Genomic DNA, 53,980 nt, shown 5'->3' with positions numbered 1-53,980 from the left:
TATCTTAAATGATTGTCGTTATCCCTCCATCCCGGAACTTATCAATTAGTACATTTCTAATGTAGATGTGCTATGGTGGGCACCAACGATACGATGCAGACAAATTTCACAGGCTTTCACGGCAAATATAGTGCGGTGAACGGGAGAAACCGTATGCATGATCATTCAGAAAGCTCTAAAGAAAACGACCCCATCTCTGATACGCCTGCAACCTGGCCTCATGTAGAACGCCGCAGGTATCCGCGCCCGGATGAAGGCGCACCCGATCCGGTTGCTACGCCTCCTGCGGTTCCGGCTTTAAGCCCTTTGCATTTCTCTACTCAGAACTTACCTTTGGATGAACAATTCGAGGCGTGGCGCGCCTATATGCAACCGGTGATTGATGTACATCTGCCGGATGGTATTTCCCCGAAAGACGGATTTTTCGCGACCCATACGGTCTGGCATCTGGGCAAAATGCTGTTCGTCCAGCAGAAAAGTGACGCCTATAGCTATGCTCGCACTCCCGCGCAATTGCGCTACAGCCCGATTGATCACTGGTATCTCGGTTTGCGGCGCAGCGGGCAGGCATGGACAGAGGTTGACGGCAGGGTGATTAAAACCAATGACGGCAAGGTTGCCTTCCGCACACTTGGCCATGCTTATCGCGGGCGCTGCACGAAATCTGAAATCGTTCTGCTCTATATGCCCTACAGCCTGTTTGCCGATGAGGCAGGCAGTTTTAAAACAGCGAACAACTCAATTCTGTCAGGCAATCTGGCAGCCCTTTTGGCCAGCTATTTAGGACAGGTTGAAGCGCATTTGCCTGCACTCACCGCCGATGATCTGCCAAGAATTGTGCAGACGATCCGCAACATGATCATCAATGGAATTGAGCCATATGTTAAAACCGAGCAAAACGCATCAGTGCAAGTCAATTCCGGCACGATGGAGCGCATCCATCACTATATACATCACAATCTTTATGAGCAGCACTTAAATCCGGACAGAATATGCCGTGCCGTCGGGATATCCCGCACGCGCCTTTATCAGCTCTTTGAGCCCAATGGCGGCGTGCTGAACTATATTCGTAAACAACGCTTGCAGGCTGCCTATGAAACACTGCAAAACCCGACCAATCACGACAGAATTCTGGATATAGCGCAAACGGCCGGTTTTGATGTGGCCGCCAACTTCACCCGCGCCTTCACCAATGAATTCGGAATTAGTCCGAGCGAAGTACGAAAGAGCCTAATCCCGTCACATCCCGAAATCACAGATGCAGCGCCCAAAAATGACACCGCAAGGAGCTTTGAAAGCTGGCTCAGAAATCTGGATTTGTGACAAGCTTCAATGAACTCAGGAGCGGCAAATTAAAACCTGACAGCAAGATTTGCCTTAAAACCATGCTGGCGTGCATCTGACGCAATCTGCCCCTGATATGAGACGCCAAGCACTGCACCAGGTGTCAGCTTCATGTCGAAACCGGCTTCTAAGACTGCCGCATTTTTTGCAAGTGGCGCACCCGAAATTGTGAATGCATCTCCCGCAGAAAACGCCTGAACGGACAGAGGTGTAAGATCGCCCAGACCATGCTTCCAACCAAACGTCCCGTGTGCTGCCGCACTGATACGCCCAAGTTCAAACTGTGTTGAAGCCCGAACACCCAATGTCGTGAATGTCGTATTTGTTGTCTGGCTGCCCGCATGCAAACCCGCAGAACCGCCCTGCTCGCTGAAACCGCGTGTCTGCAAATTGACATGCGCAAGATTGACGAATGGTTCGAACGCGGCAATGCCGGTATCAATGCGATAGCCTAACTCACCAAAAGCCTGAAACGTGCCGGCATTGTAATCAGCGCTTAGCTTATCGGAGAAGTTGCCGAATATCACATTACGGCTGGTTTCAAGACTATGCCAGCTATAGGCAAGACCTGTGCGCAAGCCCAGATTGTCAAATTGCGAACCGCCATAAATACCGAGGTGATAATTATCACTTGAGCCGGATGAATTGCGATCATGCATATCAAAGCGGCTCTGACTGTAGCCTGTCAGCATACCCAGCCGCCAATTATCAAAAACCTGAGTATCAGCACCTGCAAGAAAACCATCAACTGAGTGGGTAAGCTTTGCAGCGTTTCCGTCTGCTTTATTCTTGCCCCAACTGCCGAAGCCCTGCCCCCAGATCTCAAAGCGCCCGCTTGTATCCGCTACAGCATTGCCGGAACCTGCGCTGAAAGCGGTGCGGACACGGGTATTGGCAGCTTCACGAACAAAGAAACTATCATCAATCAAAGCTGTTTTAGCGGAAGCATGAACTTCGCCGGAGAGCTGATCCAGACTTGCTCCGATAATGGCTCTGTCATCCGGCAAAAGTGCTACGGCATCATATACCGGATTTGCAGCAGCCATGCCGATGCCGTCCAAAGCCGCAGCCACGGCAGTCCGGTTATGCGTGTCTGCTTTATCCGCAAATTTTGTGTCATTCCGGTTCAGTTTCAGATCAACTTTATGAGCAGCATAGTCATAGGACAGCTCAGGCGTCAGAAATGCAAAGTCAGAGGTGACAGCGTCGAACGTCCCATTGAGACCGACATCTGCTGCGAGAATTGTATAATCAGAGCGCAGATTGTAATGGCCACCTGCACCGATATGCGCCACCGCTCCGCCATTCAGATAGGCCGTGCCGGTAACATGCACCAGATCGGACTCTGTGCCTTGCGGATTGACCTCAACTTCAAAGCGCGATCCCGCTTCAAACACCAGATCACCATCAACACTCAGCGTGCCGATCGAGTTCCCCGGAGAAAACACGCCGCCGGACGCCACAGTAACAACCGAACCTGCCCCCGAGCCAACGGTGCCGCTGCCGCCGAGTTTACCGCCCGCGCCAACCAAAGCTGTCCCGCCGAGCTTGCCGTTTACAGTCAACAAGCCCTCAGCAATGGTCGTCGTACCGGTAAAAGCACTACTGTCACCGGTCAGCAGAAGCTGCCCCGCGTCTGCCTTAACAAAATGACCGGCACCGGAAACCGCACCGCCATAGCCCGCGCCTGCCAGCTGGCGGAACGTGAAGTCAGCGTCCTTACTGATCGCGACATCTCCGCCGAAGCGCTCGGCTGCCGTTGTCAGCCCGCCTGCCTCTACCAGCCAATTAAGCGATGACGTGCTGTCAAGTGACAGCATGCCAAGCCCCCGCTTAACCATTGACCCTTTTGTGCCGTTAAAACCTGCGATTGAACCGTTGAAACCGGCATCCGCAGACTGATCAAAAATGACAGTTCCGGCATTGCCTATATTGCCGGAAACCGAACCGGCATTACCGATTAGAGTTCCCGCTTCAACGACAGTACCACCATAGTCATTTGCTGCATTATCCAGCAGCAAAGTACCATTGCCCTGCTTGTACAGAACGGCGCTGCCCGTCACCTGACCGTTAAACCCAAGCTCTGCACCGTCTGCAACTACGACCTGCCCTGCCTGCGAAAGCACAACTGAACGCAGAGTATTGAAACTTGCTGTGGTCGAGAGCGCACCGCCGTCAAAATTTAACCCGCCGGTCGCAGCACCCAGATTAGCATCCTGCGAGACTTGTAAAATCCCCTGACGCATGGTGGTGCCACCACTATAGTTATTCACACCGGACAGAATGGTTGTGCCACTGCCGATATGTTGAACAAGGCCCCCGCCTGAAATATTGCCAGCAAAAGTAGCAACATCTGTTCGGTTGAAAGCAAGAATGCCGTCATTATTAATATTGCCGGCAATCGTTCCTGAAGTGCCGCCATTGCCAATCTGCAATGTACCGCCCGTTACTGAAGCCGCACCACCCAAGGTGTTTCCGACAATAAGTTTGCCGCCTGAAACGGTGGTGTTCCCTCTGAAAGCGGAATTATCAGCGGTTAAAATTGTGGTTCCGGCAATTTGGTTCAGACTGTGAATACCCTGGCCGGTACTTTTCAGAACCGATGAGAAATTATAATTTGCATCGGTGTGATTGAAATTCAGTGTGCCGCTGCCCTTACCGAACTCAACTGCCGACGCATTGAGTGCTCCCGCAGCAACGGCATCTGAGGCATTGCCCGTGGATGCACCAATATTAAGCGTGCCACTGGTTCCAAATCCGGGGAACATCCCTTCCTTGCCAAGGAAAACTGCACCGGAACCAGCGGCACCAACGATGACTTCGCCACGATCTGCAATCGTCAAAGTACCGGCACCATAGTTGAACAACATACCAAAGCCGACATTCAGCTCGCCGGTATTATGCCAGACTGAACCGGCGCCGCTAACGGTTACAGCACCTGTGCTTCCGCCCATGCTGCCAATAAAACTGTCCTTGTTATAAACAACAGCGCCCTGATCAATCGTCAGAGAACCACTGCCCCCCATATCTCCGACCCTAAGAAACCCGCTGTTTGACCAAGTTGACCCTGCGCCGGAAACGACAATCTCACCACTATTATTCTGGTATTGGCCGATATAACCGTCTTCGCTGGAAACGCTGCCCCCGTTCAGAATTGAGAGCTTGCCTGTCCCTGCTGTTCCGACCAAGAGGGCTTTCGCATTTGACCAGACCGAGCCGCTGTCACGAACAATAGCCGACGCTGTACCGCTCCCGCTGCTGATCGTAGCGAACTGACTGGAGACGGTACCGCCATTCTCAATGACAAGCGTTCCGGAACCGGTGCCGCCGATTGTCAGATTGTTCTCAATTATCCATTGCGCATTTTGTCCGGCCACATTCACCGCAGCACCGGATGCTGAACCGGCATTGATTGCTCCTTCAGAACTCCCCAATGCCCCTGTGATCTTCAGGTTGCCATGCGTCACAGTTGTCGATCCGGCGAAATCCGAGCTATTGCCGGACAATACAAGCTCACCGGAGCCGCCTTTGATAAACTGGCCGCTACCGGTTATGCTTCCGGCGAAACTTGTATTTACATTCTGATTAACGGTGAGACTGGCCGTCCCCGCCTGCAATGTACCACCTGTTCCGGCCAACGAAGACATAACAAGATCATAACCGCCGAGATCAAGCGTGCCGCCATTTAAAACATAGGCCGTATTGGCAACAAAGGCTCCGGCACTGCCTGCACGCAGCACACCCGACAGCACCTTTGTGCCGCCTGTATAGGTATTCGCCCCGCTCAGTGTCAGATCTCCGGCAGCCAGTGTCAGACCCAGCGTGCCGGTGCCGCTGCCGTTTTGGATTTTACCGGAAAAAACAGATCCGGCTGCATCTCCGTGCACAGTCAGACTTTTGTTGTCCGCGCCGTCATTCGTGATGACCCCGCTGCCCTGAGCAACACTACTGATGGTTCCGACCGTTGTATTATAACCGTTTAACCGGAAAATACCGCCGGTGCCGCCTGACATATTATTGAAGACAATAGTGCCGGAGGTTCCAAGCGCATTTTCCATGCCAACATTCAAAATGCTGTTCTGATAAAATTCTATCCTGCCACCATCAACGACATTGCCCCCCGTCAAGCTGAGCATACTATTATCAAAAAACCGCCATGTCGGTGATAAGGCAGTGAAATAGCGAGGTGCCGCCACAACGAAAGTGGCATTTCCGGAACAAGTGGGATCAGTGTTGCTGCAAGCCAAAGCACTCTGAGCAGAAAAACTCAGACCAAATACGATCAGCGAACATGAACTCAGCAAAGCCGCGCGGGCAGATACGTAAATTATTGGCAAACGCATACTGAGTTCTTTCTTCCCAATCATTATTCTGTTGACCGGAAACCCTCAAAACAGCCGCACGCTCACGCAGAACCGGCACGAAGACATATAAGGCAACGGATAAATTTCCTCCCCTGCCTATCCACAGGGCGTCTAATTTATATGATAGCCATATGCACACACGTCAACAAAAAAACATAATATTTTCAATGAGTTTAGCGTGCGTCTCAGAATGGTACAAAAAACTGTTCTCAGCGTCTCATCCCAATAATGCGCCGCATATTTCCAATCAACGATGCACTGCAGAAAAGACAAATTCAGAGCTGCCGGACGCACGATTCGATAGTGCTTCTCTTAACTGACCGGCCTGTCTTTCATTTAAATTCCGGACCATCCGTTCTGCTCTGATCATCTGTATTCAGGAGACGGTTTTATATAAATGTCCTCCCAAGACTTTTTAAAAACCAACCTGTCCAACTCTCATCATCAGGCCGAATGGCGGAGTGGTTACGCAACGGATTGCAAATCCGTTCAGTCTGGTTCAAATCCAGAGTCGGCCTCCATTTCTGACCAATATCAAAATCCATATTGGTCAGAAATGGTTCTATTCTTACGCCACAGAGAACACAGATATGATTTCGATTGATACAGTTCTGACCGGCTCCGTTGCCCCGCTTGGTCCCCGCGATGCGCCCAGCGCCATTCATAAATTGCCGTCTTCGGGTAAGAACCGACTTGGCATTGAGGGTTTTATCAAGGACGCACAGGGAGACCGGAAAAATCACGGCGGCCCTGAAAAAGCAGTCCATCATTACCCTTATGATCACTATGCAATCTGGCAGCAGGAAATTGGCGAGCGCGATATCTTAAAACAAGCCGGTGCCTTCGGAGAAAATCTTTCGACAACCGGCCTGACAGAAAACACGGTTGCAATCGGCGACACTTTTCAGGCCGGTGATGCCATTATTCAGGTTAGTCAGGGGCGGCAGCCTTGCTGGAAACTGAATATCCGGTTTGACACCACCGATATGTCGCTGCGGGTTCAGCGCAGCGGCCGCACAGGCTGGTATTATCGTGTCTTGCAGGAGGGCACGGTTGAAGCCGGGGATGAACTACGGTTGATTGACCGCCCCTCACCCGACTGGACGATCCATAAAGCATGGCATATTTTATATGTCGACACGCTGAATTTCGCTGAATTATCCGTCATGGCAGAGCTTGAGCATCTTGCGCAAAACTGGCGCGACTATGCCATCAAACGTCTGGCTTCGCGCAAAGTTGAGGACTGGTCCCGCCGTTTGCAAGGCTGAGACTTCAAGACGCCGGTGTTTTGTGATGTTAATTCACCATATAGCAACGGCGCATATCAATTCAGGTAAGCGATGAGAAAAAGTACCGCACTCGCAATCGAAATTTCAGCCAGAGAACGGGAGCCGATCTTTCTCGCGCTGGCACGCTCGATCATCAGTGAAATTGAGCGCGGTCGTCTCAAACCCGGGGCAGCTTTACCCGGAACACGCTCGCTGGCGCAGACGCTCAAACTCAACCGCAACACTGTAGATGCCGCCTATCATGAGTTGACGATGCAGGGCTGGCTGGCAACCGAGCCTTCGCGCGGCACATTTGTTGCGCGCGACTTGCCGGAAGTCGTCAAGTCTGACGCAGCGGCACATGGCCTTCATCTTCAGGCGCCGGTCAACAGCAATGTACCCCGTATATTGCTCAAGTTTTCCGATGGTGCACCGGATGCCCGTCTGCTACCGACAGCAGCTTTCGCGCAAGCCTTCCGGCGAGCACTCACCAGCACCAATTTTACACATGGCGGTTCCTATAGTGACCCCGCCGGTAACAAATCTCTGCGGGAAAACCTGTCCGCTTATTTAAATGTTGAGCGCGGGCTGATTGCCTCGGCGAAAGACATTCTCATCACCAGAGGCAGCCAGATGGCATTGTTTCTGGCTGCGAAAGCAGTGATCGAGCCGGACACGAAAATAGCGGTTGAACAACCCGGTTATCCGCTGGCATGGTCGGCTTTTCGTGCAGCCGGTGCACAAGTTGTCGGTGTTCCGGTTGATGAAGGCGGCATTGACGTTGATGCACTGGAGACGCTTGTCAAACGTGACAGGCAGCTCAAAGCCGTTTATCTGACGCCGCATCATCAATATCCGACGACTGTCACATTGGGGGCTGCTAGACGCTTGCGCCTGCTGGAACTGGCAAAACGCTACAATCTGGTGATCATCGAAGACGATTATGATAATGAATATCGCTACGATGGCAGACCCGTTTTGCCGCTCATGGCACGCTCCGGCACAGAACTGCCAATCATTTATCTCGGCTCGTTTTCCAAACTGCTAGCACCCGGCATCCGCATTGGTTATGCCGTGGCTCCGCCGGATATTCTGAGAAAAATGACCCTGCACCGCGAAGCAATTGACAGGCAGGGCGATCTGCCGCTGGAACTGGCTCTGAGTGACCTGCTCGCGGACGGCACCATTAAACGCCATGCCCGCAAAGCGCGCCGGATCTATCATGCGAGACGTGATTTTCTGGCTGAGTTGTTAGACAATTCTTTGAAGGAATATGGTCAGTTTTCCCTTCCGGCCGGTGGTCTGGCCATTTGGTTCAAACTCAATCAGGGCGATGCAAAAGGTTGGGCAGAGTGTGCTGCCCGCTCAGGGCTTTCTGTTTTGCCTGGCAGTCATTTTGAACTGGATAAAACGCGCCCCGCAGAAGCTTTCCGTCTCGGCTTCGCCACTCTGAATGAGGCTGAACTCACGCGCGCTGTCCAGTTACTGATAAAGTCACAACAGTAAAATACAGTTCGACGATACTCCCGCCCCCCCCCACAGACAAGGACTTTTTCACTGCTGAAAGCCGTGCGCTCCGACCGGAGCCGCGGCTAAGTTTTTCTATACCAATGAGAAAAGATATTTTGTCACATAATATGAAAAAGATTTTCATATTGAATCTTTTTTGATAGGATTTTTTTCGGGAGATAATTGAGGGGGGAATCAGTGAATCTACCAGCGCTCATAGAAGCACAGTGGTCACGCCTGACAGCAAATCAGCAAAAAATTGCTGATTATGTGCTGACGAACCCTTTTCCTGTTGCGACAATGGGCATTGAAGAGCTCGCCTCCGCGACCGAAACCTCAACTGCCACTATTACACGATTTGTCAAAGCGCTCGGCCTGAACGGTTATACCGAATTTCGTGCGCATGCGGTGCAGGGCTATCAGTCCTTGCTGAAACCGGTAGAGAATATTGACCGCGCCCGTCACATCCCGCCACGGCGTGTAATTAAAGACTCCTTCAAAAATGCTCTTTCGCAGGTACAGACTGTTGCGCAGCAGGCGGACAATCCGGTTTGGGAAAGCGCCGCCATGCGCATTCAGAGCGCCCAGCGCATTGCTTTTTTAGGCTTTGGTGTCAGTGGTAATCTTCTCCAGCTTTTTGCCGACAGGCTGCTGCCTTTCAGCCGCGCGCAGATCATGCTGACCGGCGAGAACGGGATGGAGCGGGTCGCCCTTAAAATTGCAGGGCTCGGACCTGAAGATCTGCTGATTGCGATGGCACTGCCGCGCTATTCACAACACACAGTCGACTTTATGAAGCTCGCCCGTGGTCGAGGCACCTATTGCATCGCTGTTACTGACGGCGCGCATTCTCCGCTTTGTGCGCTCAGCCAAGAACAGGTTTTTATTCCGGCCGATCATCCGGTTCTGCACAGTTCCGGCATCGCAGCGCTTGCTGCGTTTGAAACTATTCTCGCCGTTCTGGCGGCTCATCATCAAAGCGTTTCCGATGCCGTAACACGCACACGCTTTCTCATGCCTTATTTCTATGCGGACGATAAAGATCATCCGCAGTCCAAGACGAGGACCACGGATGTCAGTGAAGCCGAGTAACCCGCAAGCAGTGCCAGTCACCCACCCTGTCATCCGCGTTGATAATATCAGCGTTGATTTCAAAGGTGATGAAAGCACATTCCGTGCGGTTAAAAACCTCTCCTTCGAGATCAAGGCCGGAGAAACGTTGGCTGTTGTCGGTGAATCCGGCTCGGGTAAATCCGTGACCTCGCTGGCGATCATGCGTCTGGTGGAGAGCGGCGGCGGTAAGATCACCGAAGGCGGTATTCATTTCACCGGCAATGATGGTGTGACCACCGATCTCACCAAATATTCCCTGAAAGCGATGGAAAAGATCCGCGGCAATGACATTGCCATGATCTTTCAGGAGCCGATGACCTCGCTTAATCCGGTTTTCACCGTCGGAGATCAGATTGCCGAGGCCGTACGCCTGCACCAAAACTGTTCCGCTGCGGAGGCGCGTGCGGAAGCGCTGCGCATGCTGGAAAAAGTGCGTATTCCTGATGCTGCCCGTCTGCTTGACCGTCACCCGCATCAGCTTTCAGGCGGCATGCGCCAGCGCGTGATGATTGCGATGGCACTGTCTTGCAAGCCGAAACTGCTGATCGCAGACGAGCCGACCACAGCGCTTGATGTGACCATTCAGGCACAGATTTTGCGCCTCATCCGCCTGTTGCAGGAAGAGATGGGTATGGCTGTACTGTTCATCACCCATGATATGGGCGTTGTGGCAGAGGTTGCCGACCGTGTGCTCGTGATGCGCCACGGTGAAAAAGTGGAAGAAGGCACTGTGGAAGACGTGTTTAAATCCCCGCAGCATCCTTATACCCGTGCTTTGCAGGCAGCCGTCCCGCGTCTCGGCGCACTCAATGGTGAAGATCTGCCGCGTCGTTTTCCGATGCTCAAGGCTGAACTTACAGCAGATGGCAAGCCGGCCGAGTTTGAAATCTCACCACCGCAGGATACCATCAAATCCGATGAACCTGTGCTGAAGGTGCAGGATCTTGTCACGCGCTTTGATATCCGCCGAGGCTTTTTCTCCAAACTGTCCGGTCGTGTTCACGCGGTCGAGCAGGTGAATTTTGAACTGCGGCAGGGTGAGACACTGGCGCTTGTCGGTGAATCCGGTTGCGGTAAATCCACCACCGGCCGCACGCTGATGATGTTGCAGGAAGCAACTTCCGGCTCGGTACACTATCGTGGCAAGGATATTTTCAAGCTGAACGGTGCTGAGAAGCTCGCTGTACGCCGCAAGATCCAATATGTGTTTCAGGATCCGTTTGCATCGCTCGATCCGCGCCTGACTGTCGGCTTCTCCATTGCTGAACCGCTGATCACGCATGGCCTTGCCAAGGGCAATGAGATTGAAGAGCGCGTGATGCAATTGCTGCGCGACGTCGGCATGCAGCCGGAACATGCGCGTCGCTATCCGCACCAGTTCTCCGGCGGCCAGCGTCAACGTATCTGCATTGCCCGCGCGCTTGCCGGTGATCCTGATATTCTGATTACCGACGAAGCTGTGGCAGCGCTCGATGTTTCCATTCAGGCACAGGTGATTAACCTGCTGATGGAATTGCAGGAAAAGCGTGGCCTGTCCTATATTTTCATCAGCCATGACATGGCCGTGGTTGAACGCGTCTCACACCGCGTGGCCGTGATGTATCTCGGACAAATCGTTGAAATCGGCCCACGCCGTCAGATTTTTGAAAATCCGCAGCATGCCTATACCCGTCGTCTGCTCTCTGCGGTGCCGATTGCCGATCCGGCACGGCGCGACCGCAACAGACCGCTGATTGAAGGCGAAATTCCAAGTCCGGTGCGCAAGCCCGACGATATGCCCGTTGTCAAACCATTGGTTGAGGTGGAACCGGGGCACTTTGTAGCCCGCCACCCGATCGGCGATTTTAAATAATACGTGGAAGGAGAGACTAATGAAACTGAAATCAATTCTGCTGTCATCGGCACTGGCTGCCGCTGTCATGCTTCCGGGCACTGTCTGGGCAAAACCGCTCACAGTCGCCGTACAGGACAACCTGACCGGCCTTGACCCTGCTGTGGTCAATGACACCCTGTCCCAGACCTCGCTGCGCCTGATTTATCAGGGCCTGTTCGGCTTCGACAAGGATATGAAACTTATCCCGCTTCTCGCTGAAAGCTATGAAGCCAATGAAAATGCCACCGAGTTTACAATCAAACTGCGCAAGGGCATCAAGTTCCACGACGGCACAGATTTCAATGCCGCCGCTGCCAAATTCAACATCGACCGTCTTGCCAATCCGGATAACAAGCTGTCCCGCCGCAGCCTTGTTTCTATGGTCAAAGAAGTACAGGCCGTTGATGATTCAACAATCAAACTGATCCTTAAAGAGCCTTTCGGTGCGATGGTTGCCTCCCTCGCCCATCCGGGTGCGATGATGATTTCGCCTGCTGCATTGGAAAAGCACGGCAAGAATATTGACCGCAATCCGGTTGGTACCGGCCCGTTCACGTTCAAACATTGGGCTGCTGATACATTGGAAGTCGTGAAGAACGACAACTATTGGAAAGAAGGCCTGCCGAAAGTTGATGGTGTGACCATCCGTTCTGTGCCGGAATCCGGTGCGCGTTTCGCCATGCTGCAGACCGGTGAAGCACAATATGTACCGACATTCCCGACTGAGCTGATAAAGGCAGTCGAGAATAACCCGAATGTTCAGGTCGAAGCGACACCGTCGATCGTTGAAACCTACGTTGCCATGAACAATCTGAAAAAGCCGTTTGACGATCTGCGTGTGCGTCAGGCTCTGAACTATGCCGTTGATAAAGATGCTTTCTGTAAAGTTGTCTCCAATGGTTACTGCTCACCGGCAGATTCCATCATTCCTTCGGCTCTGGCATTCCATGTGAAAGCCGGTGACTACACTTTCAATCTCGACAAAGCCAAAGAGCTGATGAAAGAAGCAGGTCTCGAAGCCGGTTTTGAAACTGAAGTCTGGGCTGCCTCCAATACCGGATCCCTGCGTGCAGCGCAGTTCATCCAGCAGCAGCTGGCGCAGATCAATGTGAAGGTCAATGTCGTGCCGCTTGAAGCCGGTGTTGCAGCGCAGAAAGTCTGGGGCGTTGATAAGCCTGAAGATGCAACTGTGCAGCTGTATTACGGTGGCTGGTCAGCTTCCACAGGTGATGCTGACTGGGGTATCCGTCCTCTGCTTTACGGCCAGAGCTTCCCGCCTGCAATGTTCAACGTTGCATACTATAAAAACCCGAAGGTTGATGCTGCGATTGAAGCAGGTATTGCAACCGCAGATCCGGCGAAACGTGCTGAAGCCTATGCGGAAGTGCAGAAGCTTGCATGGCAGGATGCACCGTGGATTTTCCTTGGTGTAGGCCAGAATATTGCAGCTAAAAGCAAGACCCTCTCAGGCGTTTATATGCTGCCTGACCGCGGCTTCCTGCTCGAAGATGCCGCTTTTGCTGAATAATCGCATCTGAAAGCGAGTGCTGACCGCTATTTGACGCGTATCTTTTCCGAAACCCGCTTCGCACTTTTCGGGATACGCTTAATACGGTCAGCACAGTTTTTCAGAAAGGAAATCCATGTTTGCCTATCTGATCAAACGGCTGTTGGCCACTGTCCCTGTCATTGCGATGGTGATGGTCTGCGTTTTTGCCTTCGTGCATATGTTGCCCGGTGATCCTGCCCGTCTGGTTGCCGGCCCTGAAGCCAGCGCTGAAGATGTCGCCGTTGTGCGCTCCTCGCTCGGGCTTGATAAACCGCTGCCTGAACAGTTCGTCCGCTATTTTACCCGTGCTGTGCAGGGCGACTTTGGCGTTTCGCTGAAAACCCGCCGCACTGTTGCGGAAGAAATCGGCGCCCGCCTGATGCCGACCGTCTGGCTGACCCTGTTCGCCATGCTCTGGTCAACGGCTCTCGGCCTGCTGATCGGGGTTGTCTCCGCTGTCAAACGCGGCAAATGGCCTGATTATGCGGGTATGATTATTGCGGTTTCCGGGATTTCCTTTCCGCCTTTCTGGCTCGGTCTGCTGCTCATCAACCTGTTCTCCGTACATCTCGGCTGGTTCCCGACCGGTGGCTACGGCACATGGCAGCATTTTGTCATGCCGTCTTTTACGCTCGGCGTTGGTGTTGCTGCGGTAATGGCACGTTTCACTCGCTCCTCCTTTATTGAAATTGCCCGTGAAGATTATGTCCGCACTGCGCGCGCCAAAGGTGTGCCGGAGCGCCGTGTGATCTGGAAACATTCGCTGCGCAATGCGCTGATCCCGATTATCACGATGGTCGGTCTGCAATTCGGCTTCCTGCTCGGCGGATCTATTGTGGTTGAGAGCGTGTTCTCGTGGCCGGGTCTTGGCCGTCTGCTGGTCGATTCAGTTTCCTATCGTGACTATCCGGTCATTCAGGCGCTGATCCTGCTGTTCTCGCTGCAATTCATCTTCATCAATATGCTGGTTGATGTGCTTTATGCCTTCGCAAATCCGGAGATCCGCTACAAATGAGTGCGACGACTGCTGTGGTGGAACCCACCGAAAAAATGCGCAAGCCTTTGGCCGAATTCTGGCGCCGCTTTAAAAAACAAAAAGTGGCAATGATTGCGCTTGGCTTCATCATCACACTGGTGCTGATGGCCATCTTCGCGCCATTTGTTGCCCCTTATGATCCGACTATTCCGGATTATAATGCCGTGCTGCAAGGCCCGAGTATCGCCCATTGGGCTGGCACAGATACCTATGGCCGCGATATTTTCAGCCGTATCATCTGGGGTGCGCGGATTTCGCTGTCTGTCGGCTTCCTGTCCGTGACGCTTGGCGCTCTGGTTGGTGTCTCGCTCGGTATTGTCTCCGGCTATTACGGTCGCTGGATTGACTCCGCCGTGATGCGTTTGTGCGATCTGCTGCTGGCCTTTCCGGGCATTTTGCTGGCGATTGCGGTTATCGCGATTTTGGGACCTGGCATCACCAATGTGATCTATGCGGTTGCAATCTTCTCTATTCCGGTTTTTGCCCGCCTTGCCCGCGGTACGACTTTGCAGCTCAAGCGCACTGTCTATGTGGATGCATCCCGCGCCATCGGCGTGAAAGACCGCGTGATTATGCTGCGCCATATTCTGCCGGGTACACTGCCGAATGTGATCGTCTATTTCTCCATGCGTATCGGCACGTCCATTCTGACAGCCGCCTCCCTCTCCTTCATCGGTCTCGGCGCACAGCCGCCAAGCCCTGAGTGGGGTGCCATGCTGGCTGACGGCCGTTCCTATATGGGCGTTGCCGATCACCTGACACTGTTTCCGGGTATTGCGATTTTCCTGACCGTTCTGGGCTTTAACCTGTTCGGCGACGGTCTGCGCGATGCTCTTGATCCGAAACTACGCTCTGACTGATGAAGTTACGCCGTCTCCATTGAGACGGCGTTCTCATGACTGCGTTTTAAAAATCTGAGGAATACCATGTCTGAAACTACTCCTGTTATTGCACTCCACGGCGGTGCAGGCACAATCCTGAAATCCAACATGACCCCTGAACGGGAAGCGGCCTATCACGCGGGCCTGAAAGCCTGTCTCGAAGCAGGCCTGACTGTTCTGAATGAAGGCGGCACTGCGCTGGATGCCGCAACTGCAGCCGTGATGGCGCTGGAAGAAAATCCGTTATTCAATGCCGGTCGCGGCGCGGTTTATACCACTGATGCGACCCATGAAATGGACGCAGCCGTGATGGACGGTGCAACCCGCCGTTGCGGTGCGATTACCGGCATCTGCGGCCCGCGTCATCCGGTGCTGGCAGCGCGTGCGGTGATGGAACAGACGGAGCATGTTTTCCTTGCCGGTAACGGTGCCAAGCGTTTCTGTGAGAATGCCGGTCTGGAAATGATGGAACCGGAATGGTTCGGCACTCAGCAGCGTCTGGATGCGCTGAAAGCGGAAATGGAACGCCGCCGTCTCGGTCTGGCTGATGACGGTGATCCGGCACGCAAGCACGGCACTGTCGGCGCTGTGGCGCTCGACAAAAACGGTCATATTGCTGCGGCCACCTCAACCGGCGGCATGACGGCAAAAACGCCAGGTCGCGTGGGTGACAGCCCTGTGATCGGTGCCGGTACATGGGCAGATGATAAAACCGCCGCGATTTCTGCTACCGGTCACGGCGAGTATTTCATCCGCTGGGCAGTCGGCCATGAAATTGATGCCCGTATGCGCTGGGCAGGCCAGAGCCTTGCAAAGGCTGCCGGTGATGTGGTGCAGGAACTCGGTGAACTCGGCGGCTCAGGCGGTCTGATCGCTATTGATGCCAAAGGCAATATCGAGCTGCCATTCAACAGTCCGGGTATGTACCGCGCATGGTGTGGTGCAGATGGTGTAATCCACACCGGCATTTACGGCAAAGAAGACTGATCCTCTTCTGCAGAAGCACATGATCAAATCCCCCGATCAGCCACTGATCGGGGGATTTTTTTATGTATCTTGTCAGCATTATCAGGCTGTCATTTTCACCGGCTTGTTGCAACACAGCAAAGATTGCCACTGGATCAGTGCTGTAAATTCCACTAGTTTGAATCTGTAGTCAGAATGACAGGGTCAACAGTTGGAAGAAATCGTTTCGGTGCAAAATCAACAAGCCCCTCAGCATGACGGCCATTTACCGGACATTCCCTTTTTCACGCAGCTCGGCATTCTGCGCAGACTACTGAACTCCTCGGAAGAATTTTTGAAACTTGCGGCTTTGTCCGCCGTATTGCTGTTTATCCTGCTGGCAACCGCCTATGGACAGGTCACACTCAATCAATGGAATGTTCCTTTTTACAACGCCATTGAACAGCGGGATGTGCCTGAATTCATCAGGCAGCTGAAAATCTTTGTGTTTATTGCCGCCGGACTGCTGATCCTCAATGTTGCGCAAAACTGGTTTCAGCAAACCCTTTCAGTCATGATGCGCAAAGCAATTGTCAAAAACCTGATTAATTGCTGGCTGCATGGAAATAAGGCATCCAAGCTCGACAAATCCGGCTTCTATGCACAAAACCCCGACCAGCGCATCCATCAGGACACAAGACAGCTGGCAGATTCAACCACAGGACTGACAATCGGCTTCATCCAGTCCTCCATATTATTATTCAGTTTTATCGGTATCTTGTGGAATGTGTCGGAAGGCTTTGTCTTCCACTATAATGGCTATGCGTTCTCGCTGCCCGGTTACATGGTGTGGGCGGCTATTCTCTATGTCGGGATTGCCTCCGCGCTCAGTCGTCTGGTGGGGCGCGGGCTGGTCAGACTAAATGCCGCCCGTGAAGCGCAGGAAGCTGAGTTCAGAGCCGCTCTCGTGACGATCATCAGCGAGAACGACAATTATCCGATGGCCAATGAAAGCGAAAGAAAGATCGGTTTTCTGCGCAGTAAGTTTCAGGGCCTGTATTTCAGCATCAAAAAGCTCATATTCATGGAGACAAATCTCACATGGATTTCATCCGGTTTTGGCTGGATGGCGATTGTTGTGCCAATTCTGGCCGCTGCACCGATTTATTTTTCGGGCGGACTGAATTTCGGCGGTCTGATGATGACTGTCGGCGCATTCAATCAGGTCTATTCAGCACTACGCTGGTATGTGAATAATTATCAGGCCATTGCAGAGTGGCGCGCCCATCTGCTGCGCATCACCGGCTTTCACACATTGCTGCTCACAGAGTAAAAAACAGGCGCGGAATAGAACCGCGCCTGCTGTATTCATACCGTGCTCATGCACCTGATCAGCGTTTAGCCGCCGCAGCGCGCTTCAAAATCTCAATCACCATTTCCGATGCCTTATTCAATGAGGCAACCGGCAGGAACTCGTAGATCGAGTGGAAGTTATGCGCACCGCAGAACAGGTTCGGGCAAGGCAGACCTTTTTCTGACAAGACTGCACCGTCATAACCACCGCGCATAGGGATAGAATAAGGCTCAACGCCGATAGCTTTCATCGCTTCCAGAGCCAGTTCAACCGGATAAAAATTATCCCTTTTCAGCCCTTCAGCAGCATTGCGATACATCGGGCGATACTCAACCGAGACCGTACCCTCGCCATGCAGCTGATTAAATGTGGCTGCCAGCGTATCGATGAAATTGCGGCGCGTGTCATAGCCTGTTTCTGTGAAGTCACGGATATCGACCACGATTTTTGCAGCAGCAACACTGCCCTGAATGCCTTTAACCCAGTAATAGCCTTCGCGCTTTTCCGTATGTTCCGGCCGCTCACCGGCTGGCAACATACCGACAAATTGCTGCGCATAGAGAATGGCATTGCGCAACTTGCCCTTGGCGGACATCGGATGCGCCGGCTGACCACGGAATGAAATATGGAACTCGCCCGCATTCCAGTTCTCATAGACAATTTCACCCACAGCACAACAATCAAGCGTATAGGCAAAATCCGCATTGAGGCTTGGCACATCAAGCGCCTTGGCACCGAGCAGGCCAATTTCCTCATCCGGCACGAACACGACTTTAACCTCGCCATGTTCGATCTGCGGATTATCGCGCAGCACCTGCATGGCATGCATCACTTCAGCAATGGCTGATTTGTTATCCGCACCCAAAAGACTTGTGCCGTCTGTCACGATAATGCGGTCGCCTTCATAGCGCTTCAGTTCAGGAAACTCTTCAACACGCATTACAATATCAAGCGCTTTATTGAGCACGATATCGCCGCCCTGATACTCCACCACCTGCGCTTTGGTGTCAGTATCATATTCACCGCTGGTATCCATATGCGCCACCCAGGCGATTACCGGTGCCTGACGGTCTGCATCTTTGATATTGGACGGCAATGTACCAACCACAATGGAATGATCTCTCATTTCCACTGTCAGACCCAGTTCACGCAATTCTCCCGCCAGCAATTGTGCAAGTTCGGTCTGGCCACTGCTGGAAGGCAGTTTTCCCGCGTCGGAAACGGCTGTGGTATTGATACGTGTGTAGTTCAGGAAGCGTTCAACAATATCCATCGGACTTCTTTCAGATCAGCTCATAAAATTATAATCTTGGAGGCCGTGCAAAAATGGCGCCTGAAAGGCGCCATTCAGTTTGAAACAGGTCATCACCTGCAAGACAGGCAATTTCCGGAAGAATTATTCTTCAATGTCCACATCTTCAAAGAGATAGCCACCGAAAGGATCAACGCGGAAATCCTTAACCTTGCTGCTGACCGGCTGTTCCATCACCTGATGGGCGATTGTCAGCCAAGGAGCCTGCTCTTTAAAGACAACCTGCGCCTGCTCGTAGAGCTTGGTGCGCTCGGCCTGATCTGTCGTCAGCTTGGCTGCCTGAATCAGCTTTTCAAAGTCAGCATTACACCAGTTTGCACGGTTACTGCTGCCCACAGCTTCACAACCCAGAAGAGCTGCAAGGAAGTTATCCGGATCAGCAATACCACCGGTCCAGCCGAGCATAACCGCTCCGTCACGGTCTTTTTCCAGCGAGCGCTTCAGATATTCGCTCCAGTCATAGGAAACGACCTCAACTTTAACGCCGACTTTAGCCAGATCAGCCTGCATCATTTCAGCAGCGCGGCGGGCATTCGGCATATAAGGACGCTGAACAGGCATTGCCCAGATCTTCATGGAAAGATCTTTGACACCGGCCTCTTCCAGCAGTTTGCGCGATGCTTCAATATCATAAGCATCGTCCTTAACGTCTTTGTTATAACCCCAAACGCCCGGAGGCATTGCATTGATCGCAACCATACCGGTGGATTCATAAACCGCTTCAATGATCGCAGGCTTATTGATTGCCATGTTCAGAGCTTTACGCACGCGGACGTCATCAAATGGTGCAACGGTCGTATTATAGGCCATGAATGCAATATTCAGACCTTCTTTACGCAGCACTTCAAGCGACGTATCCGCCTTCATCTCAGCAACATCTGCCGGATTAGGATAAGCGATGATGTGGCATTCGCCCGCTTTCATCTTCTGATAGCGCACCGACGCGTCCGGTGTGATCGCGAAAATCAGATTGTCGATTTTCTGCTTGCCGCCCCAATAATCAGGATTGGCCTGATAACGGATCGCGCTGTTAGCCTGATACGCTACATATTGGTAAGGGCCTGTGCCGATTGGCATCTGGCTCATCTGATCAGTATTACCTTCAGCGATCAGCTTGTCGCCGTATTCTTTGGACTGGATAACCGCAAAAGTCAGTGAAAGCGAGGCAATCATCGTTGCTTCAGGACGGTTCAGAACAAACTTGACCGTATGATCATCAATCTTCTGAATTTCTTTCAGCAGGGTCGGGAAGGAATATGCGCCATATTGCGGCCATGTGCCCTTACCGTAGAAAGGATTTTCTTTATCGCCCTGACGCGCAAAAGTGAAAATCACATCGTCAGCATTAAATTCGCGGGTCGGTGTGAAATAGCTTGTCGTGTGGAATTTTACGCCTTTGCGCAAATGGAAGGTATATTCCTTACCGTCTTCCGAAATTTCCCAGCTCTCGGCAAGACCTGGCTCCAGCTCAGTCGAGCCGCGTTTGATTTTGATCAGGCCGTTCGACACGTTACGCGCAGAAGCATCATAAGTGGCACCTGATGTGGTTGTCGCCGCATCAAAATTATCCGGTGCTGCTTCCGAGCAATAGATCAGTGTTTTTGCCGAAGCCTGAGCAGAGGCCAATCCACCAACCACCAATGCAAGCGCGGTCGCTGAAAGAGCCTTTTTATAGATATTCATACTGGTATTCCCCATTCCATCCGGCACTCATCTCAGTCACTAAGCTCATGATCAGGATAAGTGATTCCGTGATGAGGATACTGGAACGATCTCGGCCTGAGTTCCATTGATAATTTTATAGAAAATCACGATGATCCCAACTAAGAACGGGTATCCCGATTAAGAACAGGCTTACCGTCTAAAAATCAAACAGGCCGAAGCGAAAAACCGGAGGCTCCGCCCGTCATGGATACATTCAACACTATGCGCACTTTCAGACGCATTGTCGAACTTGGCGGACTGGCTAAAGCTGCGGAAGATCTGGGGATTTCGCCTGCCGGTCTCAGCAAGCAGCTACGCGCACTGGAAGCGCATCTCGATACGGTGCTCATTCAGCGCACAACCCGCAGCATGAGCCTGACCGATACCGGCCGCACCTATTATGCCGATTGCTGCCGCTTGTTAGACGAGCTGGACGTGCTTGAGCGCTCTATCAAGCAGCAATCCCAGCGGGTCACCGGCAAATTGCGCGTCAATGCGCCATTGTCGTTTGCGATCAGCGTTCTCTCGCCGTTACTGGCAGAGTTTCTGCAACAATATCCGGACCTGCAACTGGATCTGGTGATGGAAGACCGGCTGGTTGATGCCGTTGCACATGGCTTTGATGTCTCCATCCGGCTGCGTAACACGCTGGAAGATTCTTCACTGATTGCCCGTCGTCTTGCGTCCCTTGAGCAGAAGCTCTGTGCCGCACCGTCTTATCTGGAAAAATACGGAATACCGGCCAGTGCCGCCGATCTGCAACGCCATAAAATGCTGAGTTACAGTCTGGCACATACGCAGGGCATCACGGCAGATGATGACCGTGACAAGCAGGAAACGGGAAACATTGCCCTGTTATCCGGTGCAGAGCACAGTCAGGTCAATAATAGTCTGATGCTGCGTGATCTGCTGATTGCAGGACTGGGAATCGGGGCTTTACCGTCTTTTCTTGCAGACCCCGCGCTTCACGACGGAAGATTACAGCGTATTCTGCCTGCACTCGTGAATGAACCCCGTCATATTTATGCGGTTTACCCGACCAGCAGACATTTGCAGCCCAAGGTCAAAGCCTTTGTGGATTTCCTCGCCAGCCGTCTGCCGCCGGCTTTGCAGGCGAGCTGACTGTTCCATTCTTAACCTGCAGTAAAAACTGTTTGCACCGCCAAGTGCTTATTCCGCTATCGCGGGATCAGTAATGTGATGTCCAACGAAAGGACATCACAATGACACTTCAGATAAACAAGAGCGCCTCCCCTCTGGTCATCGACTTCTATCACGATGTCGTATGCGGCTGGTGCTATGTCATGTCACCCCGCCTGCGTCAGGTTACCGGTGAACTCGGTATTCAGGTGCGCCACCACACATTTGTTCTGCAGGATTCCCGTGAGCAGATGGTGCAGGTTTTCGGCTCTATGGAACGCGCCAAGAGCGAAATACTTGGTCACTGGAAAGCCTGTGCCAAACAGGATGATGCACAGCGCATTAATATTGAAGGTATGCGGGCGCAGAGCTTTGAATACCCGAACGGGCTGGCAGCAGCACTTGCCTGTCAGGCGGCACATATGCTTGGCGGTGATATTGCTCATTGGAATTACTTCGACGCTGTCCAACGCGCCCATCTCACAGAAAGCCGCAATATCGGCGATGCCGAAACCCTCACAGAAATTGCTGTATCTCAAGGTTGTGACCGTGATGCTTTCACACAAGCCATGACCGGCGAAAGTGCCGCTCAACGCGTGCAGGCAGACCGCATACAGGCCATGCAGCTTGGTATCCGCTCCATTCCGACCCTGCTTGTCAGCTCTCCTGACACCAATATTCCTCCTCTGCGCTTACAGACCACACCTGCCGAACTGCTCAAAAGCCGTTTGCAGGACATGATGCAAGCCGCCTGACTTTCTCCTCCTCCCCCAAACAAAACACCTCAAAAGACCAAACAAAAACACTTCAAAAGGAATGACTATGTCACTCAAACGCACCAACCGTCTTCTCGGTCTGCTGATGCTCGGCACTGCCAGCCTCTCTGCATCCCTGTTACCCGCCCTTGCTGAAACACCAGCCAAACCTGCTATTGCCGTCAGCGGACAGGAAGTCGGCATCAGTCCGTGGGGGCCTGATGATGAAATCGGTCGTCTGAACCTCATCACGCCGGCTTCGCGCGCAGCCATTCTCTCCCGTGTTGACGGCAGCAAAGTCTATGATCTGGCAACCGATTATTATCTGGGCATGCCAGGCTGGCAGGATGCCGGTGACCCGCATTATCAGTTCTGGATGACCCATACACCGCGTGGCACCGAGATTGATGATCCGATGGGTGTGGGCAAAAATATGAACACCACGCGTAGCTATACCGGAACGGCATTTTCCATGTACAGCCATACCGGCACGCATATTGATGCGCTGAACCATTTCGGCATTCACGGCAAAATCTGGAACGGCTTCAAGGCCGATGACCATCTGGGTGATCGCGGCTGGAACCGTACCGGCATTGAAAAATTTCCGCCATTGATTGCTCGTGGCGTGTTGATCGACGTGGCCGCGGCCAAAGGTGTGGATATGCTGCCGGATCAATATCGTGTCACCCGTCAGGATCTCAAAGATGCATTGGCCAAACAGAAAACCACGCTGCAGGAAGGCGACATTGTGCTGATCCGCACCGGCCGGATGAAGCTGTTCAACGACCCGAAAGCCTATATGGCTGCACCTCCGGGAATGGGTCTGGATGCAGCGCGCTATCTGGTAGAAGAAGGCGGAGCAATGATTGTCGGCGCGGATAATCTGAGTTTTGAAACCTTCCCGTCCGAAGTGGCTGACGATTATGTGCCGCTGCATACTTATCTGCTGGCGCAACAGGGTGCTCCGATTATCGAGCTGATTGCTCTGGATGAGCTCTCCAAAGACAAAGTCTATGAATTTGCCTTTATCGGCGGCCCGCTGAAGATCCGTGGTGGTGATGCGGCGCCATTGCGTCCCGTTGCCATCCCTCTCCGGTAAAGTCTCCATTCTTTAAATGACTACGCATCCCGAAAAACACTTCACAGTTTTCGGGATGCGCTCTAGAGATAACTGGCCGGTTCCGGCAATCATACGCAATGTCGGTCAGACCGGAAGTTATCGATGACACTTAAAAACATTTTCTGCACACTGCTCGCGGGCAGCAGTCTCTGGGCAAGCAATGCGCAGGCCGAATGGCAGCCGGTTGAGAAAGTGGAGACCTATTCTGTCTCCGGCACGTCACCCGCTGAGCTATATGCCTCAATCGGGCAAAAAGGCCCGCAGATCGGCAAAAATATCCGCACCATCGCCCACACCAATTTCACCTTGCTCTGGTCGAGAAAATACAAGACAGATGACGGCAATTGCACACTGGTTTCCGCAAAGCCGAAACTGACGATTACATATACCCTGCCTAAACCTGCGCAAAAACTATCGCCGGAAACGGCTGCGCGCTGGGCGACATTCTACGCAGGCATTGAAAAACATGAGCATATTCATGGTGACTATATCAAAGAGATGGTTCAGAAAATTGAGACTGCAACTGTCGGCATGTCTGTTGCCAATGACCCGAAATGCAGCAAATTCAAAACTGAATTAAACAAGAAGCTCTCTGAATTGTTTCAGGAACAGCGGCAAAGAGGCCGCGATTTTGACCGGTCAGAAATGGCACAGGGCGGCAATATTCATCAGCTTATTCTGGCGCTGATCAACGGTCAGTAAAAACAACACGTTCATCACCATCCCTGTGCATAACCTCCACGGGCAGAATTACTTTGCCCTCAAGGGGATAAATTCACATATGCGAAATGGCTGACTTTTGCTCAATTTGGCATAAATTTTATCCAGTTTGGAAAAATACCATATCTTTTTGAACAATATTGCGCCTGTACTCTGCCATTTCGTCACTGTAGTTATCTGCCGGTCAGAAATAGGAGGTTTTCTGCGCGGAGGACGACCCTTAAGCGGCTCAATGGTATTTTACCGCGTCATTTGACATCAAACTATGTTGAATGAGCGCTAATGATGCAAAACAACTCTTGTATGCAGAGCCAAGGGATTTTATCAGCACATCATAAACTTGTAATACCTCTCAGGGTTCCCAGCCCGGCGGATGAACGAGCATAACACTATAATTATCCGCAGACGATGTAGCGCGCGTCAGGATCAAACGGAGCAGGCAATGAAAAACCATTCTGATATCTGGGATATCGTTGAAGAGAAAAGCCCCGCTTATTTTGACCTGAGCGATACGATCTGGGACAATCCCGAAACCAATTATGAAGAATACAAAGCCAGCGATGCCCATGCACAAATGCTGTGTGACGAAGGTTTTCGCGTAGAGCGCGGCATTGCCGGACTGCCAACCGCAGTCATGGGCGAAGCCGGTGAAGACGGCCCTGTCATCGCCATCCTCGGTGAGTTTGATGCTCTGCCGGGTCTGAGCCAAATTGCAGGTCTGGCAGAGCCGCAAGAAATTGAGCGTGGCGGCCACGGTCATGGCTGCGGCCACAACCTGCTTGGCTCCGGTTCTCTGCTTGCCGCCTCCGCCCTCAAAACCTATCTGGCTGAAAACGGCATCAAAGGCCGCGTGCGCTATTATGGCTGCCCGGCTGAAGAAGGTGGTTCGGCCAAAGGCTTTATGGTGCGTGAAGGCCTGTTTGATGATGTGGATGTCGCATTTTGCTGGCACCCTGCCCCGTTTGCCGGTGTGAATGATCCGGTTTCGCTGGCCTGTAACGAGATCAGCTTTCACTTTACCGGCCGCGCAGCCCATGCCGCATCCGCGCCGCATCTTGGCCGCAGTGCGCTGGATGCCGTGGAACTGATGAATGTCGGCGTCAATTATATGCGCGAGCATATGCCTTCCAGCGCGCGCATTCATTATGCTGTGACAGATACCGGTGGCATTGCGCCGAATGTTGTGCAGGCCAAAGCCACAGTGCGCTATCTGATCCGCGCTCTCAGCCTGCCGGAAATGCAGTCCCTGCTGGAACGTGTTCGCAAAATTGCTCAGGGTGCAGCCCTGATGACGGAAACGTCGGTGCGCGATGAAATCATCAGCGGCGATGCCAATCTGATCGGCAACGCGCCGCTGGAACAGCTGATGCATGTGCAGTTAGAGCGGCTGGGCGCCCCTGTTTTTGACGAGCAGGACAGAAAAACCGCCCGCGAGTTTCAGGATACTTTGAGCAAAGAAGATATCTCGGATGCCTTCCGCCGTTTTGGTGTAGAACCAAAAGACGGCCTCGCTCTATGCGAAGAGGTCTATAAGCCGTATAACGGTGACAATTCTCTCGTCGGCTCCACTGATGTGGGCAGCGTGAGCTGGGTTGTTCCGACAGTGCAAATGCGCGGTGCCACCTGTGCCATCGGCACACCGCTGCACTCCTGGCAGATGGTAGCACAGGGTAAACTGCCTGCCGCCCATAAAGGCATGGCACATGCAGCGAAAATCATGAGCAGTACGGCCGCTGAACTGTTCCGCAATCCGGAGCATATTACAGCAGCCAAAGCCGATCATAAAAAACGCCTCGGCAATACGGTTTTCATCAATCCGATACCGGATGATGTTCAGCCTGCCTTGCCTGAGCAAAAGGCGTAACAGGATCGGCCACAGGAATATGACTATGACTTTCTTCTTTATCTCTAACCGGCCAAGGGCATTATGAAGCAACTCAGCTTTTTTGAAATCCTCAGCTTCGGGCCAGATGGCTGGGGGCACGTTCTGCTCACCGGCGCATTGATGAGTGTTGCCCTTGCTGTGACCGGCTTTCTGCTCGGCGCTGTTATCGGCGTATTCGGTGCCTGGGCTAAAATCTCAGGCGGACGGGTTACCCGTACCATCGCGGACGGCTATACAACCATCATCCGCGGCATTCCTGACCTGCTGATCATCTATCTGTTTTATTTCGGCGGCAGCGCGGCAATCACTGCAATCGGCAAACTGTTCGGCGCTGAAGGTTTTCTCGGCTTTCCGGGTTTCCTCGCCGGTATGCTGGCCATCGCCATTTCCTGCGGCGCGCATCACACGGAAGTTTTTCGTGGTGCGTTCAAAGCCGTTGCTAAAGGTGAGTTGGAAGCGGCAACCGCTTGCGGCATGGGCCGCTGGATGAAGTTCCGCCGTATCATTGCGCCTCTGTCGCTGCGTCATGCGCTGCCGGGACTTGGCAATGTGTGGCAGGTATCGTTGAAAGAATCCGCTCTGGTTTCCGTGACCGGCGTTGTGGAACTGCTGCGTCAGGCTCAGATCGGTGCCGGTTCAACCGGTCTACCATTCAACTTCTTCCTGATCGCCGGTGCTCTCTATCTGCTGATTTCGTCTGTTTCAGGCGGCATTCTGCAGTCCGCTGAGCGCTATTTCTCCCGCGGTGTGAGGAGAGCACAATGAGTTTTGAATTCTTCGCTGAATCTTTCGTCGCCATGCTGGCGGGTCTGCCGCTGACCCTGAAACTGGCAGCGACTGCCATTGCATTGGGCGCCTGTCTTGCTCTGGTCATCGCCATGATGCGCCTGTCCGGCAATTTTGTGTTGGACTGGATTGCGCGTATTTATGTGTTTGTCTTCCGCGGCACACCGCTGCTGGTACAGATTTTCATCATCTATTACGGCCTCAGCCAGTTTCCAGCAGTCCGCCACTCTTTCCTGTGGCCGATCCTGCGTGAGCCATACTGGTGTGCGGTTATCGCGCTGACCATGAATACTGCCGCCTATGCCGGTGAGATTATTCGTGGCGGCCTGCTATCCGTGCCTCATGGCCAGATTGAAGCTGCCAAAGCTTCCGGCATGTCACGTTTCACCACCTTCCGCCGCATTACAATGCCATTGGCTATTCGTCAGGCATTGCCGGCTTACGGCAATGAAATGATCTCTATGGTCAAAGCCACCTCGCTGGCCTCGATCATTACGCTGATGGAAGTCACCGGTATTGCTGCCAAGCTGATTGCCGAGAGCTACCGCGCCATTGAAGTTTTCATTGTCGCCGGTGCGATTTATCTGGCCATCAACTTCATTCTGACCCGTCTTCTGCTGCTAGCTGAATACCGCCTGACGCCTTATCTGCGCCAGCCTGTTCCTGTCAGCGTACCGGCCAATATTCCTACGGAAGGAAAAGCATCGTGAGCAACACAGTATCCGCATCCGCACCGGTCGCGCTGAAAGTCGAAAACCTGCGCAAGAATTTCGGTCAGGTCGAAGTGCTCAAAGGTATTTCACTCGAAGCCCGCGAAGGCGAAGTGATCTCCATTCTCGGCTCTTCCGGCTCGGGTAAATCCACACTGCTGCGCTGTATCAACCTTCTGGAAACGCCGACATCCGGTACGGTCACCATTTCCGGTGAAACCATCAAGATGGCGCAGAATTCCAAAGGCGAAAGCTACCCGACCGACAAGAAACAGGTCTCGCGCATCCGCTCGGAACTCGGCATGGTATTCCAGAGCTTCAATCTTTGGTCACACAAAACCATTCTGGAAAATGTGATCGAAGCGCCTATCTATGTGCAGGGGCGTAACCGCGCTGAAGCCACAGAAGAGGCCGAAGCATTGCTGGCAAAAGTTGGTATTGCCGATAAGCGCAATTACTATCCGTCGCATCTGTCAGGTGGTCAGCAGCAGCGTGCAGCGATTGCCCGCGCGCTGGCGATGAAGCCGAAAGTGATGCTGTTTGACGAACCGACTTCCGCGCTTGATCCGGAGTTGGTAGGTGAAGTTCTGCGCGTGATGCGCGGACTTGCTGAAGAAGGCCGTACAATGCTGGTCGTGACCCACGAAATGGGTTTTGCCCGTGACGTATCCAACCGCGTTATCTTTGTGCATCAGGGTCAGGTTGAGGAAGACGGCGCACCAGCCGATGTCTTCACCAATTCCAAATCCGAGCGTTTCCGCAAATTCATCAGCCACGAAAATGCGGCCTGATCGAACTAAAACAATCATCTAACAGGGTGCTTCTATGAAAATCAGCCTTATCACCAAATCGCTTCTTGCTTCTGCAATGCTGCTCGGCGCCGTATCGGCCAGCGTCACTGCACAGGCTGAAGAAAAGAAATGGACAAAAGTAACCATCGCAACTGAAGGTGCTTACCGTCCATATAACTTCACCAAGCCGGACGGCACACTCGATGGCTACGAAATCGAGCTGAGCAAGTATCTCTGCGATCATATGAAAGTGGAATGCACGCTTGTTGCAACACCATTTGACAGCATGATCCCTGCTCTCAACGCCGGTAAATTCGATGCGATCATGGCTGGTCTGACCGCCACTGCAAAGCGTGAAGAAACCATTGATTTCTCGGTTTCCTACGGCCTGACACCACAGACTTTCGCTACGCTGAAAGACAGCCCGTATGCGAAACTACCACATACCGGCGAAACTCTGTTCCTTGCCAATGAAGATGAAGCTACGAAGAAAGCCATCGGCGAATTTTCGACTTCAATCGAAGGCCGCACTGTTGGCGTACAGACCGCTTCGCTCGGCCTGACCCTGCTCAACACCTATTTCAAAGAGTCAGCAGATATCCGCGAATATAAGACAACTGAACAGCACGATCTGGATCTGAAGTCCGGCCGCGTTGATATGGTTGTAGCGTCACTGGCCTATCTGGCCGATGCTGCGAAAAAGCCGGGCAATGAAGATATGGTTCTGACCGGCCCTTACTTCAAAGGCGGCGTTCTGGGTCGCGGCGTTGCCGTTGGCCTGCGCAAGAACGAACCAGAGCTGCAGAAGAAGTTCAGCGAAGCGATTGAAGCTGCAAAAGCAGACGGCACAATCAAAAAGCTGTCTGAAAAATGGTTTGGTTTTGACGTAACTCCGTAAGTTACGGATACAATTTGAAATCATGAATGTGGCTGCGATTTTCGCGGCCACATTTTTTTATGTCCTTTAAAAACCGGAGCGTGCTGTAACCTCAAGCATTCCCGCTTGACAGAATGTCACATGTGGATTATCGCCAGATTAAATATGAGTATTTTAATCATATTTATGTTGTGCAGACTGGTTGCGAACCATGAAGCGCGTCTTCCGGCTACCGCCAGAGCTTTTACCGCTGGCAGTAATTGACATATATGACCATTATTCAGGCGCATCCGAATGCATATTTTCAGGCAGATTTACCGGCTTTCCCGTCTTTGTCTTTCAGGTGAAGGTGCCAAATTGAGTGGCTTTCTGCTGGCACTGATCATCGCACTGGATCTGGCTGGCATTTATTTCAGCATCCGCATGATAAGCTGGACAGCTGATTTTTATAATGCTCTGGAAAAAATCGACAGTGCGGCCGTTATCAGCCAGATCGGTATTTTTGCACTCATCGTCAGCTGCAACTCAGCCCGCAGCCTGATCGGCAGCTATTACCAGAAAGTGCTGGAAATCCGCTGGCGCGAGGTGCTCACCGGTAAAGCCCTCGATCTGTGGTTTACCAACAAAGCCTATTGGCATCTGACGCAAGGCGAATATCTCCGCGAGGTTGATAACCCCGACCAGCGCATTGCAGATGATTGCAAGTTATTTGTACGTGGCTTTTTAAGCGAGGGGATTGATTTGATCGGCCGTGTTGCCGGCCTGTTTTCCTATCTCGTTTTATTGTGGGGTCTCTCAACTTTTGCCTTGAGTTTCTCACTGTTCGGCTTCGACATCACTATTCCGCGCTACATGGTGTGGGCAGTTTTCATCTATGTTGGTCTCTCAACAATACTAACCTACAGCCTTGGCAAGCCAATGAAAAAGCTGTTTGAAGCCCAGCAAAAACGTGAAGCGGATTTTCGTTTTTCACTGGCACGCTTGCGCCAATCAACAGAAGAAGTCGCCTTGCTGCGCGGTGAGAATGCGGAGCGCGATTTGCTCGACCGCCGCTTTGACAATGTGCGCGCCAACTGGCGGAACCTGATTATCCGTGAATTCTGGTTGGGCTGCTTTACCACGCCCTATCAGTTCACAATTTTGCGCATTCCGATGTTTGTAGCACTGCCCGCTTATCTGGCTAAAAGTGTAACGCTGGGTGGTTTAATGCAGGTTGCAGGTGCATTCAGCAGTGTGGCCACCACCCTCTCATGGTTTGTTTTCTACTATAAACGCCTCGCCGATCTGGCAGCAACAGCAGGTCGTCTTGATGTATTTCTCAATGCCGCACAACATGCAGCACAATATCGTTCCGGGATAAATCATTCAGCCAATTCAGATGAAACATTACATATTGAAGATTTACAGCTGACGACCCCCAACGGACAGTTATTGTTGCAGCTCGGTAAGCTCTCTATCAAAAAAGGAGAGACCATCTGGCTACGGGCACCGTCAGGCTTCGGGAAATCGACTTTTTATCGTGCCCTCGCAGGGTTCTGGCCACATGGCTCCGGCACCATCAATGCCGGTTTAAAAAATGCACTCTTCCTGCCGCAGAAACCTTATTTCCCCCAGACTGATCTTTATACGGCAATCAGCTATCCGCATCCGGTGACTGATTTTGCACAAACTGATCTTGATGAGGCACTGGCGGCTGTCGGGCTTGGTAACGGTCACACTAAGTCACCCGAGCCAGACACACAGGCCCCACCGCACATGGTTGCCAATCTGTCAGGCGGCGAGTTGCAACGCTTGTCGCTTGCCCGGGCATTCGTGCAAAAACCCGACTGGTTGTTTCTGGACGAGGCAACCTGCTCTCTTGATAAACAGACGGAAAACCATTTGCTGCACCTGCTGCGTGAGCACCTGCCTCAAAGTGCGATTATTATCATTGCTCACGCGGACATGCAGAGCACACTCAATCCGCGTGTCATCAACCTTGATATTTTGCCCGTCCCAGCCAGTGCAGCAGCCTGACAAGGAAAATCATAATAACAAAAAATTACTCAGCAGCCATTTGCCCTGTTCTCCGGCTAAAACTATGGCCGGATACAGTGCGCACCGCTTCAGAAACAGCCTGTGCGATACGGCTCTCAATCAGCGGATTGTTCAGTTTTCCATCTGTAAAATCACGGTCTGAAACATAAATCGCCGTTGGCAGTGCGAAAGCTTCGAAGAAACCGAAGAGCGGGCGCAGCTGATGCTCAACGATCAGCGAATGACGGTCACCGCCGCCGGTTGCAGCCAGAATGACCGGTTTGCCACGCAGTAATTTCGGATCAAGCAGATCGAAGAAATGTTTAAACAACCCTGTATAGCTGCCTTTATAGGTCGGTGTTCCGACAACCAGCAGATCGGCCGCTGCAATTTCATCAACAATATCTGAGGCCTGCTTGTCGAGTTGTGACGGCCAGCGTGCAGCAGGGAACGACGCGCCCAGATCGGCAATATCATAGACGGATGAAACACCGCCAAGTGACAAAGCCGCCTGTCCGGCAATATGTTCAACAAAGCCGCGGGTTTTGGACGGGCTGGTCAGGTTGCCGGAAAATCCGGTTATGCGGGGCGCAGTCATAGTCTTTCCTCAAAACTTTCAGAATTTTCATGTGTCAGCGGGGGCGGCAAAGGAATCTCCCCCGTAAAAACCGGCACGCGATAGCCACGCTGCACGGCTTCACGCTGCGCGATTTGCAGATACCAGCGCCGGACGGAGGGATAATCATTGAGATTGATTTTATGCCGTTCAAAACGCGATACCCACGGCCAGACAGACATATCGGCGATGGAATAATCTCCTGCCAGATAGTCTTTGCCGTTGAGATGCTGCTCCAGCTTCTCGTAAAGCCGCTTGGTTTCATGGGCAAACAGCGCGGAGGCTGCCGGTGCCGCGTCCGGATGATAGGTCAGAAAATAATGCGCATGCCCCAGAGTTGGCCCCAGTCCGCCAACCTGCCAGAACACCCACTCCAGCACCGCATAGCGCTCAGCGCCTGAGGCTGGCAGAAACCTTCCGGTCTTCTCCGCGAGATAGGTCAGGATCGCACCGGATTCCAGCAGTGTCAGCCCATTTGAATGATCGACAATCGCTGGGATTTTGGAACCGGCACTGATCTTGCGAAAACCTTCCGAGAACTGCTCGCCTTTCGTCAGGTCGATCGCATGTGCCTGATAGGGCAAACCGAATTCCTCCAGCGCGATAGAGGCTTTCAGACCGTTCGGTGTTATCCATGTGTAAAGGTCAATCATATCAGTCAAACATCAAATCGGGCATCAAATCGGACTTCACACGGTTTGCAACATTGCGGCCGGTCACATCCTCCAGCCCGCTAAAAATCTCCCGCAGGCGCAAAACAATCTGCTCAATACGCGGATCCGCCACACTATAGATCATGTTCTTGCCTTCCCGCCTGCAGGCAATAGCACCCGCCTCGCGCAGAATACTCAACTGCTGCGACAAGCTGGGCTGGGGAATACGCAGTTCCGCTTCAAGCTCGCCCACCTGCGCTTCCTGCTCCATCAGATAGCAGACCAGCGCCAGCCGGTTTGCATTGGCAATCAGCTTCAGCAATTCACTCGCAGTCGTCACAGAGCGACATAATCTGGATGCAACCGGCTTGGTCATCAAAACTCCCCATATAGCCAATGCACAATCATTATATAAAAAAATATATTGATAATTGATATTAATCAATATGTTATAAAATCATGCGTTAAAAATTATGACCTGCACCCGCACTAAAAACTAGAATAATCCATTAAAAAACCTCCTAAAATTAGAACAGGTCACTTTGGCTTTCATTTTATAAAAAAGTAAATTGTTCCTGAGTTTAACAGGCTGAAACGTATCGGTGTCTGCTTGTCATCTGAAAGGGCAGTTTATGAAAATCGGTGTTCATCCCAGCAATCTGCATCTGCGCATCGCACAGGTCTGGCCTGATGCTTTTGCCGCTCTGGATGGTGAGTTTGTTGCCTATCGCGAAGGGCGCGACACCGGCAGACTGATCACCGAGGGCAAGATCGATTTTGGCGGCACCGGCTCAACACCACCGATCACCGCTGCTCTGGACGGGCTGCCTGTCAATTATATCGCCGCCTCCGCCCCACGCCCTGCCAATGGCGCAATTCTGGTGCGCACCGACAGCCCGATCAAATCCACGTCTGATCTTAAGGGTCGCCGTATCGGACTGGTGGACGGTTCTTTCCAAACCTATTATCTCGCACGCAATCTTGAAGATGCACAACTCAGCCTCACCGATATTGAGCGCATAGAACCTGAGGTCAATGATGCTTTGCCCGCCTTGCTCGACGGTCGTGTGGATGCGTGGATTGCTATGGCGCCACGGCTGGAAAATGCACTTGAGCGCGATGATATCCGCCTGCTCTCGCGCTGCGGCTCCACTATTCCCAACCGCTCTCTGTTCTGGACCGTTGAAACGGCAAGCCTGAGCGCAGATACGCGTCTGAAAATTGCACAGGAACTGGCACGTATCGGCCGTGAAATCACCGCTGATCCGCATCAAGCGGCGCGCAGGCTGGTCGAGAGCGGCGCAACGGAAACCAATCTGCAAGGCTGGGAGAAGGTTATCGCCTCTCGCGATTTTACCGTGATCCCCGCGGATGAAATCATTCTCACCGAACAACAGACCGAAGCAGAGGTTCTGCATCGTCACGGACATTTTGAGCACCTTGCGCGCATTTATCCGCAAGCTGCTTCCTTTTAAACAACCGCATTCTGAATACGGACAATGACATGAATATTTTTTGGTATATGTGCGCGCCTGATGGTGCCTATCCGTGGAAGCCGGAAGGCTCCCGCACTGTTGATCTTGGCTATTACAAACAACTGGCAATGGCCTATGACCAACTGGGCTATACAGGCGCACTTTTTGCCACCGGCGCACATGATGTGTGGGGGCTTGCCAATTCGCTGCTGCCCTATACGGAGCGCCTGAAATTTCTCGTGGCCATCCATCCGGGTCTGGTTGCACCAACTCTGCTTGCCAAAATGGCTGCGAGCTTTCAGGAGTTTTCCAAAGGCCGTTTGCTGGTCAATGTGGTATCAGGCGATGCCAAAATGCTCGGCGCCTATGGCATGAATATTCCCCATGATGAACGCTATGACATGGCCGATGAATATCTGACCATCTGGCACAAGCTGTTTGCTGGTGAGAGTGTGGATTATCAGGGCAAATATTTCACCACAACCGGTGCCAAACTGGCATTGCCGGTGGGGGACACGATTGCTCCGCCGCCGCTCTGGTTCGGTGGTTCTTCCGATAAAGCGCTCGATGTTTCCGCCAAACATACCGACACCTACCTGTCATGGGGCGAAACACCGGAGCAGATCGGTGCGAAGATCGCCAAGGTCAAAGAACGCGCCAAGCAGTTCGGTCGTACCATGCAATATGGTATCCGGCTTTATGTGATTGTGCGTGATACCGACGCCAAAGCATGGGAGGCCGCGAATGACCTCTATGCCCAGATGGATGCCGCATCCATTGCAGCCAATCAGCGTTTTGTTTCCAACACGGATTCCGTTGGTCAAAAACGCATGAGTGCGTTGCATGGCGGTGTTAAACCTGAAAACTTACGTGATCTGGAAGTAGCTCCGAACCTCTGGGCAGGCATCGGCCTTGTGCGTCCGGGGCCTGGCACCGCTATCGTCGGCTCACCGGATACGGTGATCCGCACGCTGGAAGCTTATCGTGAAGCGGGTGTGGAAACTTTCATCCTCTCAGGCATGCCATTGCTGGAAGAAGCCTATCGTTTCGGAGAAACTGTGCTGCCACGTCTTGATGTTTCGACCGAAGTGAAGCAAGCAAAGAACTACACATGGTCAACGCTGTTTGACCGCGACCTCTCCAAGCTGACCACGGCCTGACGATGAGCACAGTGAAGACCTATCCCGCAGTTGCAGCCACACCGGCTCAGTCACTTGCCAGAGCATTGCTGGCAGGTATTGAGGCCATGCTGGGGGCAATCTGCGCCACATTGCTGGCTGCACTGCTATTGATTGTGCTGACAACGGTTGTGCTGCGCTACGGCTTCAATACCGGTCTTCTCGGCTCTGAAGAGCTGGCGACATGGCTCTATGTCGCTCTGATTGCATTTGGTGCGCCATTGGCAATCAATTCTGCGCTGGCCATGCGGCTTGACCTTGTCACGTCGCGGCTCTCGCCATCCGGCCAGCGTGCGGCGGCTATCATTGCTGATATTTTCACACTGATAAGCGGGCTTATCCTCAGCTTCGGCAGTGCACGGATTGCTGCACTGCTTGGCGGTATTTCGCCAACGCTCGGTCTGCCGGAATGGATACGCTTCGGTTTTCTCGGACTTGGCGGCTTTTTCATTATAGTGGTGCTGGGGCTGCAACGTATCACTGAAAATAAATGGCCTGATCTGCTGATTGCCGGTGCGCTGGCCACCATCCTTTATATCAGCGTCAGTCATGTTCATTTTGACATTAGTCTGAGCCCGAGCATTGTGCTGGGTCTGATTGCGCTGGCTGGACTGCTGGTTGCAGCCCCCTTGCCCCATGCATTTCTGGCCGCGGCCTATATTGCCATTGCTTTTGGCAGCACCTTGCCGGAACCGGCAGTTGTCTCCTCTACTGTGACCGGTGTTTCCAAATTTCTGCTGCTGGCTATTCCGTTCTTTCTGCTGGCGGGAAGCCTGCTCACAGCTGCTGGCATTGCTCAGAAAATCGTGCAATTTGCCTCGTCACTGGTCGGGCATCGCCGTGCAGGTTTGGCGCAAACCACATTGCTGACCAGTGTGCTGTTTTCCGGTGCTTCCGGTTCCTCCGTTGCCAATGCCGCTTTTGGCGCTGCAACCTTTCAGCCGGAACTCGTCAAGCGTGGCTATCCGCCTGCACAGGCAGGAGCAATCATCGCGGCCTCATCCGTGCTGGATAATGTTATTCCGCCGTCTATCGCCTTTCTTATTCTGGCGGCAGCAACCAATCTTTCGGTCGGCGCTCTACTTGTCGGTGGGTTTTTCGCCGGTGCTATTATGGCAATCTGCCTTGCGGTTGCCATTCACCTGACCGTGCGTGAGCAGGTGGCTCAACCGCGTGCCAGCAGGCAGGAACGTTTGCAATCGGCTATCGGAGCAATACCGGCCTTTGGTCTTGGTATTATCGTGGTCGTCGGCATCCGTATGGGCGTTGTCACCACCACAGAAGCCGCAGCCATTGCTGCGCTCTACACGCTGATTATGGCCGTTATCGGCAAAGTCGGAGCTGCTTCGCTCTATGATATCTTCAAACAATCCGGCAAAGAAGCCTCCGCCATCGGCTTACTGATCGGCACGGCCAGCCCGTTTGCCTTCCTGTTGGCGGTGGATGATATTTCCGGCACAATTTCCGATCTGGTCAGCAGCTTCGGTGCCAATCCGATTGTCATTTTGCTGATCATCAATCTCGTGCTGCTGGTTGTCGGCCTCGTGCTTGATATTGGCGCTGCCATTTTGCTGTTCGGCCCGATCTTTCTGCCGATTGCAGTGGCAGCAGGTATTGATCCGGTAATGTTCGGCGTCATTCTGGTCGTCAATCTGATGATCGGAGGACTGACCCCGCCTGTCGGCATGCTGGTCTTTGTGGTCAGTGGTGTGACCCGTCTTCCCGCCACCGCTCTCTTCAAAGCCATGACACCCTATTTCATCGCTCTTCTGTTTTCTCTCGTCATTCTCGGCGCATGGGCACTGCTCATCTGACCTGCTCTCATAAGGATTTTCCCGCTATGATTACGCTTAACCGCCGTCATTTTCTGCGTACTGCCACGCTCGGCACCGCTACTGCCCTTGCCATGCCAGCCCTCATCCGCACCGCACAGGCCAAAACATCTATCACCGTGGCCTCGCTGTTTGGCGATGATAAGCCGGAAACCAAAATCTGGTTGAAAATCCGTGATTTGGTGGAAGCAAAACTGCCGGGGCAATTCCGTTTCAACATCGTCAAAGACAGCGCTTTGGGCGGTGAGAAAGAAGTGGCAGAAGGTATTCGCCTTGGCTCGGTTCAGGCCAGTCTTTCCACCGTCTCCGCTTTGTCCGGCTGGGTGCCGGAGGTGCAAATCCTCGATCTTCCGTTCCTGTTCAGAGATGCGCAGCATGTGCTGAAAGCGGTGCAAGGTGACACCGGCAATGATCTGAAAGAAAAGCTGAAAGCACAGAACTTCATTGCCACCGGCTTTATCAATTATGGTGCCCGTCATCTCCTGACCAAAGAAGCCGTAACCAAGCCTGAGCAGCTAAAAGGCAAGCGCATCCGCGTTATTCAAAGCCCGCTGCACACCAAATTATGGGGTAATTTCGGTGCAACACCGGTGGGCATTCCGATTACGGAAACCTATAATGCGCTGGAAACCGGCGTTGCTGATGCGATGGATCTGACAAAATCCGCCTATGCAAGTTTCAAGCTCTATGAGGTGGTGCCGTTTGTGACTGAAACCAGCCATATCTGGGCATCAGGTGTCGTCTACTTCTCTGCACCGTTCTGGAACGGTTTGAACGCCGAGCAGCAACAGGTTCTGCAGGAAGCATCCGTTGAGGCCACAAGCTATTTCAACCAGCTGATTGTTGATGATGAAAGCGCAGCGATAGCTAAGGCCAAAGAGCATGGCGCGCAGGTGCTCCAGCCGGAAGACTATGACAAATGGCAGTCGGGAGCGAAGGTTGTCTGGGAAGAGTTTGCACCGGTTGTCGGCGGCATTGACCGTATCAATGCCATTAAAGACCTCTGATCCGGAGATGAGCAGATCATCGCTCCGCAGACATCCGGAGCGATGGTTCTCATTGATGTGAGAGATAATTGATAAATAGCTGAAACAGTTCGGTCTGGCTGGTGATCGACAGGCGCTTATAAATATTCGAGCGATGCAGCTTGGCCGTTCCCTCGGTTATGCCCAGAATATTGGCAATAGAAATATTGCTGTGCCCGCGTAAAATCATGCGTGCAACATTACGCTGCGTACCGGTCAGCTGATCGGTAAATACACTCAGAAACATAGTTTCAACATCATCATCACCGGCTATCACCGGCACAAATCCGGCTGGTTTCACCTGTTTCCAATGGGTTTGCAATGCCGCCTGCACCAGTGGCTCAGTCATTTGCAGTGCCAAAATCTCCGCATTACTGAAGGGCAGTTTGCCCTGATTACGCATCAGAGAATAAGTAGCGCTAACCCCCTCTTCCAACGGCACCACAAAACCGATCTCTTCTATCAGCACTCCGGCCTCAGATGAAACGCAGGGGTGAATATCATGCGATATAACAAATTCGGAACTGAAGAAACTATCCGGTGCCAGCTCATCCATGCGCCATAGCCCCGCCTCATGGCCGCTGATGCATGCGACGTAAAACGGGTCGAGCAGATAGCCGCCGCGCATATAGGAACTCAGTGCTTTACGGGAAACAGTGGCGCTGTAACCGTCATGGATCAACTGCGGCTCGCCGTTAAAGCGGAATGCAAAAATGCAGCTCATATCAAAATCAACGATACCGACAATCAGGTGATCAAGCTGCTTGCCAAAGTGACTCTCGCCGAAAGCATTTATAATGGCTGCAACAGTAGCAACATCCTGATTGTTCATCACAGCCCCCTACTGTTTCTGCCTCTGTCTGCGTTCATACCCGCATATAACTTTTAGTATATCGACGGCAAAAGCTATTGCATTTAGCCTCTCTCCTCAATGCATAGCCCCATGAAAAACAGCGGGAACGTCAAAACAACGGGCAGCAGTGATAATTTTCATATGAAATGACAAAGGCAAATCGCATGATTTTGCCTGACGGGAGAGCATATCCATGACAGGACGATTAGCCGGAAAAACTGCATTGATTACCGGAGGCGCCGGCGGGTGCGGACTTGCTGCTTCACAGCTCTTTGCCCGTGAAGGCGCAAAGGTCGGGATACTCGATCTGCCTTCCAGCAATGGCGCCAAAGTCGCTGAGGACATCAACAGCAATGGCGGTTCCGCTTATTTTACGGCCTGCGATGTTTCAGACAGTGCACAGGTACAAAATGCTGTTCAAGCTGTCACCCGTGAGCTTGGTACCATCACCGTATTGATGAACCATGCCGGTATTCTTTCCGTGGGGCCGTTTCTTGAGACGAGCGAGACGGAATGGGATCGCATCATGGCGGTCAATGTCAAAAGCATGTTTCTCGTAACCAAAGCCGTTTTGCCAGGCATGATCGCCGCAGGTCACGGCAGCATCGTCTCGACATCGTCGATCTCCGGCGTAGTCGGCACGCCAATGGAAGTGCTCTACTGCACCAGCAAAGGTGCCTGCCATATGTTTGCGCGTGCCATTGCTGTTGAGTTTCGGGACAGGAATATCCGCTCCAATGCCATATGCCCCGGCTTTATTGCCACAGCACACGGACAGCGCGAGGTCCGAGATTTAAGCAAATTCGGCGTTGATGTTTCTGAGGATGTGATCAAAGCGGCACAAGGTCGTCTCTGCTCACCGGAAGAAGTGGCTTCTGCCGCCCTGTTTCTCGCCAGCGATGATGCCAGTTTTGTCAACGGCACACATTTATTCGCCGATAATGCCTACACAGCCATATGACAAGAACCGAACAATAAGCTTTCGCGTACCGAAATAAAAAACAACGGCCGGAAGCAAAAAATGGGAACTCAAACATGCCAAATACCAAACACGCTATGAATCCGTCGGTACAGTTTTCCGAAGGCGGCCACTGGAGAAACTGGGTTGGCAACCAGTCCTGCATCACGCGCTATACCGGCGCGCCCACAAGCGACGACCAGCTCTCCGACATGGTACGCTCTGCCACCTCAGAAGGATTGAATGTGCGGTGCGCGGGCTCCGGCCACTCCTTTACGCCCGTCGTCGGAACCAGCGGACTGTTGTTGTCGCTCTCGCAGATGAAAGGTGTCAAAACGATTGACCGTGAGAAAAAACGGGTCACAGCAGCCGCAGGCACAACCATTAATGAGCTGGGAAGAGTACTGAAAGAAAACGGCCTCTCGATGGTCAATCAGGGCGACATCGACAGTCAGGCACTGGCTGGTGCCTTTACCACCGGTACCCACGGTACCGGCGCCACACTCGGCAATCTTGCCTCCTCGATTGTCGGCATGAAAATGGTGCAGCCAGACGGCAGTGTGCTGAATGTCGATGAGACAACACCGGACCTGCTGCGTGCGTCCCGCGTTTCCATCGGCACGCTCGGCGTTATTTCAGAAATAACCCTGCAACTGATGGACAGCTATAATCTGCACGAGAAATTGTGGCGGGAAGATTTCGACGCCTGCATGGAAATGCATGATGATCTGGCTACCAAACATCGTCATTTCAGCTTTTTCTGGTGCCCGACCGAGCGCAGCCGTCATTGCTACTGCCTGCCCGATACGGCTGCGACTTCCAAATCCGGCCGCACCACGGATGTCTGTGAAATGAAAATTATGGATATTACCGAAGAAGCGCCGATGGAACGCGAATTTGAGAAAATCGCCTATAGTTCGGAAATCTATCCGATTGAATATGTTCCGAATTTCCATGAGCTGGAATATGCAGTTCCGGTTGCCCACGCCAAAGAAGCGGTGAAAGAAGTCCGCCGTCTGATGCTGGAAAAACACCCCGACGCCATCTACCCGATTGAGTACCGCTTTACTGCCGGTGACGGTGCATGGATGAGCCCGTTCTTTGAACAGGACAGCGTGACTATTTCCGTTTCCGGTGAACCAGGCAAAGACTATTGGCAATATCTGCGTGATGTAGATGCGATCCTGCGCGGCTATAAATCCCGCCCGCATTGGGGAAAACTGCACTTTCTCACGGGCGATGATGTGACGTCCCTTTATCCGAAAGCCGAAGAGTTTCGCGCTCTGCGCCGCAAACTCGACCCTGAGGGGTATTTCCTGAATGATCATCTGACTCAGCTGTTCAGATAAATCACACCTGCCAATCAATGATAACCATAAGCGGGAACGAAAATGGCACATATTGGTACAATCGTAATTTACATCATCATGGCCTGTGCAATTGCCGGAGCCATCGCTTCCATTCGTGATAGTGAAAAAGGGTTAGGGAAAGAATTCATCGAAGGCCTGCACAGTATCGGCCCGATCTTCATTCCCGTTGCAGGCATTATGGCCTCTATTCCTTTTCTGTCGTCTTTTATCAGCACAATGGTGGGGCCGTTATTTAATGCGCTTGGTGCAGATCCGGCACTCGCCGCAACCACGATTATTGCTGCCGATATGGGCGGCTATCAACTGGCCAAAGCGCTTGCCCAGTCACCGGATGGCTGGATCATGGCAACAATCACCGGCTTTATGGCGGGGGCAACTATCATCTTCTCCATACCGGTAGGCCTCGCCATGCTGGAGAAGAAAGACCATAAATATATGGCTCTGGGCATCATGTCCGGCATATTGAGCATACCGGTTGGTGTGTTTATCGCCTCGATCAGCATCATGCTGTTTGATGTGAGCATCCGTCCGGATGTGGCCGCGAGTGGCGATGCCATACAGCAAACAACATTATCTCTGCCGGTTATTTTGCAGAATATGTCTCCGCTCATTATCTTTTGTCTGGCCATCGCAGGCGGACTTAAATTCTTCCCTAATCAGATGATTACCGGCTTCTTGTGGTTCGGACGCCTCATGTATGCGGCGATCACTCTGGTACTGGTCTTCTCCATTGTTGAATATTTCACATCCATATTCACCACGCTGTTCGGAAAGTGGTCTTTCGCACCGATCATTGCCGATGAGGAAGATCAGTTCCGTGCGCTGGAGATCGCCGGTTATATCGGCATTATGCTCAGCGGCGCTTTCCCGATGGTTTACCTGATCAACAAATTTCTGGCAGTGCCGATGGAGAAACTCGGCAGCAAGATCGGCCTGACACCGGTTGGCGCAGCCGGACTATTGGCAGCCTCGGCCAATATTCTGGCAATGTTCCGGCTGGTGCGGGATATGCGCCCGAAGGATAAAGTGCTGGTGATTGCCTTTGCCGTCTGTGCGGCGTTCATGTTCGGCGACCATCTGGCTTTTGCTGCCAATTTTCAGCCAAGTATTATTCTGCCTCTGCTGCTGGGCAAGATTGGCGGCGGTGCCTTCGGCTTTGCCATTGCGCTCTGGCTGTCTGTTCCTAAAGCCGTAGAACTGGAGAGAACGGCTGAGACGGAACATCTCAAAACCGGCAATGCCTATGCCCTTTAAATAGCTTCCACCCCCGAGAGCGCTTCAGGGCAGCGGTGAGATAAGTCACTGCTGCCCTGAAGTATTTTAAACTGTCAACTTACTGAGTACCTGCACTTATAAAGCTTTGAGGCTTTATCAGGCAGCGTTTTCCGCCTGCAGCTTCTTCAGCATGGCCGCCGCACTCACTTCATCCGTAATGAAAACGGTTGGTTGCAGCAGTTTCATCGCCCCCAGAAGCGCCTCAACCTTTTCCGGCCCGCCGGAAGTGAGAATACGCACCGGTGCTTTTTGCAGCTTATCCATACTGACCGACATGACACGCTCATGCACAGGATCAGAAACAATTTCACCATTGCGGTCGTAGAAGTGAAACAGCATATCGCCGACCGCACCGTTCTCGATCAGGGAGCGCTTCTGCGCTTCATCAATCAGACCCACGCGATAGGATGTGCTGCTGGCGGTTTCAATACCACCGATGCTGAGCAAAACCATGTCCAGATCGTCAGCCATTTCAAAAACATCTTTTAGCCCGCAACGCTCAATCAGCGCCTCGCGGGTTTCCTGACTGTCGACCAGTGCAGGCGCAGGAATCAGATAGCCTTCACCCTGAAAAATCTGCGCAAACTGCCAGGCAAATTCCGGCGGATTGAAGCGGCGTGGCTGCGCAATACCGCCGAGAAGTGAAATGACTTTAAGATCATTGAGACTGCGCGCACCGATATGCTGCAAAGTGCCGGACAGCGTGCGCCCCCAGCCCACACCGATACGCATACCATGCTGCACTTTTTCAGAAAGATAAGCCCCTGTGGCAGCGGCGATCGGCACAATCGGGTCTGTCTCCGGTGTGGACAGCGGCGCAACAATTGCCCGTTCCAGCCCGAAACTCTGCTCCAGCATCCGCTCCAGCGCGGTCAAACCAGCCAGCTTGCCCTCAATCGTGATTTTCACTTCATTGCGGGCACGTGCTTCCGCCAGAAGGCGCACAATCGTAACACGGCCGACACCGAGCACATCCGCAATATCATTCTGGGTCATCTGCTCGACATAATACATCCATGCCGCGCGGGTACGCAGACGATTGGTTTTATTCTCGCTGGCGACGCTTTCTGATCCGACAATCAGTTCAATGGCTTCCTGGGAATGACCCGTCTTGCGCTTTGTGCTTTTCAACCCAATTCCCCGAATTTCTTGATGCCTGCCTTTTACACCGTGCTAAAGGATAAGAGATACAGGTTTTTCTTAGCCCAGCTTATTGCTTTTTGAGCGCTGAAGAAACAATAATCCCGTCATCATTTCGGGTTATACCCGCATCATGCGCGCAGGATGAACGACTATGAAACAGGACCTTCCGAACGATATCGCCGTTAACATTAAGGACAAGCTGCGTGGCTTGCGCCATGCCCTGCGCCGCACCCGTAATGCTGACACGGCAGAACAAACGCCTGTTCTTCCTGAAATGGTGCTGAACCGTGCGGCCAATGTGGCTGCAACCGTGATGGATAAAGCCTTTAGCACGGCTGAGGCTATTTCGATTTCTCTGGTGTCGAATAATCCTGCAATTCATGAAACTGCACCGGATGTGCAAAGCCTGAACAGCTATTTTACAACCGGCAGTGAGGGACAGCGCGCCTTTCACCGCGATATGTATTATCTGACCAAAGAGGTTCTGCGCCGCAATAAAGCTGAAAACGCGCTCATTCAGGAAACTGTTTTCATCAGCATTTTCAACAGCATGAACCAGCGATACGGAGCTGATATTGCAAGGTTGAATGCCCCTGCGACCGATATCATTCAGGAAAGTGCCAAGCTTTGTGCAGCGTTGTTTCAGGAAATACTGCGCCAGCAACCCGTGCGCCAGACAAACAGCCTGCCTAAAAACGCGCTGATCTCAGGTTTTGCCGCGATCAGTCTGGCTTGCGGTTTAGCAACGGCCAAACCGGTCGATATGGAAAATATCGACAATCTGGAAAGTGCAATGCTGGCGGTGGAAGCACGCAACGCGCATATTCTGGCCGCCCTTGAGAAGAATGACGATGCAGCGTTGCAAAAATTATTCGCAACGCTGATTTTTCATCTGCCATAAACCAGAGGAAATGCTCTGTTTTTTACGCATTTCCTGACGCAAAACCGGCTCCCACTTTTACTGGAGATGCTTTAAACGCCGCACATTTTGCATGCGCGGCGTTGTTTTTTATTTCAGCTCTGAAATCAGCTTCTTCGCGCGCGGGATTGAGGCGGGGCTCATACTCAGCTCTGTCAGCCCCATGCGGATGAACTCCGAAATAAGGTCCGGTCGTGCTGCCGCCTCACCGCACATACCAACCATAATACCAGCTTGCACCGCTGCTTTTGCTGTCATCTCAATGGCAGCCATCACAGCCGGATGAGACACGTCATTCAGTCTGGCAACAGTCGGGTTCAACCGGTCAGCCGCCATCACATATTGAGTGAGATCATTGGTGCCGATGGAGAAAAAAGCGGCTTCCTGCGCCAGCTGATGCGCTGCGAAAACGGCTGCCGGTGTTTCAATCATCACGCCGAGATCGAAATTCCCACAAGGCTTGCCTTCACTGACCAGCTCTTGTCGGCATGTTTCAATCAGCGCTTTGGTTGCACGGATTTCCTCCACGTCCGAAATCATCGGCAGCATCACCTTGAGGTTGCCATGAACGGCTGAACGCAGCAGGGCACGCAGTTGCGGCTTGAAAATATCCGGTCGGTCAAGGCACATACGAATGCCACGCCAGCCGAGAAACGGGTTCTCTTCCTGCGGGAACTCAATACCGGCGATCGGTTTATCGCCGCCGATATCAAGGGTGCGGACAATCACAGAATGCGGTGCAAAGGCTTTCAGCAAAGCCGTATAAGTTTCCGTCTGCATATCTTCCGACGGCAGATGCATATGTTTCATGAACAGCAGTTCAGTGCGAAACAGCCCCACGCCCATCGCACCGGCAGCCTGCGCCACTTCAAACTCTTCAAGCGCACCAAGATTGGCTGCGACCTCAATCACAGTGCCGTCTGCCCGCTGCGGAATCATCGTGCGATAGGCTTCCAGCGCTTGTTTTTCAGCCTGTGCCGCCGCAATACGATTTTTGAAATCTGCGCAAACAGCTTCATCCGGCTCCGGTACAACGCGACCTTTGCTGCCATCAACGGCAATCTGCTTCACATCTCTGAGATCATGCACAGCCTTGCCCAGTCCCAGCACCGCAGGAATACCGTGTGTACGGGCAATAATCGCCACATGAGAGGTTGCGCCGCCATGACCGCACACAATCGCACCGATTTTTTTCAAAGGCGCGCGGGCAAAATCCCATGCGCCGATATCTTCAGCAATCAAAATTGCACCATCCGGCAGGCTCTCAAGGCTGATATCCTCCTGCCCCAGCAGCGCCAGACAGATTTGACGGCCAACCGCCTGCACGTCATCCGCACGGGCATTCAAATAAGGGTCGTCAATTTCCGAAAACTGACGGGCAACGGCGGCACTGGCGCCAAGCATAGCAGAGAGCGCATCCATGCCGCCTTTGATCAGACCGGTTGCCTCTTCCAGCAATGTATCATCCGCAGCAATATCTTTGAGCGCGACGATGATCCCGCGGTCACTTTCAGCCAGATTATCTGTCTTCAGTTCTGCATCCATGCGCTGCTGAACGCGCGCCACGGCCTCATGAAAACGGATAAGTTCTGCCGGTATTTCATCCGGTTTCAGATTTCTATTTCCGGCAGTGATCTCAGGCGGAAAAAACGGATAGGCCGTGCCGATAGCAACGCCCTCACTCGCCGCAATCCCCTTGATGAAACCGGCATCATCCAGCTCGTTTGACCCGGCAACCGGCGCTTTGACCTCAACAGGTGCAGGTTCAGTGACAACAGCAGGTGCAACTGCAGTGTCCTCAAGGCCGGAATGCGGATTTTCCAGATAGCCGATAAGTGCTTCAAGTGCTTCAATCGCGTCCGCACCTTCTGCGCGAACAGTCACGGTGTCGTTTTCTTTAACGCCGAGCAGCATCAATTTTACAGAGCTTTTTGCGCTGACGCCTTTGCCCGCTTTTGCAATCTCGATTTCCGATTCAAAGCTTTTTGCCAGCTTTACAAAGCGGGTTGCCGGACGTGCATGCAGTCCTTCATGCACCCGTACGATTGTCGAGCGTTCCATGCTGTACCTGTTTCAGTCTGTTATAAAAATAATTATGCGCGAATGATAATGCTGGTGCCGGTCTGCAATTGTGCAACCAGTGTCTGCGTATCCACTTCAGAAGCGCAAATTTCTCCCGGCCGGTCAGTACTGCCAGCACCGTTGAACGAAATCACCACATGGCCAATGTCGAGCACTTTCTGCCAAGCGCTGGAACCAACTGATGTAATCGTCGCATCGAGCGTGCCAATGCTAATCGTAGCGCCGACCGCAGGTGCATCCGCTGCCGGTTCAGACTCAATAGCGTGCAAAACGGAAACCTCAGCCAGTTCTGATGGCGAGCCGTCCGCGAACAGGATAACAACACCGCCCTCAGCCAGATCCGCCACTTCAGGACCCACAGCGGTCACCCGCGTTTTCAGAGAAATTGTCATAATGGCGGAACCTTTCAATCTGTCATTCAAGTCTGTATTGAAAGAGCGGTCAGTCATTAGCGACCAGACCGCTCTTTGTATTGTGTATTTTAAAGAACCATCAGGCTCACAGCCCATGCAATCAGCACAGAAACCGGCCCCATGATCTGACGGCTGATCAGAACCGCAGGAACACCGATTTCGATGGTTTTAGGCTTGGCTTCACCCAGCGCCAGACCAACCGGCACAAAGTCACAACCGACCTGTGTATTATAGGCAAACAGCGCTGGCAGAGCCATTGCCGGTGCGATTGTGCCATTGGCAATTTGCGGGCCGATAATGGCCACACCAACCACCTGCGCAATAACCGCGCCGGGTCCTAGCACCGGTGACAGGAACGGCAGACCACAAATTGCAGACAGGATCAGCAAACCAATAATATTATTGGCAAGCGGCCCCAGTGGCTGCGCAAGAATATCGCCGATACCGGTGTAGAGGATGAAACCGATCAGCATGGTAACGAAGGCCATAAACGGCAATACGTTACGGATAACCTGATCAATGGTACGGCGACCGGCATTGAAGAACACGCCGACAATCCCGCCCATTACACGGCCGACACTGCTGATAAAGCCGATAATACCGCCTTCAGAAGGCTGTTCAACCGGTGCAGCGGCAGGAGCCTCTGTTTTGGCATGAGAAGCAGCAGCTGCTGCCGGTGCGGAACCGTCTGCGGCCACAATATTCTCAGACTTCACACCGGACACATAAATGTCTTCGGTAATATACTGTGCCAATGGCCCTGACTGACCAACCGGCATGACATTAACGGTCGGAATACGTTTGCGCGGATAAACACCACAACGCGCTGTACCGCCGCAATCCACGACCACAACGGCCATTTCGCTTTCAATCGGCGGCGCTTTAAAGCCGTCCACCGCTTCAGCGCCGGTCAGGTCTGCAATCTGGCGGGCAATCGGATGAATACCGCCACCGGTGACAGAAACAACCTTGTTACGCTGATCGGTCGGCTGAATGGTCAGCGGGCCGCCCCAACCGCCGGAGCCCGGATTAATCGTTACGGATTTATAGGTTTTTGCCATTTTTCCCCTCCCGCCCGTCTTAGAGCTCAATGCCCTGACGGCGCGCCATAATGGCGGTAATACGTTCTGTCAGCATGCCTTTAAGCAGGATAACCACGAGACCGACCAGCGCGTACCAGATCGCAACGGTGATATGATAACCACCCGGAACAGCGCCTTTCTTTTCCAGTTCCAGCAGGGCAACAAGAATGCCACCCCAGACGAAATATTCGCCCGGATTGATATGCGGAAACAGGCCAAGCGGCGGGTGCACATAGGAAACCGCGGCATCGTAGAATGCAGGCTTATGCTTTTCTTCAAGAAATGAGCCGAATGTATAGGCCATCGGGTTTGTGAGAAAGAAGACCGAAAGCAGTGGCAAGACTGTGTAGCGTGTCAGCGCAATACGTCCGGCACCGCGCGCCAGACCATGCACACGCTTTTCCCCCACCAATTCGGTGATCGCATAAAAAGCGGTCATCAGCACGATCAGCGTCGGAATGATACCGGTGACAAAACCGGTCAGAACTTCGCCGCCCTTCTGGAAAACACCGATAAAGTGCTTGCCCAAAGCGGTCAGCCAGCCGAGCTGCTCTTCCTGCTGCACATTCTGCAGGCGCTCACGAAACTGGTCGACAGTGATATTGCCGCCGGTTGCAGCAGCAGTTCCCGTATCGGTACTGGCCTGCGCCAGAACCACGAGATCATTGCCGCTTTGCTGCATCGCCATTTTGCTGTGCAGCCCTGCGTTTAATACTGCATCAGACACCAGCCCGCCCGCATGATGCAGGGATTGCATGGTGACGTCAGCATGTTGTGCCAACATTGCTGTAATTGACATATTACCTCCCTGATTGCCGCACCTGCCGGTCCGGCCCTCCCCTTCAAAACTTTTTATACTGCGACTGTTTTCAAGCCTGACAGGCCTGACTGTTCTTCGGACTGGTCCGCAAGGCGCTCCGCCTGCTCAATGGCTGAACGGACAGCATGCGCAACTCCGGCATCAAACGCTCCCTGTTCAAGCTTTTCGCGGAGCTGTGCCAGTGTCAGGCCTTCATATGCATCGCGGCGGGCAAATTTAGCGAAGACCGTGCGCCCGCTCATTTCAAGCATTCTGCGCACAACCAAATCCCGATCCACCACAATCAAAACAATAACGCCCTTGCCAAAACGGCCGCGTATATGCCCTGCACCAACATAGCCGTCTTTGTATTTATTGCTGATGCCCTTCATGACATCGGTATAATGCCGCATTTGAAACCAGACGCCCAGAGACTGGAATCCCCAGAGCAATGCCAAAGCAAGTAGTGCCCATTGCCATATCGCCATACGATATCTTCTCCCGTTGCCCGACACCTGTCACAAATGCATTCTCCCTATTAAATTAGAGAACATTTGTTTTTTCAAATGTCAATATGTATATTTAAAGCGCGCAGATCAAAGCGAATGTATCATGACATTTCTCCTGTCATCGCTTATGATTGCTGTCAATAAAGGGCCCGCATTAAAACACGGTGAGGAGAAAGAGCAAATCATGGATCTGCTGTTTAAAAACCAGATGACAAATGTGCCTGATCTGCGCCACAGATTGCGGCAGTTGCGCTGGTTTCGGGCGACATTGCGCAAACATGCCAACCTCATCACCGAGATGACAGGGGTACGCTATGACATTGATGAAAAGCGCCTGACGGAAGCCTTTCTCAACTGGATTGAGCTGGTTAATCAGAACAAGCATTATGCCGCTGTCGACCGTAAGGACTTCATCATCTTCGCGGCTGGTCTGGTTCTCAAAGAATTGATCCGCCTTGCGCCTGCAAAAGCTGTGTCGGCACCGGATAAAACACTCACCGGCGAGCATGAAAACCTCACCGGCATCATCCGCTTCTGGCCGGAAGGCTTTCTCTATACCAATTATTGCATTTGCGCGATTGCCGCTGTGCTGGAGCAGGAACTCGGCACAAGCCCCGACATCGACCAGAGCGCCAATGACCTACGCACATGGTGGACGTATCGTGAGAATGCGTCAGAAATGCCGGGCTTTGCCATTGCTTTTCTCGACAAGTTTCTGGGTCAGGAACCCAATTGGGTCATGCCTGATTTTGCCTCCGCACGCGCCGCTGTCCAGAGAGCGCTCGGCGCGGATAATCCTTCCGCTGCACTGACCCGCCCCGCACACAATTAAACTCAGCAAAAAGACACACCCCCGAAGCACGTAAGGATAACCAAACGGCTTGCGGGGGCGTGATCAGAATAACAGGCCATACAGAGGGAACGGTATGCGACCTGCTCTCTGCAATCTTATCGTGCAGCCCTGCTGACCTCGCCGATAATACGAAGCACAGCATCACGCTGTTCCAGCTGAGGCATATGTCCGCAATTCTGGAACACATGTACGCCGACGGCACCTGACAACCCATGTGCATGGGCTACAGGAATGATACGATCCTGCGCACCGAAAATCAGTCGCACCGGAATATTCAGGTTGCCAAGACTTGAGCGGATTTCAAACGTCTGTGTGCTGTCAGCACACAACTGCGCAGCAAGACCGGCCTGCGCCGCACGCAATTCAACGTCCTGCGCCTGCGCAACGGTTGCATTGATGAAGGCTCTTGAAAGCAACGTTTCATCAGCGAACAGTTCCTTCAGCCACGGCACAATGCTTGCTTCGCTTTTTGCTCCGACCAATCCGTTCAGGAAGGCACCATTAATCTGCGGGCCGAGACCGGCAGAGGAAATCAGCACCAGCGAGCGCACATCGATAAAGCCGCGCGCCGCAGTCACCGCTGCAACCGCACCGCCCATCGAATGGCCGACCAGAATACAGGCCTCAACACCATGCGTGACCAGAGTTGCTTCCACACTTGCGGCAATAGCATCAATACTCTCAGGCACATATCGCGGTGAACCGCCATGTGCCGGCAGATCAACAGCCAAAACCGGATTGCCAAGACTTGCGCCTGCCAGCAGCATGCGCCAGCTATTCAGATCTGATGCAAAACCGTGGATCAGCACAAGCGGCAACTGCCCGCTTTCACCTTGGCGCAACCAAACTGCATTGAGCGCGCCTTGTGCCTGTGACGTGACAACAGGACGAGGTGCCGCAACACTGACAGGCAGAGCAGCAGGGGCTGCTGATGCCAGATTGGCCTCAACGTCCTTCTTCTGGATACGACCTTTAGGGCCGGAACCATGCACCGCACTCAAATCAAGGCCGGCATCTTTCGCAAGTCTGCGTGCCAGCGGTGTTGCGCGGACGCCTGCAATATCAGTCTGTGCAACCGGAGCGGGGGTAACTACCGGCTGCACAGCGGGGGCTTCAGAGACCAAAGGTTGCGTTGCTTGTGGCTCAACAACCGGTTCAGCAACCGGTTTGCTAACAGCCTTGCGCTCTTCGCCTTCAGCATAAATCCATGCAACGGCCTGCCCGACAGGCACAACTGCACCTTCCTCAGCAGACACATCGCCGAGAATACCGGAGGCAGGCGCATCCACTTCCATAGCGGCTTTGTCTGTTTCAATTTCGAACAGCAACTGCCCTTTGGTGACCGTATCGCCATCCTTGGCGTACCAGCGCGAGATCTGGCCGGTCTCCATATCCATATCAACTTTAGGCAGGATGACTTCGACAGCCATGACTAGCGCACTCCCTTCACGAGATCACGGGCGCTTTTCAGAATATCCGGCACCTGCGGTACCGTTGCCCGTTCAAGATCAGGATTATAAGGAATTGGTGTTTCCGCGCCGCCAAGACGGATAATCGGAGCATCGAGATAATCAAATGCATCGCTTTCAGCGACAAGCGCACTGATTTCCGCGCCGATACCCAGCGTCTTCACTGCCTCATAAACACACATCAGTTTCGAGGTCTTTTTAACGCTGGCAATGATGGTATCGCGATCAATCGGGCGTACGGTGCGCAGATCAATCACCTCAACATTGATGCCTTCTTTGGCCAGCTCAGCCGCTGCATCAAGCGCTTTATGCACCATGATTGCCGTTGCGACGATTGTCAGGTCTGTTCCTTCACGCACCACTTCGGCCTTGCCGATCGGCACAGTATAATAGCCCTCAGGAACAGGTCCTTTCATCTTGTAGAGCAGCTTGTGCTCAAAGATCATCACCGGATCCGGATCTTCAACCGCTGCCAGCAACATGCCTTTAACATCATGCGGGGTTGCAGGCTGAATAACCTTCAAACCCGGCACATGACCAAGCCATGCTTCAATGCTCTGGCTGTGCTGCGCCGCAGCACCGGTGCCGGAACCCGCAGGAAAACGCATCACCAGAGGCACGGAAACCGCGCCGCCGAGCATATAGCGGATTTTTGCCGCCTGATTAACGATCTGCTCCATAGCGAGCGCCGCAAAATCAGAGAACTGAAATTCAAAAATCGGGCGCATACCGGTCAGTGCCGCACCGACGGCCACACCGGCACCACCAAGTTCGGAGATCGGCGTATCCATCACGCGGTCTTCACCGAAACGATGCACCAGATCGCCGGTGACCTGAAAGGCACCGCCGTAAACACCAATATCTTCACCCATCAGGAATACGCGGTCATCGCGCTCCATAGCGATTGCCATAGCTTCCTGAATAGCCTGCGAATAACTCAACTCACGGATTGTCGTGTCCATTTTTCTATCAGTCCGTGTATACGTCGCGTGTCAGATTGGAGAGATCAGGCGAAGGGCTGTTCTTGGCGAACTCGATAGCCTCAGCAATCTCTTTCTCGACATTGGCGCGGATTGTTTCAACTTCGGCATCGGTGATGAAGCCGTATTCCTTAAGATCTGCCTCGAAACGGGCAATCGGATCACGATTGGTCGCCCAATCCTCGATCTCTTCCTTGGTACGGTAACGATTGCGGTCACTCTTGGAATGGCCGCGCAAACGATAGGTCTTGTTTTCGATCAGGGTTGGCCCCTCACCGCGACGTGCACGTTCAATCGCCTCATGAGCGGCTTCAGCCACATCAGAGAGATTGTTACCGTCAACGATCACACCCGGCATATTATAAGCGACAGCACGGTCAGCAATATTTTCAACCGCTGTCGAGCGCTTGGTAGAAGTGGACATGCCGTAGCCATTGTTTTCACAAACGAAAACCACCGGCAGCTTCCAGATCGAAGCCATATTCAGCGCCTCGTGGAATGCGCCTTCATTGTTGGCACCATCACCGAAGAAGGAAATAACGACCTTGCCGTTTTTCTGTTTCTTGGCTGAGAGCGCAGCACCGACAGCAATCGGAATACCGCCGCCGACGATACCATTGGCGCCGAGATTGCCCTTGGAGACGTCCGCAATATGCATTGAGCCGCCACGGCCTTTGCAATAACCGGTTTCCTTGCCGAAGAACTCAGCAAACATACGGCCGATATCCGCGCCTTTGGCAATGCAATGCCCGTGACCGCGATGGGTCGAGCCGATCATGTCATTCTCTTCCAGCGGCAGGCAGATGCCCATAGCGCTGGCTTCCTGACCGATAGACAAATGCATCGTGCCGTGGATAAGACCACGGGTGTAGCTTTCTTCCGCGCCTTCTTCAAAGCGGCGGATGAGATACATTTTATGCAGCGCTTCTTTCAGCTTTTCCGGTGAATATTCACGGAAAGCAAAAGGCAGATTGCGCAGGTCACCCTTTACGCCATCTTCCGTCTGAGACTTCTTGACCTGAGCCATCAAAGTTTACTCCTCAAGGCACTCATCAGATCGGGGGAGCCTGATGAGGCCGTATTATCAAATTCAAAATATCAAACGCCGTAGACCAGCTTGTCCTGACGGGCGCGCAGTTCTGCGATCTTGGAACCTGCGGCAACAGCAGCATTGGCATAGGTGATCAGCTCACCCTTTTTGATCGGGGCGGTCACTGTGCCACCCTGCAACAAGCCGCACGGAATAGCCTTGGCAGCGCGGGCTTCACCGGCAGTCATGATCCATGCGCGGTAGCAATATTCACCAATTGCATCGAGTGTCTCACCAATCGCCATGTCCTTCTTGGCAACAGCTGCAACTTCAGCTGTTGGCTTGTCCAGCGGCACCATGTCCGGCTTGCCATAGAGTACAACGCGGGCGCAGGTTAATGGTACTTCCAGCGAG

At 52.8% G+C, this 53,980-nt stretch carries 45 protein-coding genes, 1 tRNA gene and 1 pseudogene; 30 read left to right on the top strand and 17 right to left on the bottom strand.

Features of this window, described 5'->3' with window-relative positions:
• Window positions 1-153 precede the first annotated feature (153 nt).
• A complete protein-coding gene (locus P8H26_RS15905; protein ID WP_289634186.1) occupies window positions 154-1,323 on the top strand; it encodes an AraC family transcriptional regulator in 1,170 nt (389 codons plus the stop codon).
• Window positions 1,324-1,352: 29 nt separating this feature from the next.
• Here the strand turns inward: P8H26_RS15905 and P8H26_RS15900 are convergent, their stop codons facing one another.
• Window positions 1,353-5,687, bottom strand: coding sequence for an autotransporter domain-containing protein (locus P8H26_RS15900; RefSeq protein WP_289634185.1), 4,335 nt, complete (start codon window positions 5,685-5,687; stop codon window positions 1,353-1,355).
• Between the two features lie 468 nt (window positions 5,688-6,155).
• Between P8H26_RS15900 and P8H26_RS15895 the strand changes: the two genes are divergently transcribed.
• The 10 genes from P8H26_RS15895 to P8H26_RS15850 all read left to right on the top strand — a co-directional run bounded on the left by P8H26_RS15895 (window position 6,156) and on the right by P8H26_RS15850 (window position 17,215).
• Window positions 6,156-6,229, top strand: a tRNA-Cys gene (locus P8H26_RS15895).
• Window positions 6,230-6,298: 69 nt separating this feature from the next.
• Window positions 6,299-6,976, top strand: coding sequence for an MOSC domain-containing protein (locus P8H26_RS15890; RefSeq protein ID WP_289634184.1), 678 nt, complete (start codon window positions 6,299-6,301; stop codon window positions 6,974-6,976).
• Window positions 6,977-7,048: 72 nt separating this feature from the next.
• Window positions 7,049-8,482 carry a PLP-dependent aminotransferase family protein gene (locus P8H26_RS15885; protein ID WP_289634183.1) on the top strand — a complete coding sequence of 478 codons (1,434 nt, stop codon included), beginning with the start codon at window positions 7,049-7,051 and terminating at the stop codon, window positions 8,480-8,482.
• A gap of 201 nt (window positions 8,483-8,683) precedes the next feature.
• Window positions 8,684-9,577, top strand: a complete 894-nt coding sequence (locus P8H26_RS15880) for a MurR/RpiR family transcriptional regulator (protein WP_289634182.1) — start codon at window positions 8,684-8,686, stop codon at window positions 9,575-9,577.
• Window positions 9,558-11,450: a dipeptide ABC transporter ATP-binding protein gene (locus tag P8H26_RS15875; protein ID WP_289634181.1), complete on the top strand. Its 1,893-nt coding sequence runs from the start codon at window positions 9,558-9,560 to the stop codon at window positions 11,448-11,450. The genes P8H26_RS15880 and P8H26_RS15875 overlap by 20 nt, the downstream gene beginning before the upstream one ends.
• Before the next feature lie 19 nt (window positions 11,451-11,469).
• Window positions 11,470-12,999, top strand: coding sequence for a glutathione ABC transporter substrate-binding protein (locus P8H26_RS15870; RefSeq protein ID WP_289634180.1), 1,530 nt, complete (start codon window positions 11,470-11,472; stop codon window positions 12,997-12,999).
• A 115-nt stretch (window positions 13,000-13,114) separates the two neighbouring features.
• Window positions 13,115-14,035: a glutathione ABC transporter permease GsiC gene (gsiC, locus tag P8H26_RS15865; RefSeq protein WP_289634179.1), complete on the top strand. Its 921-nt coding sequence runs from the start codon at window positions 13,115-13,117 to the stop codon at window positions 14,033-14,035.
• The gene (locus tag P8H26_RS15860; protein ID WP_289634178.1) at window positions 14,032-14,916 is read left to right on the top strand and encodes an ABC transporter permease subunit; all 885 of its coding nucleotides are present in this window, start codon (window positions 14,032-14,034) and stop codon (window positions 14,914-14,916) included. The genes gsiC and P8H26_RS15860 overlap by 4 nt, the downstream gene beginning before the upstream one ends.
• Before the next feature lie 66 nt (window positions 14,917-14,982).
• Window positions 14,983-15,924 carry an isoaspartyl peptidase/L-asparaginase family protein gene (locus P8H26_RS15855; protein ID WP_289634177.1) on the top strand — a complete coding sequence of 314 codons (942 nt, stop codon included), beginning with the start codon at window positions 14,983-14,985 and terminating at the stop codon, window positions 15,922-15,924.
• 190 nt (window positions 15,925-16,114) lie between these two features.
• Window positions 16,115-17,215: an SbmA/BacA-like family transporter gene (locus tag P8H26_RS15850; protein ID WP_289634176.1), complete on the top strand. Its 1,101-nt coding sequence runs from the start codon at window positions 16,115-16,117 to the stop codon at window positions 17,213-17,215.
• 58 nt (window positions 17,216-17,273) lie between these two features.
• Here the strand turns inward: P8H26_RS15850 and pepT are convergent, their stop codons facing one another.
• Window positions 17,274-18,509, bottom strand: a complete 1,236-nt coding sequence (gene pepT / locus P8H26_RS15845) for a peptidase T (protein ID WP_289634175.1) — start codon at window positions 18,507-18,509, stop codon at window positions 17,274-17,276.
• A gap of 123 nt (window positions 18,510-18,632) precedes the next feature.
• Window positions 18,633-20,231 carry an ABC transporter substrate-binding protein gene (locus P8H26_RS15840; protein WP_289634174.1) on the bottom strand — a complete coding sequence of 533 codons (1,599 nt, stop codon included), beginning with the start codon at window positions 20,229-20,231 and terminating at the stop codon, window positions 18,633-18,635.
• A gap of 225 nt (window positions 20,232-20,456) precedes the next feature.
• Here P8H26_RS15840 and P8H26_RS15835 point away from each other — a divergent pair, with 225 nt between their 5' ends.
• The 10 genes from P8H26_RS15835 (at window position 20,457) to P8H26_RS15790 (ending at window position 31,052) form a co-directional block, all read left to right on the top strand.
• The gene (locus P8H26_RS15835) at window positions 20,457-21,374 is read left to right on the top strand and encodes a LysR family transcriptional regulator (protein ID WP_289634173.1); all 918 of its coding nucleotides are present in this window, start codon (window positions 20,457-20,459) and stop codon (window positions 21,372-21,374) included.
• A 101-nt stretch (window positions 21,375-21,475) separates the two neighbouring features.
• Window positions 21,476-22,147: a DsbA family protein gene (locus P8H26_RS15830; RefSeq protein ID WP_289634172.1), complete on the top strand. Its 672-nt coding sequence runs from the start codon at window positions 21,476-21,478 to the stop codon at window positions 22,145-22,147.
• Window positions 22,148-22,214: 67 nt separating this feature from the next.
• Window positions 22,215-23,246 carry a cyclase family protein gene (locus P8H26_RS15825; protein ID WP_289634171.1) on the top strand — a complete coding sequence of 344 codons (1,032 nt, stop codon included), beginning with the start codon at window positions 22,215-22,217 and terminating at the stop codon, window positions 23,244-23,246.
• Window positions 23,247-23,369: 123 nt separating this feature from the next.
• Complete coding sequence (locus P8H26_RS15820) at window positions 23,370-23,969, top strand: DUF922 domain-containing Zn-dependent protease (protein WP_289634170.1); 600 nt, start codon at window positions 23,370-23,372, stop codon at window positions 23,967-23,969.
• A 460-nt stretch (window positions 23,970-24,429) separates the two neighbouring features.
• On the top strand, window positions 24,430-25,851 hold the full coding sequence (locus tag P8H26_RS15815) for a M20 family metallopeptidase (protein ID WP_289634169.1): 1,422 nt from the start codon (window positions 24,430-24,432) through the stop codon (window positions 25,849-25,851).
• A gap of 63 nt (window positions 25,852-25,914) precedes the next feature.
• Window positions 25,915-26,637 carry an ABC transporter permease gene (locus tag P8H26_RS15810; RefSeq protein ID WP_121993910.1) on the top strand — a complete coding sequence of 241 codons (723 nt, stop codon included), beginning with the start codon at window positions 25,915-25,917 and terminating at the stop codon, window positions 26,635-26,637.
• Window positions 26,634-27,368: an ABC transporter permease gene (locus P8H26_RS15805; protein WP_289634168.1), complete on the top strand. Its 735-nt coding sequence runs from the start codon at window positions 26,634-26,636 to the stop codon at window positions 27,366-27,368. The genes P8H26_RS15810 and P8H26_RS15805 overlap by 4 nt, the downstream gene beginning before the upstream one ends.
• Window positions 27,365-28,159, top strand: coding sequence for an ABC transporter ATP-binding protein (locus P8H26_RS15800; RefSeq protein ID WP_289634167.1), 795 nt, complete (start codon window positions 27,365-27,367; stop codon window positions 28,157-28,159). Before P8H26_RS15805 ends, P8H26_RS15800 begins: the two co-directional genes overlap by 4 nt.
• Window positions 28,160-28,193: 34 nt before the next feature.
• A complete protein-coding gene (locus P8H26_RS15795) occupies window positions 28,194-29,057 on the top strand; it encodes a transporter substrate-binding domain-containing protein (RefSeq protein WP_289634166.1) in 864 nt (287 codons plus the stop codon).
• A 273-nt stretch (window positions 29,058-29,330) separates the two neighbouring features.
• Complete coding sequence (locus P8H26_RS15790) at window positions 29,331-31,052, top strand: ABC transporter ATP-binding protein/permease (RefSeq protein ID WP_289634165.1); 1,722 nt, start codon at window positions 29,331-29,333, stop codon at window positions 31,050-31,052.
• A gap of 25 nt (window positions 31,053-31,077) precedes the next feature.
• On the opposite strand, the gene msuE is transcribed toward P8H26_RS15790, so the two are convergent.
• The 3 genes from msuE to P8H26_RS15775 are packed head-to-tail and all read right to left on the bottom strand — an operon-like array spanning window position 31,078 to window position 32,697.
• A complete protein-coding gene (gene msuE, locus P8H26_RS15785) occupies window positions 31,078-31,650 on the bottom strand; it encodes an FMN reductase (protein WP_289634164.1) in 573 nt (190 codons plus the stop codon).
• Entirely contained in the window at window positions 31,647-32,321 is a 675-nt protein-coding gene (locus P8H26_RS15780; protein ID WP_289634163.1) for a glutathione S-transferase family protein, read from the bottom strand. The genes msuE and P8H26_RS15780 overlap by 4 nt, the downstream gene beginning before the upstream one ends.
• Window position 32,322: 1 nt before the next feature.
• Complete coding sequence (locus P8H26_RS15775; protein ID WP_289634162.1) at window positions 32,323-32,697, bottom strand: helix-turn-helix transcriptional regulator; 375 nt, start codon at window positions 32,695-32,697, stop codon at window positions 32,323-32,325.
• 256 nt (window positions 32,698-32,953) lie between these two features.
• On the opposite strand from P8H26_RS15775, the gene P8H26_RS15770 reads away from it, so the two are divergent.
• From P8H26_RS15770 to P8H26_RS15755, 4 genes are read left to right on the top strand one after another with little or no spacing between them, the layout of a single operon-like run.
• Window positions 32,954-33,796, top strand: a complete 843-nt coding sequence (locus P8H26_RS15770; protein WP_289634160.1) for an ABC transporter substrate-binding protein — start codon at window positions 32,954-32,956, stop codon at window positions 33,794-33,796.
• A 29-nt stretch (window positions 33,797-33,825) separates the two neighbouring features.
• On the top strand, window positions 33,826-34,956 hold the full coding sequence (locus tag P8H26_RS15765; RefSeq protein ID WP_289634158.1) for an LLM class flavin-dependent oxidoreductase: 1,131 nt from the start codon (window positions 33,826-33,828) through the stop codon (window positions 34,954-34,956).
• 2 nt (window positions 34,957-34,958) lie between these two features.
• Window positions 34,959-36,788: a TRAP transporter large permease subunit gene (locus P8H26_RS15760; RefSeq protein ID WP_289634157.1), complete on the top strand. Its 1,830-nt coding sequence runs from the start codon at window positions 34,959-34,961 to the stop codon at window positions 36,786-36,788.
• A 26-nt stretch (window positions 36,789-36,814) separates the two neighbouring features.
• A complete protein-coding gene (locus P8H26_RS15755; protein ID WP_289634155.1) occupies window positions 36,815-37,813 on the top strand; it encodes a TRAP transporter substrate-binding protein in 999 nt (332 codons plus the stop codon).
• 49 nt (window positions 37,814-37,862) lie between these two features.
• Here P8H26_RS15755 and P8H26_RS15750 read toward each other — a convergent pair whose 3' ends face one another.
• Window positions 37,863-38,663: a helix-turn-helix transcriptional regulator gene (locus P8H26_RS15750; RefSeq protein ID WP_289634153.1), complete on the bottom strand. Its 801-nt coding sequence runs from the start codon at window positions 38,661-38,663 to the stop codon at window positions 37,863-37,865.
• Window positions 38,664-38,877: 214 nt separating this feature from the next.
• Here P8H26_RS15750 and P8H26_RS15745 point away from each other — a divergent pair, with 214 nt between their 5' ends.
• The 3 genes from P8H26_RS15745 to eutH all read left to right on the top strand — a co-directional run bounded on the left by P8H26_RS15745 (window position 38,878) and on the right by eutH (window position 42,266).
• Window positions 38,878-39,645 (top strand): SDR family NAD(P)-dependent oxidoreductase, encoded by a 768-nt coding sequence (locus tag P8H26_RS15745; RefSeq protein ID WP_289634151.1) that lies wholly within the window; start codon window positions 38,878-38,880, stop codon window positions 39,643-39,645.
• A 74-nt stretch (window positions 39,646-39,719) separates the two neighbouring features.
• Window positions 39,720-40,991 (top strand): D-arabinono-1,4-lactone oxidase, encoded by a 1,272-nt coding sequence (locus P8H26_RS15740; RefSeq protein WP_289634150.1) that lies wholly within the window; start codon window positions 39,720-39,722, stop codon window positions 40,989-40,991.
• A 42-nt stretch (window positions 40,992-41,033) separates the two neighbouring features.
• Window positions 41,034-42,266, top strand: coding sequence for an ethanolamine utilization protein EutH (gene eutH / locus P8H26_RS15735; RefSeq protein WP_289634149.1), 1,233 nt, complete (start codon window positions 41,034-41,036; stop codon window positions 42,264-42,266).
• Window positions 42,267-42,383: 117 nt separating this feature from the next.
• On the opposite strand, the gene P8H26_RS15730 is transcribed toward eutH, so the two are convergent.
• Window positions 42,384-43,418, bottom strand: coding sequence for a sugar-binding transcriptional regulator (locus tag P8H26_RS15730; protein ID WP_289634148.1), 1,035 nt, complete (start codon window positions 43,416-43,418; stop codon window positions 42,384-42,386).
• 163 nt (window positions 43,419-43,581) lie between these two features.
• On the opposite strand from P8H26_RS15730, the gene P8H26_RS15725 reads away from it, so the two are divergent.
• Entirely contained in the window at window positions 43,582-44,331 is a 750-nt protein-coding gene (locus P8H26_RS15725) for a hypothetical protein (RefSeq protein ID WP_289634147.1), read from the top strand.
• 108 nt (window positions 44,332-44,439) lie between these two features.
• Here P8H26_RS15725 and ptsP read toward each other — a convergent pair whose 3' ends face one another.
• From ptsP to P8H26_RS15700, 5 genes are all read right to left on the bottom strand, one after another.
• The gene (gene ptsP, locus P8H26_RS15720; protein WP_289634146.1) at window positions 44,440-46,410 is read right to left on the bottom strand and encodes a phosphoenolpyruvate--protein phosphotransferase; all 1,971 of its coding nucleotides are present in this window, start codon (window positions 46,408-46,410) and stop codon (window positions 44,440-44,442) included.
• Between the two features lie 32 nt (window positions 46,411-46,442).
• Entirely contained in the window at window positions 46,443-46,823 is a 381-nt protein-coding gene (locus tag P8H26_RS15715) for a PTS glucitol/sorbitol transporter subunit IIA (RefSeq protein WP_289634145.1), read from the bottom strand.
• Between the two features lie 89 nt (window positions 46,824-46,912).
• Window positions 46,913-47,905, bottom strand: coding sequence for a PTS glucitol/sorbitol transporter subunit IIB (locus P8H26_RS15710; RefSeq protein WP_289634144.1), 993 nt, complete (start codon window positions 47,903-47,905; stop codon window positions 46,913-46,915).
• Between the two features lie 19 nt (window positions 47,906-47,924).
• Entirely contained in the window at window positions 47,925-48,725 is an 801-nt protein-coding gene (locus P8H26_RS15705) for a PTS glucitol/sorbitol transporter subunit IIC (protein WP_289634143.1), read from the bottom strand.
• Between the two features lie 53 nt (window positions 48,726-48,778).
• Complete coding sequence (locus P8H26_RS15700) at window positions 48,779-49,213, bottom strand: transcriptional regulator GutM (RefSeq protein ID WP_289634141.1); 435 nt, start codon at window positions 49,211-49,213, stop codon at window positions 48,779-48,781.
• Between the two features lie 205 nt (window positions 49,214-49,418).
• On the opposite strand from P8H26_RS15700, the gene P8H26_RS15695 reads away from it, so the two are divergent.
• Complete coding sequence (locus P8H26_RS15695) at window positions 49,419-50,066, top strand: hypothetical protein (RefSeq protein ID WP_289634139.1); 648 nt, start codon at window positions 49,419-49,421, stop codon at window positions 50,064-50,066.
• 116 nt (window positions 50,067-50,182) lie between these two features.
• Here the strand turns inward: P8H26_RS15695 and P8H26_RS15690 are convergent, their stop codons facing one another.
• The 4 genes and pseudogenes from P8H26_RS15690 to P8H26_RS15675 all read right to left on the bottom strand — a co-directional run.
• Entirely contained in the window at window positions 50,183-51,517 is a 1,335-nt protein-coding gene (locus P8H26_RS15690; RefSeq protein WP_289634137.1) for an acetoin dehydrogenase dihydrolipoyllysine-residue acetyltransferase subunit, read from the bottom strand.
• A 2-nt stretch (window positions 51,518-51,519) separates the two neighbouring features.
• A complete protein-coding gene (locus P8H26_RS15685) occupies window positions 51,520-52,518 on the bottom strand; it encodes an alpha-ketoacid dehydrogenase subunit beta (protein ID WP_289634134.1) in 999 nt (332 codons plus the stop codon).
• A gap of 7 nt (window positions 52,519-52,525) precedes the next feature.
• Window positions 52,526-53,563, bottom strand: coding sequence for a thiamine pyrophosphate-dependent dehydrogenase E1 component subunit alpha (locus tag P8H26_RS15680; RefSeq protein WP_289634132.1), 1,038 nt, complete (start codon window positions 53,561-53,563; stop codon window positions 52,526-52,528).
• 71 nt (window positions 53,564-53,634) lie between these two features.
• A pseudogene (locus P8H26_RS15675) lies at window positions 53,635-53,980 on the bottom strand (homoserine dehydrogenase); the annotation flags it as partial.

This window comes from Pseudochrobactrum sp. sp1633 (assembly GCF_030376605.1).
Lineage (GTDB): Bacteria > Pseudomonadota > Alphaproteobacteria > Rhizobiales > Rhizobiaceae > Pseudochrobactrum.
Note: the sequence above shows the minus strand (reverse complement) of the source record. Positions and strands in the feature narration are given on the sequence as shown.

Bases quoted from the DNA above. Each gene is read 5' to 3' on its own strand.
- P8H26_RS15905 (WP_289634186.1), top strand. From the start codon at position 154: ATGCATGATCATTCAGAAAGCTCTAAAGAAAACGACCCCATCTCTGAT.
- P8H26_RS15900 (WP_289634185.1), bottom strand. From the start codon at position 5,687: ATGCGTTTGCCAATAATTTACGTATCTGCCCGCGCGGCTTTGCTGAGT.
- P8H26_RS15890 (WP_289634184.1), top strand. From the start codon at position 6,299: ATGATTTCGATTGATACAGTTCTGACCGGCTCCGTTGCCCCGCTTGGT.
- P8H26_RS15885 (WP_289634183.1), top strand. From the start codon at position 7,049: ATGAGAAAAAGTACCGCACTCGCAATCGAAATTTCAGCCAGAGAACGG.
- P8H26_RS15875 (WP_289634181.1), top strand. From the start codon at position 9,558: ATGTCAGTGAAGCCGAGTAACCCGCAAGCAGTGCCAGTCACCCACCCT.
- P8H26_RS15870 (WP_289634180.1), top strand. From the start codon at position 11,470: ATGAAACTGAAATCAATTCTGCTGTCATCGGCACTGGCTGCCGCTGTC.
- gsiC (WP_289634179.1), top strand. From the start codon at position 13,115: ATGTTTGCCTATCTGATCAAACGGCTGTTGGCCACTGTCCCTGTCATT.
- P8H26_RS15860 (WP_289634178.1), top strand. From the start codon at position 14,032: ATGAGTGCGACGACTGCTGTGGTGGAACCCACCGAAAAAATGCGCAAG.
- P8H26_RS15855 (WP_289634177.1), top strand. From the start codon at position 14,983: ATGTCTGAAACTACTCCTGTTATTGCACTCCACGGCGGTGCAGGCACA.
- pepT (WP_289634175.1), bottom strand. From the start codon at position 18,509: ATGGATATTGTTGAACGCTTCCTGAACTACACACGTATCAATACCACA.
- P8H26_RS15840 (WP_289634174.1), bottom strand. From the start codon at position 20,231: ATGAATATCTATAAAAAGGCTCTTTCAGCGACCGCGCTTGCATTGGTG.
- P8H26_RS15835 (WP_289634173.1), top strand. From the start codon at position 20,457: ATGGATACATTCAACACTATGCGCACTTTCAGACGCATTGTCGAACTT.
- P8H26_RS15830 (WP_289634172.1), top strand. From the start codon at position 21,476: ATGACACTTCAGATAAACAAGAGCGCCTCCCCTCTGGTCATCGACTTC.
- P8H26_RS15825 (WP_289634171.1), top strand. From the start codon at position 22,215: ATGTCACTCAAACGCACCAACCGTCTTCTCGGTCTGCTGATGCTCGGC.
- P8H26_RS15820 (WP_289634170.1), top strand. From the start codon at position 23,370: ATGACACTTAAAAACATTTTCTGCACACTGCTCGCGGGCAGCAGTCTC.
- P8H26_RS15815 (WP_289634169.1), top strand. From the start codon at position 24,430: ATGAAAAACCATTCTGATATCTGGGATATCGTTGAAGAGAAAAGCCCC.
- P8H26_RS15810 (WP_121993910.1), top strand. From the start codon at position 25,915: ATGAAGCAACTCAGCTTTTTTGAAATCCTCAGCTTCGGGCCAGATGGC.
- P8H26_RS15805 (WP_289634168.1), top strand. From the start codon at position 26,634: ATGAGTTTTGAATTCTTCGCTGAATCTTTCGTCGCCATGCTGGCGGGT.
- P8H26_RS15795 (WP_289634166.1), top strand. From the start codon at position 28,194: ATGAAAATCAGCCTTATCACCAAATCGCTTCTTGCTTCTGCAATGCTG.
- P8H26_RS15790 (WP_289634165.1), top strand. From the start codon at position 29,331: ATGCATATTTTCAGGCAGATTTACCGGCTTTCCCGTCTTTGTCTTTCA.
- msuE (WP_289634164.1), bottom strand. From the start codon at position 31,650: ATGACTGCGCCCCGCATAACCGGATTTTCCGGCAACCTGACCAGCCCG.
- P8H26_RS15780 (WP_289634163.1), bottom strand. From the start codon at position 32,321: ATGATTGACCTTTACACATGGATAACACCGAACGGTCTGAAAGCCTCT.
- P8H26_RS15775 (WP_289634162.1), bottom strand. From the start codon at position 32,697: ATGACCAAGCCGGTTGCATCCAGATTATGTCGCTCTGTGACGACTGCG.
- P8H26_RS15770 (WP_289634160.1), top strand. From the start codon at position 32,954: ATGAAAATCGGTGTTCATCCCAGCAATCTGCATCTGCGCATCGCACAG.
- P8H26_RS15765 (WP_289634158.1), top strand. From the start codon at position 33,826: ATGAATATTTTTTGGTATATGTGCGCGCCTGATGGTGCCTATCCGTGG.
- P8H26_RS15760 (WP_289634157.1), top strand. From the start codon at position 34,959: ATGAGCACAGTGAAGACCTATCCCGCAGTTGCAGCCACACCGGCTCAG.
- P8H26_RS15755 (WP_289634155.1), top strand. From the start codon at position 36,815: ATGATTACGCTTAACCGCCGTCATTTTCTGCGTACTGCCACGCTCGGC.
- P8H26_RS15750 (WP_289634153.1), bottom strand. From the start codon at position 38,663: ATGAACAATCAGGATGTTGCTACTGTTGCAGCCATTATAAATGCTTTC.
- P8H26_RS15745 (WP_289634151.1), top strand. From the start codon at position 38,878: ATGACAGGACGATTAGCCGGAAAAACTGCATTGATTACCGGAGGCGCC.
- P8H26_RS15740 (WP_289634150.1), top strand. From the start codon at position 39,720: ATGCCAAATACCAAACACGCTATGAATCCGTCGGTACAGTTTTCCGAA.
- eutH (WP_289634149.1), top strand. From the start codon at position 41,034: ATGGCACATATTGGTACAATCGTAATTTACATCATCATGGCCTGTGCA.
- P8H26_RS15725 (WP_289634147.1), top strand. From the start codon at position 43,582: ATGAAACAGGACCTTCCGAACGATATCGCCGTTAACATTAAGGACAAG.
- ptsP (WP_289634146.1), bottom strand. From the start codon at position 46,410: ATGGAACGCTCGACAATCGTACGGGTGCATGAAGGACTGCATGCACGT.
- P8H26_RS15715 (WP_289634145.1), bottom strand. From the start codon at position 46,823: ATGACAATTTCTCTGAAAACGCGGGTGACCGCTGTGGGTCCTGAAGTG.
- P8H26_RS15710 (WP_289634144.1), bottom strand. From the start codon at position 47,905: ATGGCAAAAACCTATAAATCCGTAACGATTAATCCGGGCTCCGGCGGT.
- P8H26_RS15705 (WP_289634143.1), bottom strand. From the start codon at position 48,725: ATGTCAATTACAGCAATGTTGGCACAACATGCTGACGTCACCATGCAA.
- P8H26_RS15700 (WP_289634141.1), bottom strand. From the start codon at position 49,213: ATGGCGATATGGCAATGGGCACTACTTGCTTTGGCATTGCTCTGGGGA.
- P8H26_RS15695 (WP_289634139.1), top strand. From the start codon at position 49,419: ATGGATCTGCTGTTTAAAAACCAGATGACAAATGTGCCTGATCTGCGC.
- P8H26_RS15690 (WP_289634137.1), bottom strand. From the start codon at position 51,517: ATGGCTGTCGAAGTCATCCTGCCTAAAGTTGATATGGATATGGAGACC.
- P8H26_RS15685 (WP_289634134.1), bottom strand. From the start codon at position 52,518: ATGGACACGACAATCCGTGAGTTGAGTTATTCGCAGGCTATTCAGGAA.
- P8H26_RS15680 (WP_289634132.1), bottom strand. From the start codon at position 53,563: ATGGCTCAGGTCAAGAAGTCTCAGACGGAAGATGGCGTAAAGGGTGAC.